55 protein-coding genes (2 of these 55 cut by a window edge) are annotated in these 57,671 nt (G+C 68.6%); 18 read left to right on the forward strand and 37 right to left on the reverse strand.

All coding sequences use genetic code 11. From position 1 onward, the window contains the following. Positions 1–903: the 3' portion of an acyl-CoA thioesterase gene (locus tag ACQPYS_RS15370; protein WP_433493054.1), read on the forward strand. The gene continues 72 nt to the left of window position 1, outside the view; only the last 903 of its 975 coding nucleotides appear in the window; its start codon lies off the left edge, out of view; the stop codon is at positions 901–903. A gap of 98 nt (positions 904–1,001) precedes the next feature. On the opposite strand, the gene ACQPYS_RS15375 is transcribed toward ACQPYS_RS15370, so the two are convergent. Further along, positions 1,002–2,978 (reverse strand): heavy metal translocating P-type ATPase, encoded by a 1,977-nt coding sequence (locus tag ACQPYS_RS15375; protein ID WP_433489931.1) that lies wholly within the window; start codon positions 2,976–2,978, stop codon positions 1,002–1,004. 93 nt (positions 2,979–3,071) lie between these two features. On the opposite strand from ACQPYS_RS15375, the gene ACQPYS_RS15380 reads away from it, so the two are divergent. Continuing rightward, on the forward strand, positions 3,072–3,434 hold the full coding sequence (locus ACQPYS_RS15380) for an ArsR/SmtB family transcription factor (RefSeq protein ID WP_063034637.1): 363 nt from the start codon (positions 3,072–3,074) through the stop codon (positions 3,432–3,434). Positions 3,435–3,481: 47 nt separating this feature from the next. Here ACQPYS_RS15380 and ACQPYS_RS15385 read toward each other — a convergent pair whose 3' ends face one another. Then, positions 3,482–3,883, reverse strand: a complete 402-nt coding sequence (locus ACQPYS_RS15385; RefSeq protein WP_433489932.1) for an ArsR/SmtB family transcription factor — start codon at positions 3,881–3,883, stop codon at positions 3,482–3,484. Here ACQPYS_RS15385 and ACQPYS_RS15390 point away from each other — a divergent pair. Then, a complete protein-coding gene (locus ACQPYS_RS15390; RefSeq protein ID WP_433489933.1) occupies positions 3,877–5,214 on the forward strand; it encodes an MFS transporter in 1,338 nt (445 codons plus the stop codon). The two genes, ACQPYS_RS15385 and ACQPYS_RS15390, sit on opposite strands and share 7 nt — an antisense overlap. Here ACQPYS_RS15390 and ACQPYS_RS15395 read toward each other — a convergent pair. From ACQPYS_RS15395 to ACQPYS_RS15480, 18 genes are all read right to left on the reverse strand, one after another. Continuing rightward, complete coding sequence (locus tag ACQPYS_RS15395) at positions 5,184–5,960, reverse strand: DUF6390 family protein (protein ID WP_433489934.1); 777 nt, start codon at positions 5,958–5,960, stop codon at positions 5,184–5,186. The two genes, ACQPYS_RS15390 and ACQPYS_RS15395, sit on opposite strands and share 31 nt — an antisense overlap. Beyond that, entirely contained in the window at positions 5,957–7,018 is a 1,062-nt protein-coding gene (locus ACQPYS_RS15400; protein WP_431938464.1) for a HoxN/HupN/NixA family nickel/cobalt transporter, read from the reverse strand. Before ACQPYS_RS15400 ends, ACQPYS_RS15395 begins: the two co-directional genes overlap by 4 nt. Before the next feature lie 93 nt (positions 7,019–7,111). Further along, positions 7,112–8,191, reverse strand: a complete 1,080-nt coding sequence (gene hypE, locus ACQPYS_RS15405; RefSeq protein WP_433489935.1) for a hydrogenase expression/formation protein HypE — start codon at positions 8,189–8,191, stop codon at positions 7,112–7,114. Further along, positions 8,184–9,296 carry a hydrogenase formation protein HypD gene (gene hypD, locus ACQPYS_RS15410; RefSeq protein ID WP_063034640.1) on the reverse strand — a complete coding sequence of 371 codons (1,113 nt, stop codon included), beginning with the start codon at positions 9,294–9,296 and terminating at the stop codon, positions 8,184–8,186. Before hypD ends, hypE begins: the two co-directional genes overlap by 8 nt. After that, positions 9,293–9,616 carry a HypC/HybG/HupF family hydrogenase formation chaperone gene (locus ACQPYS_RS15415; protein WP_063034641.1) on the reverse strand — a complete coding sequence of 108 codons (324 nt, stop codon included), beginning with the start codon at positions 9,614–9,616 and terminating at the stop codon, positions 9,293–9,295. Before ACQPYS_RS15415 ends, hypD begins: the two co-directional genes overlap by 4 nt. Before the next feature lie 19 nt (positions 9,617–9,635). Further along, complete coding sequence (gene hypF, locus ACQPYS_RS15420; protein ID WP_433489936.1) at positions 9,636–11,906, reverse strand: carbamoyltransferase HypF; 2,271 nt, start codon at positions 11,904–11,906, stop codon at positions 9,636–9,638. Next, positions 11,903–12,145, reverse strand: a complete 243-nt coding sequence (locus ACQPYS_RS15425; protein WP_433493055.1) for a HypC/HybG/HupF family hydrogenase formation chaperone — start codon at positions 12,143–12,145, stop codon at positions 11,903–11,905. The genes hypF and ACQPYS_RS15425 overlap by 4 nt, the downstream gene beginning before the upstream one ends. 2 nt (positions 12,146–12,147) lie before the next feature. Then, positions 12,148–12,666: a hydrogenase maturation protease gene (locus ACQPYS_RS15430; protein ID WP_431938061.1), complete on the reverse strand. Its 519-nt coding sequence runs from the start codon at positions 12,664–12,666 to the stop codon at positions 12,148–12,150. Continuing rightward, positions 12,626–12,943 carry a hypothetical protein gene (locus ACQPYS_RS15435; protein ID WP_433489937.1) on the reverse strand — a complete coding sequence of 106 codons (318 nt, stop codon included), beginning with the start codon at positions 12,941–12,943 and terminating at the stop codon, positions 12,626–12,628. The genes ACQPYS_RS15430 and ACQPYS_RS15435 overlap by 41 nt, the downstream gene beginning before the upstream one ends. A gap of 22 nt (positions 12,944–12,965) precedes the next feature. Further along, positions 12,966–13,085 carry a DUF6893 family small protein gene (locus ACQPYS_RS15440; RefSeq protein WP_373861379.1) on the reverse strand — a complete coding sequence of 40 codons (120 nt, stop codon included), beginning with the start codon at positions 13,083–13,085 and terminating at the stop codon, positions 12,966–12,968. 13 nt (positions 13,086–13,098) lie between these two features. Then, positions 13,099–14,424 carry a hypothetical protein gene (locus ACQPYS_RS15445; protein ID WP_433489938.1) on the reverse strand — a complete coding sequence of 442 codons (1,326 nt, stop codon included), beginning with the start codon at positions 14,422–14,424 and terminating at the stop codon, positions 13,099–13,101. Further along, positions 14,421–15,068: a DUF6084 family protein gene (locus ACQPYS_RS15450; protein ID WP_433489939.1), complete on the reverse strand. Its 648-nt coding sequence runs from the start codon at positions 15,066–15,068 to the stop codon at positions 14,421–14,423. The genes ACQPYS_RS15445 and ACQPYS_RS15450 overlap by 4 nt, the downstream gene beginning before the upstream one ends. Continuing rightward, a complete protein-coding gene (locus ACQPYS_RS15455) occupies positions 15,065–15,694 on the reverse strand; it encodes a DUF5947 family protein (RefSeq protein WP_433489940.1) in 630 nt (209 codons plus the stop codon). The genes ACQPYS_RS15450 and ACQPYS_RS15455 overlap by 4 nt, the downstream gene beginning before the upstream one ends. Further along, the gene (locus ACQPYS_RS15460; protein WP_433493056.1) at positions 15,691–16,527 is read right to left on the reverse strand and encodes a NifU family protein; all 837 of its coding nucleotides are present in this window, start codon (positions 16,525–16,527) and stop codon (positions 15,691–15,693) included. Before ACQPYS_RS15460 ends, ACQPYS_RS15455 begins: the two co-directional genes overlap by 4 nt. A gap of 108 nt (positions 16,528–16,635) precedes the next feature. Further along, positions 16,636–18,432 carry a nickel-dependent hydrogenase large subunit gene (locus ACQPYS_RS15465; protein ID WP_433489941.1) on the reverse strand — a complete coding sequence of 599 codons (1,797 nt, stop codon included), beginning with the start codon at positions 18,430–18,432 and terminating at the stop codon, positions 16,636–16,638. A gap of 13 nt (positions 18,433–18,445) precedes the next feature. Next, positions 18,446–19,501 (reverse strand): hydrogenase expression protein HypE, encoded by a 1,056-nt coding sequence (locus tag ACQPYS_RS15470; protein ID WP_063034651.1) that lies wholly within the window; start codon positions 19,499–19,501, stop codon positions 18,446–18,448. Positions 19,502–19,582: 81 nt separating this feature from the next. After that, complete coding sequence (gene hypB, locus ACQPYS_RS15475) at positions 19,583–20,458, reverse strand: hydrogenase nickel incorporation protein HypB (protein ID WP_433489942.1); 876 nt, start codon at positions 20,456–20,458, stop codon at positions 19,583–19,585. Next, positions 20,422–20,790 (reverse strand): hydrogenase maturation nickel metallochaperone HypA, encoded by a 369-nt coding sequence (locus ACQPYS_RS15480; RefSeq protein ID WP_063034944.1) that lies wholly within the window; start codon positions 20,788–20,790, stop codon positions 20,422–20,424. The genes hypB and ACQPYS_RS15480 overlap by 37 nt, the downstream gene beginning before the upstream one ends. A 169-nt stretch (positions 20,791–20,959) precedes the next feature. On the opposite strand from ACQPYS_RS15480, the gene ACQPYS_RS15485 reads away from it, so the two are divergent. From ACQPYS_RS15485 to ACQPYS_RS15495, 3 genes are all read left to right on the forward strand, one after another. Next, complete coding sequence (locus tag ACQPYS_RS15485; RefSeq protein WP_433489943.1) at positions 20,960–21,130, forward strand: YciI family protein; 171 nt, start codon at positions 20,960–20,962, stop codon at positions 21,128–21,130. Continuing rightward, the gene (locus tag ACQPYS_RS15490; protein ID WP_433489944.1) at positions 21,127–22,746 is read left to right on the forward strand and encodes an RNA polymerase sigma factor; all 1,620 of its coding nucleotides are present in this window, start codon (positions 21,127–21,129) and stop codon (positions 22,744–22,746) included. The genes ACQPYS_RS15485 and ACQPYS_RS15490 overlap by 4 nt, the downstream gene beginning before the upstream one ends. A gap of 355 nt (positions 22,747–23,101) precedes the next feature. Next, on the forward strand, positions 23,102–28,567 hold the full coding sequence (locus ACQPYS_RS15495) for a carboxyl transferase domain-containing protein (protein ID WP_433489945.1): 5,466 nt from the start codon (positions 23,102–23,104) through the stop codon (positions 28,565–28,567). Between the two features lie 301 nt (positions 28,568–28,868). On the opposite strand, the gene ACQPYS_RS15500 is transcribed toward ACQPYS_RS15495, so the two are convergent. Beyond that, the gene (locus ACQPYS_RS15500) at positions 28,869–29,609 is read right to left on the reverse strand and encodes an SCO6745 family protein (protein WP_433489946.1); all 741 of its coding nucleotides are present in this window, start codon (positions 29,607–29,609) and stop codon (positions 28,869–28,871) included. A 160-nt stretch (positions 29,610–29,769) separates the two neighbouring features. Between ACQPYS_RS15500 and ACQPYS_RS15505 the strand changes: the two genes are divergently transcribed. Continuing rightward, a complete protein-coding gene (locus ACQPYS_RS15505) occupies positions 29,770–31,317 on the forward strand; it encodes an FAD-dependent oxidoreductase (protein ID WP_433489947.1) in 1,548 nt (515 codons plus the stop codon). 21 nt (positions 31,318–31,338) lie between these two features. Here the strand turns inward: ACQPYS_RS15505 and ACQPYS_RS15510 are convergent, their stop codons facing one another. Together ACQPYS_RS15510 and ACQPYS_RS15515 are read right to left on the reverse strand one after the other, a co-directional pair. Then, the gene (locus ACQPYS_RS15510) at positions 31,339–31,980 is read right to left on the reverse strand and encodes a hypothetical protein (protein ID WP_063034655.1); all 642 of its coding nucleotides are present in this window, start codon (positions 31,978–31,980) and stop codon (positions 31,339–31,341) included. A gap of 137 nt (positions 31,981–32,117) precedes the next feature. Further along, a complete protein-coding gene (locus tag ACQPYS_RS15515) occupies positions 32,118–32,282 on the reverse strand; it encodes a hypothetical protein (RefSeq protein ID WP_169811855.1) in 165 nt (54 codons plus the stop codon). Positions 32,283–32,307: 25 nt separating this feature from the next. Between ACQPYS_RS15515 and ACQPYS_RS15520 the strand changes: the two genes are divergently transcribed. Then, a complete protein-coding gene (locus tag ACQPYS_RS15520) occupies positions 32,308–32,817 on the forward strand; it encodes a CGNR zinc finger domain-containing protein (protein ID WP_433489948.1) in 510 nt (169 codons plus the stop codon). Positions 32,818–32,855: 38 nt separating this feature from the next. Here the strand turns inward: ACQPYS_RS15520 and ACQPYS_RS15525 are convergent, their stop codons facing one another. The 7 genes from ACQPYS_RS15525 to ACQPYS_RS15555 form a co-directional block, all read right to left on the reverse strand. Then, positions 32,856–33,944, reverse strand: coding sequence for a methyltransferase (locus ACQPYS_RS15525; RefSeq protein WP_063034658.1), 1,089 nt, complete (start codon positions 33,942–33,944; stop codon positions 32,856–32,858). Between the two features lie 93 nt (positions 33,945–34,037). Continuing rightward, entirely contained in the window at positions 34,038–34,130 is a 93-nt protein-coding gene (locus ACQPYS_RS15530) for a hypothetical protein (RefSeq protein WP_433489949.1), read from the reverse strand. Then, positions 34,127–34,381, reverse strand: coding sequence for a hypothetical protein (locus ACQPYS_RS15535; RefSeq protein ID WP_433489950.1), 255 nt, complete (start codon positions 34,379–34,381; stop codon positions 34,127–34,129). The genes ACQPYS_RS15530 and ACQPYS_RS15535 overlap by 4 nt, the downstream gene beginning before the upstream one ends. Beyond that, on the reverse strand, positions 34,381–35,712 hold the full coding sequence (locus ACQPYS_RS15540; RefSeq protein WP_431938043.1) for an MFS transporter: 1,332 nt from the start codon (positions 35,710–35,712) through the stop codon (positions 34,381–34,383). Before ACQPYS_RS15540 ends, ACQPYS_RS15535 begins: the two co-directional genes overlap by 1 nt. A gap of 11 nt (positions 35,713–35,723) precedes the next feature. Beyond that, positions 35,724–36,872 carry a galactonate dehydratase gene (dgoD, locus tag ACQPYS_RS15545; RefSeq protein ID WP_431938042.1) on the reverse strand — a complete coding sequence of 383 codons (1,149 nt, stop codon included), beginning with the start codon at positions 36,870–36,872 and terminating at the stop codon, positions 35,724–35,726. A 49-nt stretch (positions 36,873–36,921) separates the two neighbouring features. Continuing rightward, a complete protein-coding gene (locus ACQPYS_RS15550) occupies positions 36,922–37,545 on the reverse strand; it encodes a 2-dehydro-3-deoxy-6-phosphogalactonate aldolase (RefSeq protein WP_433489951.1) in 624 nt (207 codons plus the stop codon). 20 nt (positions 37,546–37,565) lie between these two features. Next, positions 37,566–38,588, reverse strand: a complete 1,023-nt coding sequence (locus tag ACQPYS_RS15555; protein ID WP_433489952.1) for a 2-dehydro-3-deoxygalactonokinase — start codon at positions 38,586–38,588, stop codon at positions 37,566–37,568. 67 nt (positions 38,589–38,655) lie between these two features. Between ACQPYS_RS15555 and ACQPYS_RS15560 the strand changes: the two genes are divergently transcribed. The 3 genes from ACQPYS_RS15560 (at position 38,656) to ACQPYS_RS15570 (ending at position 44,589) form a co-directional block, all read left to right on the forward strand. Next, positions 38,656–39,426 carry an IclR family transcriptional regulator gene (locus tag ACQPYS_RS15560; RefSeq protein WP_433489953.1) on the forward strand — a complete coding sequence of 257 codons (771 nt, stop codon included), beginning with the start codon at positions 38,656–38,658 and terminating at the stop codon, positions 39,424–39,426. A 1,504-nt stretch (positions 39,427–40,930) separates the two neighbouring features. Next, positions 40,931–41,161 carry a hypothetical protein gene (locus ACQPYS_RS15565; protein ID WP_433489954.1) on the forward strand — a complete coding sequence of 77 codons (231 nt, stop codon included), beginning with the start codon at positions 40,931–40,933 and terminating at the stop codon, positions 41,159–41,161. A gap of 215 nt (positions 41,162–41,376) precedes the next feature. Continuing rightward, positions 41,377–44,589, forward strand: coding sequence for a protein kinase domain-containing protein (locus ACQPYS_RS15570; RefSeq protein WP_433489955.1), 3,213 nt, complete (start codon positions 41,377–41,379; stop codon positions 44,587–44,589). Between the two features lie 381 nt (positions 44,590–44,970). Here ACQPYS_RS15570 and katG read toward each other — a convergent pair whose 3' ends face one another. The 3 genes from katG to ACQPYS_RS15585 all read right to left on the reverse strand — a co-directional run bounded on the left by katG (position 44,971) and on the right by ACQPYS_RS15585 (position 48,072). Next, complete coding sequence (katG, locus tag ACQPYS_RS15575; RefSeq protein WP_433489956.1) at positions 44,971–47,202, reverse strand: catalase/peroxidase HPI; 2,232 nt, start codon at positions 47,200–47,202, stop codon at positions 44,971–44,973. A 35-nt stretch (positions 47,203–47,237) separates the two neighbouring features. Further along, entirely contained in the window at positions 47,238–47,642 is a 405-nt protein-coding gene (locus ACQPYS_RS15580) for a Fur family transcriptional regulator (protein ID WP_036512825.1), read from the reverse strand. 145 nt (positions 47,643–47,787) lie between these two features. Next, positions 47,788–48,072, reverse strand: coding sequence for a cold-shock protein (locus tag ACQPYS_RS15585; RefSeq protein ID WP_281179696.1), 285 nt, complete (start codon positions 48,070–48,072; stop codon positions 47,788–47,790). Positions 48,073–48,477: 405 nt separating this feature from the next. Here ACQPYS_RS15585 and ACQPYS_RS15590 point away from each other — a divergent pair, with 405 nt between their 5' ends. Further along, complete coding sequence (locus tag ACQPYS_RS15590; protein WP_063034951.1) at positions 48,478–48,813, forward strand: MerR family transcriptional regulator; 336 nt, start codon at positions 48,478–48,480, stop codon at positions 48,811–48,813. A gap of 191 nt (positions 48,814–49,004) precedes the next feature. Here the strand turns inward: ACQPYS_RS15590 and ACQPYS_RS15595 are convergent, their stop codons facing one another. Both ACQPYS_RS15595 and ACQPYS_RS15600 read right to left on the reverse strand, forming a co-directional pair. Further along, on the reverse strand, positions 49,005–50,456 hold the full coding sequence (locus ACQPYS_RS15595; protein ID WP_433489957.1) for an MFS transporter: 1,452 nt from the start codon (positions 50,454–50,456) through the stop codon (positions 49,005–49,007). A 147-nt stretch (positions 50,457–50,603) separates the two neighbouring features. Beyond that, positions 50,604–51,419 carry a DUF1206 domain-containing protein gene (locus ACQPYS_RS15600; protein ID WP_433489958.1) on the reverse strand — a complete coding sequence of 272 codons (816 nt, stop codon included), beginning with the start codon at positions 51,417–51,419 and terminating at the stop codon, positions 50,604–50,606. A gap of 392 nt (positions 51,420–51,811) precedes the next feature. Here ACQPYS_RS15600 and ACQPYS_RS15605 point away from each other — a divergent pair, with 392 nt between their 5' ends. Both ACQPYS_RS15605 and ACQPYS_RS15610 read left to right on the forward strand, forming a co-directional pair. Continuing rightward, positions 51,812–52,321, forward strand: a complete 510-nt coding sequence (locus ACQPYS_RS15605; RefSeq protein ID WP_433489959.1) for a DUF1684 domain-containing protein — start codon at positions 51,812–51,814, stop codon at positions 52,319–52,321. A gap of 250 nt (positions 52,322–52,571) precedes the next feature. After that, on the forward strand, positions 52,572–53,762 hold the full coding sequence (locus ACQPYS_RS15610; protein WP_433489960.1) for an IS110 family transposase: 1,191 nt from the start codon (positions 52,572–52,574) through the stop codon (positions 53,760–53,762). A 24-nt stretch (positions 53,763–53,786) separates the two neighbouring features. Here ACQPYS_RS15610 and ACQPYS_RS15615 read toward each other — a convergent pair whose 3' ends face one another. Beyond that, a complete protein-coding gene (locus ACQPYS_RS15615; RefSeq protein ID WP_433489961.1) occupies positions 53,787–54,110 on the reverse strand; it encodes a hypothetical protein in 324 nt (107 codons plus the stop codon). A 100-nt stretch (positions 54,111–54,210) separates the two neighbouring features. On the opposite strand from ACQPYS_RS15615, the gene ACQPYS_RS15620 reads away from it, so the two are divergent. From ACQPYS_RS15620 to ACQPYS_RS15635, 4 genes are all read left to right on the forward strand, one after another. Beyond that, positions 54,211–55,191 carry an LLM class flavin-dependent oxidoreductase gene (locus ACQPYS_RS15620; RefSeq protein WP_433493057.1) on the forward strand — a complete coding sequence of 327 codons (981 nt, stop codon included), beginning with the start codon at positions 54,211–54,213 and terminating at the stop codon, positions 55,189–55,191. A 41-nt stretch (positions 55,192–55,232) separates the two neighbouring features. Beyond that, entirely contained in the window at positions 55,233–55,955 is a 723-nt protein-coding gene (locus ACQPYS_RS15625; RefSeq protein WP_433489962.1) for a FadR/GntR family transcriptional regulator, read from the forward strand. Continuing rightward, positions 55,952–56,692, forward strand: coding sequence for a sterol desaturase family protein (locus tag ACQPYS_RS15630; protein ID WP_433489963.1), 741 nt, complete (start codon positions 55,952–55,954; stop codon positions 56,690–56,692). Before ACQPYS_RS15625 ends, ACQPYS_RS15630 begins: the two co-directional genes overlap by 4 nt. Before the next feature lie 392 nt (positions 56,693–57,084). Next, complete coding sequence (locus ACQPYS_RS15635; protein WP_063034667.1) at positions 57,085–57,420, forward strand: hypothetical protein; 336 nt, start codon at positions 57,085–57,087, stop codon at positions 57,418–57,420. Positions 57,421–57,473: 53 nt separating this feature from the next. On the opposite strand, the gene ACQPYS_RS15640 is transcribed toward ACQPYS_RS15635, so the two are convergent. After that, a protein-coding gene (locus ACQPYS_RS15640) for a fasciclin domain-containing protein (protein ID WP_433489964.1) crosses the window boundary here: on the reverse strand, positions 57,474–57,671 show its final stretch. 315 nt of this gene lie beyond the right edge of the window; only the last 198 of its 513 coding nucleotides appear in the window; its start codon lies off the right edge, out of view — the gene reads right to left on this strand; its stop codon occupies positions 57,474–57,476.

Below are 57,671 nucleotides of genomic sequence, written 5' to 3' on the forward strand. Positions count from 1 at the left end.
TGGATCGACAAGGTCGCCTATGCCGCGGCGGCCCAGTGGAGCGGCCGCTACTGCGTCACCGCCTATGTGGGTAATATCCACCTCGACCGGCCGATCGCGGTCGGAGAACTCGTCGAGTTGCACGCCAACCTCGTCCACACCGGCCGGACGAGCATGCATATTCTGGTCAGCGTCTACTCGACCGACCCCACTCGGCAGAAACCGGTCCAGACGGCGCAGTGCCTCACGATCTTCGTCGCCGTCGACGAGGCGCGGCGCACGGTCGCGGTGCCCCAGTGGGAACCGGCCACGATCCTCGAACTGCGGCGCCATCGGCAGGCCCGGGCCCGGATATCGGTCCGGAAGCGGATCGAGGAGGCCATGGCCGCGCAGCGCTACACCGCCGCCGGCACCGCGCCGAGCGCGACCCTGCGGTTCCTGGCGGCGCCGTCGGATATCAACTGGGGCGGTAAGGTGCACGGCGGCCGCACGATGGGGTGGATCGACGAAGCCGCGTATGTCTGCGGCGCCGATTGGGCCGGTCAGCATGTGATCACCTCCTATTTCGGCGGGATCCGCTTCTACCGGCCCATCGTCATCGGCCATATCGTGGAGGTCACCGCCCGACTGATCCATACCGGCCCGCGCAGTATGCACATCAGCGTGCACGTGACCGCGACCGATCCGCATTCCGACGAACCGGCCCTCGCCGCGCACGGCCTGGCCGTGGTCGTGGCGGTGGATGCCGTCGGCAAAGCGCGGCCCATCCAGCAGTGGACACCGGTTTCCGACGAGGACCGGTCCCTGGCGGCCCATGCCCGTCATCTCGTGGACCTGCGCGCCGAGGCCGAACCGTTCGCCACAGCCGCCGATCTACCGGCCGACGCCGAACCCAGCCATTTCCGCGCGCCGCTTCCGGGCTGAGTCAGGCCGGGGCCCGCCGTCGGGAACCGGGCCCGAGGATGTGCCCGGAACGGCGCAGCGCCCAGGGGGCGGCGATCCGCCGGGTCCGGGGCCACCCGTCAGGCGACCGGGCCGGCTCCCAAGGCTCGCCGCCACGCGGCGCCGCGCAGCAGGCGCAGGCCGTTGAGACCCACGATGATCGTGGAGCCCTCGTGTCCCGCCACGCCGAGCGGTAGTGGCAGGGTGCCCACCAGATCCCACACCACCAGCACCGCGATGAAGGATGCGGCGATCACCAGATTGGCGATCACGATACGGCGGGCTCGCCGGGCCAGTGCCAGCACCGCGGGGATGGCGGTGAGATCGTCGCGGACCACCACGGCATCGGCGGTCCGCAGGGTCAGATCCGAACCCGCGCCGCCCATGGCGATACCGGCGTGCGCGGCCGCGAGAGCGGGCGCGTCGTTGACCCCGTCACCCACCACGGTCACCGCGGCGCCGGTGGCCCGCAACTGCCGGACGGCGGTGACCTTGTCCGCGGGCAGCAACTCGGCCCGGATATCGGTGATGCCGACCCGGGTGGCCAGCCGCTCGGCGGCCACCCGGTTGTCACCGGTCAGCAGCACCGGGTTCGCCCCGGTCAGCTGCCGCGACGCCGTGACCGCGGCGGCGGCCTCCGGGCGCATTTCGTCGGCCAGGGCGAGGACGCCGATCGGCCGGTGATCGTAGGTCACCACGACCACGGTGCAACCACGCGACTGCAGGGCCGCGGCCGTGGCCGCGGCGGTATCCGCGCCGGGCGCGGCCACCACCAGCGCCGCCGGTGAGCCGACCCCGACGTGGTGATCGCCGACGCGCGCGCTGACTCCCCGGCCCGGTTCGGCGGCGAAATCGCCGACCGCGGGTACCTCGAGCCCGCGCGCACGAGCGGCCCGGACGATGGACGCGGCGAGCGGGTGTTCGCTGAGCCGTTCCACTGCCGCCGCGAGCCGCAGCACCGCGTCGGCGTCGAACGAATCGGTCGTGGACCGTATCTCGACCAGCTCCGGAACGCCGCGGGTCAATGTTCCGGTCTTGTCGAACGCGAGCAGGTCGGTGGTCCCTAGTCGTTCCATCACGACGGCGGATTTGACGAGAACTCCGTGCCGCCCGGCGGTCGCGACGGCGGCCAGCAGCGGGGGCATGGTCGCCAGCACCACCGCGCACGGGGAGGCCACGATCATGAAGGTCATGGCGCGCAGCAGCGCCGGCTGCAGCGACTCACCGAACAGCAGCGGCACCACGAAGATGGCCAGGGTGGCGGCCACCATGGCCACCGAGTAGCGCTGCTCGATCTTCTCGATGAACAGCTGGGTGCGGGCCTTGGTGTGGCTCGCCTGCTCGACCAGGGTGGCGATCCGGGCGACGACCGAATCCTGTGCGCGGCGGTCGACCCGGATCCACAGGGCGCCGGTGCCGTTGAGGGTGCCGGCGAAGACCTCGTCGCCGACGGATCTGTCCACCGGAAGCGGCTCTCCGGTGATGGTGGCCTGATCGACTTCGCTGCTGCCGGCCACCACGGTGGCGTCGGCGGCGATCCGTTCACCGGGGCGGACCACGACCGTATCGCCGATCTCGAGTGCGGCGACCGGGACCGTCTCCTCCTCGTCGTTCGCGGTGACCCGGGTCGCGGTATCCGGCGCCAGGTCCAGCAGACCGCGCACCGAATCCTCGGTCCGCGCGCTCGCGAAGGCCTCCAATGCGCCCGAGGTGGCGAAGATGACGATCAGCAGCGCACCGTCCCCGACCTGGCCGATCGCCGCGGCACCCAGCGCGGCGGCCACCATCAGCAGATCCACGTCCAGCGTCCGCTTCCACAGCGCGCGCAGTCCGGCCGTGGCGGGTCCCCACCCGCCCGCGGCGTAGCAGGCCAGGTACAGCGCCCACCACGACCAGGCCGGGCCGTCGGCCAGCTGCGTCGCGACTCCGGCCGCGAAGAGCACCACCGCTGTTGCCGCCCAACGGGTCTCGGGCAGTTCGAACATTTTCGTCCGGCGCACGGCCACGGCGGCGGGCACGCGCGTCGAATCGATGGGCGTACGCGTCGGAACGGCCACAGGTCACCTCCACGGCGGGAACGAACGATTCACCGACCATAACAGAACACATGAAGACGTCTTCATTCATGCTGGTTGATATGCTGTCTGCTTATGGGACACGGGGTCGAAGGCCGGGACCGCCCGATCGCGCGATTGAACGGGGACGCGGCGGCCCGCGTCGCGACCACTCTGCAGGCATTGGCCACGCCGAGCCGGTTGCTCATCCTCAGCGAACTACGCCAGGGCCCCCTACCGGTGACCGAGCTGGCGACGGCGGTCGGAATGGAGCAGTCGGCGGTATCGCACCAACTGCGACTCCTGCGCAACCTCGGCCTGGTCACCGGCGCGCGCAGCGGGCGCAGCATCGTCTACAGCCTGTACGACAGTCATGTCGCCCAGCTGCTCGACGAGGCGATCTACCACAGCGAACACCTCCGCCTGGGCCTCGCCGACCGCCCCGAAGCGGCAGGCTGAGCCCGGCCGGAACGGGGCGGCCCGGCACCGGCGGTGAGCGTGGGACCTCAGTCGTGGTCCGGTATTCCGCGCACCCGGTGTTCGGCGGCGTTCAGCGTTTCGACCAGGAGACGGCGCACGTGACCACCCCGGGTGCGATAGAGCATGCGTCGGCCGCCCCGCCGCCGCACCACCAATCCGGCCAATTCGAGCTTGGCCAGATGCTGCGAGACCGCCGGCCGGGCCAGTGAAACCCGGGCGGCCAGCGAACCGACATCCAGTTCGTCGTCGCCACTCAGTAGCCACAGCAGCCGCAGCCGGGTGGGGTCGGACAGCATCCGCAGCGCCGTGGTTGCCGCGTCCACGAGATCCGGGGACGGGAGCTCGGACCAATGACTACTAGAATCGTGTGCGTACACGAGCACGTATTCTGCCTGCTCGGCACGGATCGAGGAGTCGAGGGTTGTCACTGTTCGCCCATCGCGCCTACCGGCGCCTGTTCGCGGCGCAGGTGTCGGCCCTGTGTGGTACCGGTCTGGCCACCGTGGCGCTGGGGCTACTCGCCTATCAGCTCGCCGGAAAGGACGCGGGCCTGGTCCTCGGCACCGCCCTGACGATCAAGATGGCCGTGTATGTCACCGTCGCGCCCGTCGCGGCGGCCTACGCCGATCGACTGCCGCGCCGAGGCCTGTTGGTGACGCTGGACCTGGTGCGCGTCGCGGCGGCGCTGAGTCTGCCCTTCGTGCACGAGGTGTGGCAGGTCTATCTGTCGATCGCGGTGCTGCAGACCGCGTCGGCCGTGTTCACCCCGGCCTTCCAGGCCACACTGCCCGATATCCTGCCCGACGAACACGACTACACCCGGGCATTGTCCGCATCACAACTCGCCGCGACGATGGAGAGCCTGCTCAGCCCGTTGCTGGCGGCGCTGTTGCTCACCGTGCTGGATTTCCACCGGTTATTCGCCGGCACCGCCCTGGGCTTCCTCATCTCCGCGATACTGGTCGCGGGTACGGCGATCCCGGATCCCGTCCGCCGCGCGGCGACCGGGATATGGCACCGGACCGCCGCCGGTATGCGGATCTTCGCCGCCACCCCGCGGCTGCGCGGACTGCTCGGGGTGAACCTCGTGGTGGCGGCGGTGGGGTCGGTGGTGATGGTCAATACCGTCAACTACGTCCGCGATGTTCTGGGTGGTTCGCCCGCCGAGGTCGCGGTACTGCTGGCGGCCAACGGGTTCGGCACGATGCTCGCGGCCCTGGTACTGCCCCGGATGCTGGGCCGGGTCGGAGAACGCTCGATCGTGCTCGCCGGGGCGGGGACCCTCGTTCTCGGCATCGTAATGGCGATCACGATGGCGCTGTCCGGGTCCGAGAGCCGGTCCGCCGCCCTCGCGGTGTGGGCACTCATCGGCGCCGGAACCGGACTGGCGATCACTCCCGCCGGGCGGGTACTACGACGCTCGGCGCATCCGTTGGACCGCCCGGCCCTCTTCGCGGCGCAGTTCTCGCTCTCGCATCTGTGCTGGCTGATCACCTATCCGCTGGCGGGCCGGCTCGCCACCTCGACGGGGTTCGCCACCGCCTGGATCGTGCTGGCGCTCGTCGCCGGAGCCGGTCTGGTCGCGGCGCTGCGGTGCTGGCCCCGGCACGATCCCGCCGCGCTCGGCCACGTCCACGACGGCCGGATCGATCCCGGGCATATCCACGACGCGGTACCGGTGGGCGCGAACAGCTACCGGCACATCCACACCTTCGTCATCGACGACGATCACCGGCGGTGGCCCACACCGGTCGGCTGATATGCCAATCGCCGGTTGGTGACCCGCAGCTGCCGAGCGGTCGTCACGGCCAGCGTGCGCACCTGTACCGGAGTCAGCGGGCCGCACAGCCGGTCCCAGTGCAGGGCGACCAGCTGCCCCGGCGAGGCGTCGGGCACGGCGGAGTACCCGTCCTCCCATACGGGTACCATCAGCGCCGTGGGCGCGCCCAACCGCAACCGGCCCGCCTCGAAGCGCAACCGGCGACGCCGCACCGTCAGTTCCTCCCCGTGTCTGGCCGTCACGGTGGCCCAGCTGATCCGGCAGCAGTCCAATACCCGGATCGGTTGTTCCCCGCCGCGACCGAGCAGCCGGGTCCAGGGGTAGATACCGAACACGTGGAAGCAGTGATTGGCTGCCGCCTCACCGGCCAGCGACTCCGCGGCGAGGTACTGCCAATAGTGCCCCGCGGCCGGGCCGATCACGGCGAGCAACTCGGTGACGAAGGCGTCCGGATCCAGTCCCGCGCCGACGCCGCCGCCGATCCAGTACGACTCGACTAGCCGGTGGTCCAGCGGATCGGCGATACCCGTCATCCGCGACATCACCCGCAGGTAGGGCCAGGCCCCGGTGAAATGACGCGCGGCGGCCCGCACCCGCTCCGGGGTGCCGCCGCGCAGGGCCGAGGTCTCGGCCGGGCCGCAGTAGCCGAGCAGGTTGGGCGCGTAGGCGTAGCGGGCGAACATCTCGGTTCCCCGGGCGGTGCGGGTATCGGCGGGCGTGTTCACGGGTCCACCGGTACTTCGCGCCGCCACCGCCGCTCGACGTCACCGAATCGCCAGACGGCCGCGGCGGCGGCCCAGGTCAGGACGAAGAGACCGACGATGATGAACCCCATCGCGCCGAGATCGAGCGCACCGATCCAGGCGAGTGGGCCGGTGGTGAGGTCGAGCTTCTCGGTCAGGATGGAAATGATCTCCTGCGCCCCGATCAACAGGGCCACCGCGACCGACAGACCGGTGACCACGAAGTTGTAGTAGATCTTGCGGACCGGGCCCGCGAATGCCCAGCCGTAGGCGAAGTTCATGAACGTGCCATCCATGGCGTCGAACAGCGACATACCCGCCGAGAACAACACGGGCAGTACGAGAATCGCGTACCAGGGCAGATCGGTGGCCGCCGCGCCACCGGCGATCACGAGCAGACCCACCTCGGTGACGGTGTCGAATCCGAGTCCGAACAGCAATCCGACCGGATACATCTGCCAGGGCCGGCGAACCGCGCGCATCAGCGGACCGAATACGCGGTTCAGCGCGCCGCGGTCATCGAGCCGGCGTTCGAGTTCGGCTTCGTCATACACCCCGCTCCGCATACCGCGGAACACCCGCCAGATTCCGATCAGCGATATCAGGTTCAGCAACCCGATCAGGATGAGGAAGGTACCCGAGACACCGGTGCCGAAGACGCCGGTCCACCGCTGCAACCGCGAATTGTCGTCCTGCAGATCGACCGCGAGCGCCTTCACCCCCGCCGCCAACAGGGCGACCAGCACGAACACGATGGTGGAATGCCCGAGGGAGAACCAGAAACCGACCGACAGCGGTTTCTGGTTCTCGGCCACCAGTTTGCGAGTCGTATTGTCGATCGCGGCGATATGGTCGGCGTCGAACGCGTGCCGCATCCCCAGTGTGTAGGCGGTGATCCCGAGCCCGGCACCGAAGACGGCGCCGTCCACGAGATAGCCGCCCGGAACCACCAGGAACAGCAGTGTCGCGAAGCCGATGAGGTGTAGCGCGACGACCGCGAGGGTCATCCCGGCCACGCTGCGGCGCTGCGCGGGATCCAGATCCGACCAGCCCGCTCGCAGGGCCGCCACCGATTTCCGCACCGTCGGTGTACCTCGTTCCTTCCGGGCGGCGGCCCCAGCGGACGCGCCGCATCAACAGATCCGCGGCAACTGCTCACCGGCGGGCAGATCGACCACCCGCGTACCGCCGAGCGCGGTGCGCGCCACCACCATGCCCGGATGCTCCTCGACACAGCGGCCGATCACCGCCGCGTGGGCCCCGAGCGGATGGGCGCGCATCGCCGCCAGCACCCGCTCCGCGTCGGCGGGCGGTACGAAGGCGACCAGTTTGCCCTCGTTGGCGACATACATCGGGTCCAGGCCGAGCAGCCCGCACGCGTCCCGGACCGCTGCCGGTACCGGCAGCGCGGTCTCGTCCAGCGCGATACCCGTGCCGGCGGCACGGGCGATCTCGTTCAGCGTGGCGGCCACCCCACCGCGGGTCGGGTCGCGCAGTACGTGCAGGTCGGCACCCGTTTCCAGCATGGCTGCCACCAGGCCGCCCAGCGGCGCGGTATCGCTGAGCACCGCCGTCCCGAACTCCAGGCCCTCGCGGCAACTCATCACCGCGATACCATGCACCCCGATCTCACCGCTGACCACGACGATATCGCCGGGGGCCGCGCGCTCGGGCCGGATATCGACGCCGTCGGCGAGCACACCGATACCGGCGGTGTTGATGAAGATGCCGTCACCGTGCCCGGTGTCCACGACCTTGGTATCGCCGGTCACCAGCGAGACACCGGCCGCCGATGCCGCGGTGCCGAGCGCCTCGGCCACCTGGGCGATCTCGGACAGCGCGGTGCCCTCTTCGAGAATGAACGCGGTGGACAGGACCAGGGGCCGCGCACCGGCCATGGCCAGATCGTTGACGGTGCCGTTCACCGCGAGCTCGCCGATCGAACCGCCCGGGAACACCAGCGGTTTCACGACGAAGGAATCGGTGGAGAAGGCCAGGCGGGTGCCGTCGACCGTGACGACCGCGGAATCTCCCAGACCGGTGTCGGCGGCGGCCCCGAAGGCCGGAAGGAACAGGTGCTCGATCAGCTCCCCCGACATGGCCCCGCCCCCGCCGTGGCCCATCACGATATTCGGTGCGTCGCGCAGCGGCATCGGGCAGACCCACGCGTCGGCATCGATCGTCACCGTCGGGGTCATCGGATCCTCACGCATGGGCCACCTCCGCGGGCTGGTCCAGTCGGCGGTACAGGTAGTAGGCGGCGCACGCGCCCTCGGAGGAGACCATGGTGGCGCCCAGCGGGTTGCGCGGTGTGCACTGGGTGCCGAACGCGGCGCATTCGTTGGGTTTGATCAGACCCTGCAGGACCTCGCCGGATCGACAGATCGCCGATTCGGCCGCATGCAGTTCGCCCACCGCGAACCGGTATTCGGCGTCGTAATCGCGGTAGCGCGCCGACAGCCGCCACCCGCTGTCCGGAATCACGCCGATCCCCCGCCAGGCCCGGTCGGTGACCTCGAAGACATCGTCGAGCATGGCCTTGGCCGCCGGATTCCCCGCCGCCGAGACCGCGCGCGGATAAGCGTTCTCCACTTCGTGCCGGCCCGCCTCGAGTTGCGCCACCGTGCGGCGGATGCCCTCGAGGATATCCAGCGGTTCGAACCCGGTGACCACCATGGGAGCCCGGTACCGCTGGGCCAGCGGCGGATACTCCTCGGTACCCATCACCGTGCACACGTGCCCGGCCAGCAGGAACGCCTGGACCCGGCACTGCGGCGATTCCATGATGGCGGCGATCGCCGGCGGCACCAGCACATGCGATACCAGCAGCGAGAAGTTCTCGATACCGAGGCGCCGGGCCTGGTAGACGGTCATCGCGTTGGCCGGGGCGGTGGTCTCGAAACCGATTCCGAAAAAGACCACCTGCCGGTCCGGGTTCGCTTTGGCCAGCTCCAGGGCGTCCAGCGGCGAGTAGACCACCCGGACGTCCCCGCCTTCGCTCTTGACGTGGAAGAGATCCTTCTCGCTGCCCGGGACCCGCAACATATCGCCGAAGGAGCAGAAGATCACCCCGGGCCGGGCGGCGATCTCGAGGGCCTTGTCGATGACCTCCAGCGGGGTGACGCATACCGGGCAGCCCGGGCCGTGGATCATCTCGATCCGGTCCGGCAGCAATTGGTCGATTCCGTGCCGGATGATCGAATGTGTCTGCCCACCACATACTTCCATGATCGCCCATCGGCGGTCGGTGGTGGCGCGGATCCGGTCGAGAAGTTTCTTCGCCAAGTGCGGATCACTGAATTCGTCGAGATACTTCACGGCTCCTCCTCGGGGTCGCGCTGCCGCGGCGCTTCCGGGTTTTCCACTCCCGCCTGCGCGGCCGCGACGGCGAAACCGTCGGCGAACTCCTCGTTCAGCACACCGAGGTGTTCGAATTCGGCCAGGGTCCGCAGCGCCGATTCCTCGTCCAGCCGGTTGATGGCGAACCCCACATGCACGACGACGTAGTCGCCGATCGCGACATCAGGGATGTATTGCAGGCATACGTCCTTGTGCACGCCGCCGAAATCGACGACCGACATGAGCGTGCCGTCGCGCTCCTCGAGGCTGAGTACCTTTCCGGGAACTGCCAGGCACATGATCGTCCTCCTTCTCCACTCAGCCCGCGGCCACCGCGAGCACCTGACCGAACGCGAGACCGCCGTCGTTGGGCGGCAGCCGGTGGTGGGTGAGCACGGTGAAACCGTGCGCCCGCAGCAGCCGCCGGGTGGCCGACAGCAGCAGCGCGTTCTGGAACACCCCGCCCGACAGGGCGACGGTCGTGGCCGGTCCCGTATGGGCCAGAGCAATCTCGAGCACCAGCCGCGCGAGCGCGGCGTGGAAACGGGCGCCGATCACCGCCGCCGGTACCGCGTGCGCGGTATCGGCGACCACCGCCGCGAGCACCGGGGCGGGATCGATCGGTATCGGGTCGCGGCCGGTATCGAACGCGAACCGGTAGTCGACGCCGTCCGTATTGCCGCGCCGGGACACACCTTCGAGTTCGATAGCGGCCTGCGCCTCGTAATCCACGGTGTGGCGGATCCCGGCCAGCGAGGCCACCGCGTCGAACAGCCGGCCCATACTGGAGGTCGGCACACAGCCCAGCCCGGTTTCGAACTGGTGGGCGAGCACCGGGCGTTCGGCCGCCGGGCAGGCGCGCACCGAGGCGATCGCGGGCCGCCATTCCATACCCGCTGCCCACAGATGCGCCAGCGCCATCCGGTACGGCCGGTGCACGCTCGTATCGCCACCTGCCAGCGGCACATATTTCAGATGCGCCAGCCGACGGTAGCCCTTGTACCCGGCGGCCAGGAACTCCCCGCCCCAGACCGCACCGTCGGGGCCGAACCCGGTGCCGTCGAACGCGACTCCCAGCACGGTGTCGGACGGCCCGAGGCCGTGCTCCCCCATCACGGCCGCGATATGCGCGTGATGGTGTTGCACGGTGCGCACCGGGCGGTCGCCGGCCGCGCGGCGCGCCCACTCCGTGGAGCGGTAGCCCGGGTGGGTATCGGCGGCAAGCTGGGTGGGGCGCACACCGGTCAGTTCACGGAGGTGCTGTTCGGTGGCGTCGAAGGCCCGCAGCGTCGCCAGATCGTCCATATCGCCGACGTGCTGGCTCAACCAGGCGTATCGGCCGTCGGCCACCGCGCAGACGTTCTTCAGATCGGCCCCCACCGCGAACGTCGGTGCCACCGGCACGGGCAATGCCAGTGGCAGCGGCGCGTATCCACGCGACCGGCGCACCGGTGTTTCGGCGCCGTCGACGACGCGCACCACCGAATCGTCGCAGGGCACCAGGATCCGGCGGTCGTGCCACAGCCATCCGTCGGCCAGCCCGGCGAGGCGTTCCCGGGCGTCCGCGTCGTCATGGCAGATCGGTTCGCTGCTGCGGTTGCCGGATGTCATCACCAGCACATCGGGACCGGGAGGGTCGCCGGGGAGCCCGAAGAGCAGGATGTGCAGCGGGGTATAGGCCAGCAGCACGCCGAGATCCGGGTTGCCCGGCGCGACGGATCCGGCGACCTGCCGGGCACCGCGCGGGAGCAGCACGATGGGGCGCTGTGGGCCGGTCAGCAGCGCCGCGGCGACGCCGTCGATCCCGGCTATCCCCCCGGCGACCGCGAGATCCGGCGCCATCACGGCGAAAGGCTTGCCGCCGCGGCGTTTCCGGCGGCGCAGCTCGGCCACCGCCGTCTCGTCGGTGGCGTCGCAGGCCAGGTGATAACCGCCGACGCCCTTCACGGCGAGGATGCCGCCCGCGCGCAGCAGCGCACGCGCGGCGGCGAGCGGTTCACCGCCGCCCGTCCCGTCGTAGTACAGGCGGGGACCGCACTCCGGGCAGGCGATGGGCTGGGCGTGAAACCGGCGATCGGCGGGATCGCGGTATTCCCGGGCGCAACGCTCGCACATCGGGAAATCGGCCATGGATGTCCGCGCCCGGTCGTAGGGCAGGGAGGCGATGATGGTGAATCGCGGACCGCAGTTGGTGCAGTTGACGAAGGGGTGCCGGAAGCGCCGGTCGGCGGGATCGCGCAGTTCCGCGGCGCAGTCCGCGCAGATCGCGATATCGGGTGAAGCGAGCGTACGCCCGCCGCCCGCGGTGGTGTCGGTGATCCGGAATCCGGTACCGCCACGCAGCGGCAGCTCCCGGCATTCGATCGAGTCCACCACGGCCAGCGGCGGCGGGGCGGTTCGCAGGCGCCGCTCGAACTCCGCGAGGTCCGCAAGGGTCCCCTCGGTTTCGATGAACACCCCGCTGCTGTCGTTGGATACCCGGCCGCTCAGTGAGAGCTCCGCCGCGGTGGTGTAGACGAACGGCCGGAACCCGACGCCCTGCACCACACCGCGCACCACGAACCGGCGCCGCGCCCGGTCGGCCGTCACGGCTGCTGACCCCGGCCGAGTAGGCGTAACCCCGCCATCGCCTCGGCCGCGCCGGCCGCGTCGGTCTTCTCGACCGCGAAGCCCATATGGATGACCACCCAGTCGCCGGGCCGCGCGGGATCGTCCTCGAGCAGGCCGATGTTCACCCGCCGCTGTTCACCGGAGACGTCCACCACAGCGATCTGGCGGTGGTAGCCGTCGGGTACCGTGACGACCCGGCCGGGAATACCGAGACACATGGTCACACCTCCTGATATGGGCGGAGCAGTTCGGCGACGACACGGTCCACGGCCGCCACGGCCGCGTCCACCGCGTTACCGACCGGGGTGGACAGTCCGAGCCGCTCGTCCACCGATTCGACCTGGCATCCGACGACCACGGTCGGGGGCACGGTGCCGCCCAGCGCCCGGACACCGGCGAACACCGCCGCCGGATCCATCGCGTGGGCGTCCAGCGCCGCGGTCTCGGCGCATCCGGGTTCGGCCCGCAGCACCTCGATCCGGCCCGGCGTGCCGCGATCCGGCAGGGCGTCGACCAGCACCAGCGCATCCCAGGGGTCGAGCAGGTCGTAGGCCAGGTGCATACCGCGGATGCCGTAGTCCATCACCCGCGCACCGGCTGCCGGGCGCTCCGGCATACGCCGCACCACCTCGGGTCCGAAACCGTCGTCGCCCAGGAAGATATTGCCGATCCCGGCGATCAGTACGGTATCCGTCGGCTCAGCCCTTTCCGTCGGTCGGCGTCGTCGCCCCGCCGACATCCTGGTCGTCGACCGTCCCGGTCGCCGTCTCCTCCGGTTCGTTCGCCGTCGGTTTGCGCTCCTGGTAGGGCGGAACGGCCGGTTCGCTACCGGCGGGCGGCTCCGAGGTGAACTCGGCCTCCCGCTCGGCGTCCTCGCCGTGCGCGGAGGTCACCTCCTCGTGACCGATATCGCCCGGTTCGCGTTCGGCGGGTCCACCGGCCACGGTGTCCGCACCGGTATCGCGCGAGCCCGGCTCACCGCGTTCCTGCTGTGGTTCTTCTCTCGGGTCCTGCATCGTGACTCCTTCCGATCCGCCGCTACATATGCCGGATCTTCAGATATCTCCGGAGGTCCGGTACCGAGCGCACACCGAGGTAGACAGCCGCTGCCGCCAGCACCGCCACCACCGCTGTCGAGACAACTCCCACCGTCTGCATCACGTACTTCCTTTCACTTCTCGGGCTCGTCGAGCGGCTCCAGTTCGTCGGGCGCGAAATAGAGGTACCGGCCGAACCATTCGTGCAGTTCGGCCGCGGGGTCGTCGTCCAGTACGACCCCGACGTGTGACTCCCCGTCCACGTCCTGGTGCACCGAGACGACCCGGGCAGGCGCACCGTCGACGAACAGATCCTGGGCGTCGGCCCGCCGGGACGGGTGCAGCCGGACCCGGCTACCCCGGCGCACCAGCACACCCGCCACCGGCACCGCGTCGCTCTCGGGACGGACGGCGCGGTCGGCGACCGGGTCCCACCAATCGATCCCCTCCGGGACCTCGGGTACCGGGTGGGGCCGATCGGGGCCGGGTTCGCGCAACACACCGTGCAGCTGCCGCATCGCTTCCGGCGAGACGGCCTCGCAGCGGTCGATGATCTCGGCTGCGCGCGGGTCGGTCGCCCGGGCCTGTGCCTTCTCCTCGTCGGTCATCGTCATCACCCGCAGGGTGAGGATCTCGTCGATCTCGGTGGAATCGAACAGCTCTCCCGGGCTCTGCGCGGCGATCTCGGGGTGGTCGTAGAGGATGATCGGCGAGATCAGCAGCAGGCTGTGATCACCGGGCGGGCCGGCGAGCACCGGGAAGCACCGGCGCGACGCGCAGTGTCCGACCGCCGGTGCGGCCGCCGCCGGTGGATCCAGGGACGAAACGAACTGTCCGCCGCCGACCTGCCCGAGGACGTGCGCACCGATCAGCGAACGGGCGAGTGCGTCCTGTGTACCGGTCGCGGGGCGACCCACATTGCTGATCTCCACCGTGAGCCGCAGGAACCCGCCGGCGTGCTCGACGACGAGCGAGAATTCGCCGGCGAGCGGTTGCCGGGTGCGCACCAGAGTCCCGATTGCCCGGCCCGCGGTGTCGGCGATCTCCTCGATATCGACGCCCGCGGGGACGGTCAGCGGACGGACGAGGGATTCCGCGGCCACTGGGCCGATGACGATCTTCTGGGTGACGGCCTCGTCCCAGGACAGCCACGAGCGCGCGCCGACGGACAGTTGGGCGCGCGGCCGGCCGTCACCATCGACCACCTGCCGCCGCTGGAGCTGGAGGAAGCGGACGGTCCAGGTCAGTACCGGGTCCGCAGCCGGGTCCAGCAGGAACCCGGCCGACAGCGACGGCTCCTCGCCGAATCCCGCCGCGGCCGCTCCCGGCGGTCCCAGCACCCCGAACTGCCAGCGCGCCATATTCTTGCGCGTGGTCGCCCGGTAGGGATAGAGCAGATAGCCCTCGTAGAGCACCGCGTCGGCGATGGCGCGGGCCCGGGTCAGCGGATCGGCGGTCACGGCAGTTCCTCCGCGCGCGCCAGCAGCCGGGTCACCGCGTCGTCGAAGCCGAGCAGACCGTGGCCGGATTTGTAGGCGGCCAACGCGTCGAGGGTGTCCCGGTGCAGGCGGACCCAGCCGGTATTGGGGAAATGCGCGGCCATGAGCTCCCGCCACACCGACAGCGGCATATCGAAGGTGTCCTCACGGTCCCACGGGATCTGCTGGATCGCGAAGCCACCGCTGCCCTTGATGAACACCGTGCCGCTGAACAGGAACAGCAGCGGCACCGAGCCGTCGCGCAGGGCGTGCAGGTATTTCGAGCCGGTCACTTCGAAGTCGTAGGTACACGGCATCGGCATATCCACCTCGGCGCCGCCGGAGAAGCCGGGAACCATGGTGGCGCAGTGCATCCAGAGGAAGGATCGCTGGGTATCCCGCCAGCGTTCACGCGCGCCGAACAGGTCGGTCAGCCCGGCGCCCTCTTCGTCGGAGTACCGGCGGCGCGACGGCTGGATCCGCACCTGCGCGCGTAGGGCGATCGCGTGGACGGGTTCGTCCGCGAGCGAGGCGATGCCGACCCGGGCGGACAGGATCGGCGCGACGGAGTAGGGCTGCGGCGCGATCTCCAGCACCGCGAACGTGGTCGAGTGCACGGGGCTCATCGCGCGTCCCGGGCCCGGGCCGAGGCGGCCGCGAAGAATTCGTCCAGATAGTCACGCACATCCCGACCACCGTCGAAACCGCGCCAGAGCAGGCGCATCCGGCCGACGAATTCGTAGCACGCGTCGATCGGCAGGAGCAGACAGCTCGCCCGATCGCTGTCGTTATCGGGAACGCGGATGAGCAGGGCTTCCACATCGGCGGCGAGCACATCCAGTTCCGGGTGCCGCCGCAGGATCGTATTCCATCGGTCCAGCGGCAGTTCCGATTCGGTCGCGCCCGCCGGGCCGGGATAGAAGGCCACGGTCCGGTCCTCCGCGGAGTTGTGGAAGAAGAAGGCCAGCCCCACCGGTATATCCAGCGCGTCCCATTCCGCCGGGCCGATGGTGAACCCGGGGAAGGCGAGGTAGCGGTCGGGCACCGCCCGGTACCGCAGGGCCGCCTGCTGGTCCACGAACAGCAGATAGCAGCCGCGGCAGACGCACATCAGCTGCCGGCCCTCGAGATCCACCACATGCTGGTGCTCGGCGGCGATGGGCGCGGCGCACATCTCGCAGCGTTCGCCCGCCCGCGGCGTGGGCGGGCGTTCGGCGGTGATCCGCCGGAGCACTCGCGACGGTGTGTTCACCCCGGCACCCCCACCGGCACGGCCACCGACAGTTCACCGGACCGGACGAGGACCGGAAGCGGTTCGAGGTGACCGTCGCCGTCGAGACGCGCGCCCGCCCGGACGACATCGAAATGCGCGCGACAGGTCGGACAGCGCAGGACCGCGTCACCGGCCGGGTATCCGGCCCGCCGGTGCAGTGCGGCCCCCGCGAGCGAATGCCCACAGCCCGGGCAGTGGTCCCGGTAGGCGAACAGTTGCTCACCCACCCGGCAGGCCAGCACCGTGTGGTCGGCGACCGCGAAGCCGCCCACTTCGCCGGGAACGAGTTCGGCCAGTTCGGGGACCGGCACCCAGCTGCCCGCCGCCCGCTCGTCGGCGCGCACCCGGGAGAACAGCGAATCGGTGGAGATCAACCCCTTCGATTGTTCCGGTTCCGCGGCCACGACTTCGATGGCCTCGATTTCCGGGGCAGCGGTACGTACCGCGTCCTCCACCGCCAGTTCCAGGGTCACCGACGAGGACGGGCAGCTGCGGCAACTGCCGGTCAGTTCCAGGCGCACCACCCCGTCGACAATGCCGACCAGGGTGACATCGCCGCCGTGCGAGCCGAGATACGGCCGCACACTGTCGAGCGCGGTCCGCACCCTGGCCGCCACGTCGTGCGGGTGCAGCCCGTGCACGAGTAGCAGGCTCGCGACCAGGTCGTCGCGGGCCAGGCGTTCGACCGACCCCGGGTCCAGTAGCTCCACCACACGGGCGAGTCCCGCGCCATACAACCCGGCCACCTCGCGTACCAGTTCCTCGGCCCGTTCCCGGGCGACGGCGCCCCCCGCCGAACTGGCCTCGAGCATCGTCTCTATCCGGTCGCCCGACGCACGCCAGCGCTGCCCGTCAGGTGCTGTGTCATCCTGTCCGTGTGGGGGTGCGTCCACCTCACTCTCCCGTCGCCGGTACCGGATTCACTCCGGTGTGGCCGTCTGCGTCGGCGAATGCAGCGTCCGCAGGCTCTGCCCCTTACCGAGGTACATGTGCACGCCGCACGGCAGGCAGGGATCGAAACTGCGGACGGTGCGCATGATGTCGATGCCCTTGAAGTGCTCGCGGTCGTTCTCCTCGAAGATCGGCTGGCCCTGCACCGCGTCCTCGTACGGACCCGGCGTGCCGTAGCTGTCGCGCGGACTGGCGTTCCACGGGGTGGGCGGATACGGGTGGTAGTTCGCGATCTTCCCGTCCCGGATCACCATGTGGTGCGAGAGCACACCGCGCACCGCCTCGGTGAAACCACAACCGATGCCCTCCTCGGGCACCTCGAACTCCTCCCAGGTCTTGGTGTGCCCGGCCCGGATCTCCGCCAGCGCCTTCTCGGCGAAATGCAAGGCACTGGCCGCGGAATACGCCTGGAAGTAGGTCCGGGCGCGGTCGCGTTCGATGGTGTTGCTGCCGTGCACGGGAATCTTCCATTCCAGCGTGACCGGGCCCGCGAGCGCGGTCTTGGGCAGGTTGATCTGCACGCTGTGGCCGGTGGACTGCACATACCCGATATCGACCAGCCCGGCCAGCGCCGTCGACCACAGCCGCGCCAGCGGCCCGCCGCCGGTGTCCAGGGCCAGGTGGTCGCTGCCGTCGAACCAGCGCGGCGACATGACCCAGCTGTACTTGTCCTCCAGGTCGCGTTTTTGCGGCCGGGGATTGGTGTGCTGGTTCCAGGGGTGCCGCCGGTCCACCGGGTTGCCCAGCGGATCGGTGGCCACGAACGTCTCCTGGTCGGTCCAGTCCTCGTAATAGGAACTGCCCAGCAGGATCCGCAGGCCCAGATTGATATCGAGCAGGGAGGTCGTGACCAGCTTGCCGTCGACGACCACACCGGGGGTGACGAACATCTTGCGACCCCAGTCCTCCATGTCCGCATAGGAGAAGTTGCAGAACTCGGGATCCTGGAACGAACCCCAGCAGCCCAGCAGCGTGCGCCGCAGGCCCACCTGGTCGTAGCCGGGTATCGCGTCGTAGAAGAAGTCGAACAGATCGTCGTGCATCGGCACGACCTTTTTCATGAACTCGACGTAGCGCATCAGCCTGGTCATGTAGTCGGTCATCAGCTGGACCGTCGCCACGGTTCCCGGGCCGCCCGGGTACAGCGTCGACGGATGCACGTGCCGGCCCTCCATCAGGCAGAACATCTCGCGGGTATACCGGCTCACCTGCAGGGCTTCCCGGTAGAACTCACCGGTGAACGGGTTCAGCGCGCGCATGATGTCGGCGATCGTGCGGTAGCCGTGTGCCTGCGCGTGCGGGGCATCGGTCCGCTCGGCCACCGCGAGCACGCCGGGATTGGTCTCGGCGACCATCTTCTCGCAGAAGTCCACCCCGACCAGGTTCTCCTGGAAGATGTTGTGGTCGAACATGTACTCGGCCGCCTCGCCGAGGTTGACGATCCACTCGCCCAGGTGGGGCGGTTGCACGCCGTAGGCCATGTTCTGGCAGTAGCAGGAACAGGTCGCGTGGTTGTCGCCGCAGATGCCGCAGATTCGGCTGGTGATGAAATGGGCGTCGCGGGGGTCCTTACCGCGCATGAACACCGAGTAGCCGCGGAAGATCGATGAGGTGCTGTGGCACTCCACGACCTCGCTGTTGTCGAAATCGATCTTGGTGTAGATACCGAGACTGCCGACTATGCGGGTGATCGGATCCCACGCCATCTCGACGAGGCTGTCCGGTTCGATCGTGCGATGCGACGGCTCGGGGATGATCTGTGTCATCGCCAGGACCCTCCTACCAGGTTCGGGTCGCGCCGGTCTCGAGCTTTTCGCCCCTGTGCCGCCAGCGTGGCTCTTTGTCGACGGTACGACCGGTGATGTTGCGGAGGCTGCGGACTACCGATCCATAGAGGCCCGAGGCGGCGGAGGAGAACTTCCCGCCGGGCGGTTCGTCCATGAACGGCATGAATTTGTCGGGGAAGCCCGGCATGGTGCATCCGATGCAGATACCGCCCACGTTCGGGCAGCCGCCCACACCGTTGATCCACCCGCGTTTCGGCACATTGCACTTGACCACCGGACCCCAGCACCCCAGTTTCACGATGCATTTCGGGGAGCCGTATTCGGTGGCGAAATCGCCCTCCTCGTAGTAGCCCGCGCGGTCGCAACCCTCATGCACGGTCGCGCCGAACAGCCACGTGGGGCGTAGCGCCTCGTCGAGCGGGATCATCGGGGCCTGACCGGTGGCCGTGTAGAGGAGGTAGGTGAGCGTCTCCGACAGATTGTCCGGGTGGATGGGGCAGCCGGGGACACAGACGATCGGGATTCCGGCCTTGCTCTTCCAGTCCCAGCCGAGATAATCGGGCACGCCCATGGCACCGGTCGGGTTACCGGCCATGGCGTGGATACCGCCGTAGGTCGCGCAGGTGCCGGCCGCCACGATGGCTGTGGCCTTCGGGGCGAGACGGTCCAGCCATTCACTGGTCGTCAGGGGCTGGCCGGTGGCGGGATCGTTGCCGAACCCGCACCAGTACCCCTCCTCGTGCAATTGTTCGTTCGGTATCGACCCCTCCACGACGAGCACGAACGGTTCGATCTCGCCACGGTCTGCCCGGAAGAACCATTCGAGGAAATCGTCGGCACCACCATTGGGACCGCACTCGAAGTCGATGAGCGGCCAGTGCACCGCGACTTTCGGGAGACCGGGGAGGGCGCCGAGGGCGATTTCCTCGACACTGGGCTGGGTGGCGGCGGTCAACGCCACCGAGTCGCCGTCACAACTGAGACCGGCATTGATCCAGAGCACATGGATCAAGGTCTCTTCGGCTCGGACCGCTTCCTGAGTTGGCATACGCTGCCACCTTCCGGAGTCGAAGCGGGGACTGGCCGTTCCGGCTCATAGACCACGGATTGTGACTCTGATCACAACAGTCTAGACGGGGTGACCTGCACCCTCAAGGCTCGTCGCGGCCGCCCGGCGCTGCTCCGCCAGCCACTCGTACCAGCGGTCGAGCCCTGCGCCGGTGGTCGCCGAGACCGGGAGGAATTCCAGGCCTGGATTGACCGCACGCGCGTAGTCGGTGCAGGCGACGAGATCGAAGTCGACATACGGCAACAGGTCGATCTTGTTCACGAGCACCAGACCGGCCGCCGCGAACATATGCGGATACTTGAGCGGTTTGTCCGTTCCCTCGGTCACCGAGATCAGCACGACCTTCCGCGACTCACCGAGGTCGAACAGAGCCGGGCACACGAGGTTGCCGACGTTCTCGATGAACAGCAGCGTGCCGGGCCCCGGATCCAGCGCGTGCAGTGCCCGGCGTGTCATCTCGGCATCCAGATGACAGCCGGCCCCCGTGTTGATCTGCACCGCTCGGGCTCCGGTCGCGGCGATCCGCTCGGCATCGCGTACCGTCTCCTGATCCCCCTCGATCACCGCGATCGGGGTATCGGGCAGCGCGCGGATCGTCCGCTCCAGCAGCATGGTCTTTCCCGCGCCCGGGGAACTGGTCATATTGAGGGCCACGATGCCGCGTCCGCGCAGCCACTCGCGGTTGTGCTCGGCGAGATGGTCGTTGCGCGCGAGCACTTTTTCCTCGAGCGATACCGTCTCGGTTGCCGGCGGGTGGGTATGCGGAGGCCCACCGTCGTGTGCGTGCTCATGGCCGTCGTCGGCGTGCTCGTGGCCGGGACCGCGCGCATGCGGCGGCCCGTCCCGGCCGTGTTCGCGTCCCGGATCGGCCGGCGCGTCGCGTCCGATCGTGATCACGCCTACCGTGTCGTTTCCACATCCGCAGGTTGCGCACATTCCCGACTCACTTCCATCGAGCGGATTCGCAGTTCCCGGCCCGCTCCCAGCATCACGTCCGCGCTTCCGCACGGGCACAGCAGGAGCAGTTCGGTGACGATGAAGTCCGCACCGCAGTCACGGCAGTGCGCCGCACCCGGTACGCACCGGATATCCAAGCTCGCGCCATCCGCGACGGTGCCTTCGGCAGCGATATCGAAAGCGAATCGGAGCGCATCGGGGACCACGGCGGTCAGCACACCCACATCGACGGTCACGCGATACACCGCACGCCCCGCCGCGTGGTCGCACACGGCGTCGACAACACTCTGCGCAATCGCGAGTTCGTGCATCATCATCTCGACTCGTCGAGGGGATAACTGGATGCTAAGCCGGATCGATGTAGACATCAACGATCCGGCTCCGACGTTCTCGGTGAGGATGGTCGTAGGGTCCATCCACGCTCGCAGAAGGAGTCGGTTATGAGACTCCGCACGCCTCTACCGGTGGAATGCCGACGGCGTGGCGGTGGCCGGGGACGGGCCCTACTCGGAGGCCAAGGAACACCTGGCCGGGTTCTTCCTGATCGATGTGGAGACCCCCGCGCGGGCAGAGGAGATCGCCACCGTTTTCGCCGGACCGGGCGAAACCGTGGAGTTGCGGCCCACCATGTGGCCCGGCGACGACCGGTGAGTTCACAGCCGGCGATGGCGACGGTATGGCGGCGAGAGGCCCCACACCTACTCGTCGCCCTGCTCCGCCGACACGGTGATCTCGCCGAGTGTGAAGACGCGGCGCAGGAGGCGGCAGCAGCCGCCGCGGCGGCGGACTGGGGGCGCAACGGTATACCGGACAATCCGCGCGCTTGGCTGATCCGGGTGGCTTCCCGGCGGCTCATCGACTACGCGCGGGCCGATCGGTCCCGGATCGGCAGGGAGGAGGCGGTCGCGGCGGCGTGTCCCGCCGACGCCCATCTCGCGCCGTCCGCCGACGAGAGCGAACCGACGCGGGGGGATGACACACTGCAATTGTTCCTGCTCTGCTGCCATCCGAATCTGACCCGCCCCTCACAGGTGGCGCTGCCCCTGCGTGCCGTCGCGGGTCTGTCGGTCGACCGGATCGCCGCGGCCTTTCTCGTCCCGGAACGGACGATGACGCAGCGCCTCACCAGAGCGAGGGCGACCCTGCGCACCGCGGGCGCCCGCTTCGAACTGCCCGCACCCGCAGACCTCCCGGAGCGACTGGCCGCGGTGCTCGACGCCTGCCATCTGATGTTCACCGTCGGCCATACCGCGAGTACCGGAACATTCGTCCACGATCCGGGAGTGGCGCAGGAGGCCTTGCGCCTGACACGGGAACTGCACCGTGCGGTTCCCGACCACGATGAGGTGACCGGCGCGCTGGCACTAATGCTGCTCACCCACGCCCGGGCCGCCGCCCGTACCGATCCCCATGGCGAGCTGGTGACGATGGTCGAACAGGACCGCGGCCGCTGGGACCGTCATGCCATCGCGGAGGGCGTTGCCCTGCTCGAACACGTGCTTCCCCGTGGCCATGTCGGGCGATACCAGCTGGAAGCAGCAATAGCGGCGGTACACGCGGAAGCACCGACCTGGACGAGCACCGACTGGCGGCAGATCTGCATGCTCTACGCCCTGCTCGATCGGGTGGCGCCGAGCCCCGCGGTAACCCTCAACCGGGCGGTCGCCGTGGCCATGGTCGGCGGCGCCGACCTGGGACTGCGGCTCACCCGGCCGCTGCTCGACGACCCGGCGATGCGCCGGCACCACCGCCTCTACGCGGTGCGTGCCCACCTGCTCGAGATGGCCGGTGACGTGCCCGCCGCAGCGGAGAACTACCGGCCGCGCGGCGGCGCTCACCACGAGCCTGCCCGAACAGCGATACCTCAACGCCGGACTCGCGCGACTTTTATGAGGCGCAGGGGCAGATCGGCCCGACTCCGGCCGGTTACCGCGCGCTCCCCGCGCCGGAGGCGAGGAGCTCGACGACCAGTTCGCCATCCGTCGCCGCCCGCACCTGCTCCACGCCGACCTCTGGTGCGAGTTCGCGTATCTCGGCGCTGGTACCCCGGCGCCGTGGCGAACCGGAAGCCCCCATCGGCATCTCCGTCTTCGAGGTCGACGACGAGCCGGCACTCGCGATCGCGGTCCGCGAAGCGGCCCGGCACCTCGGCACCCTGCTGCACTGAACCCGGCGCCGGGCCGGAATCCCGCCGCCCCGCGTTCGGGTTCACGAACGGTCCACGCCGGGGGCCGGGATTCGCTCACCCATGCACTCCGGCCCCCTAGGCGCCGGCCGGTGGCCGGATCGGGACACCGCCGCCCGGGCCACCGGCCGAAGGGCCGCAGATACCGCGTCACCTGGGCGAAGTCGCCATCGAGATCGCGCGCGGCCACCGCCTGCCCAATCCAACGATCGGCGACTGTAGCGCCGTGTCGGTGGAATGCGACATGCCTTTCGGGTAAGTGTTCTCCGGATCACTCGGTCGTACGCGACCCTGCCGATCGACCCGCCCGCCGAAAATACGGGCGAGTAGCACCCGCACGCTGTGCACATAGTGGTCCCGCGGGTGCACACTACGCAGAACCGAGCCGAAAACGGCACAGCCGTGACCGTGCCCAACAGACGAAGGAGCCAGGGATAGTGTTCAGTCGTATCGCCATCGTGAACCGGGGAGAGGCGGCGATGCGCCTTGTCCACGCCGTCCGGGATCTGGCGGCCGAAACCGGGCAGCCGATCCAGACCATCGCGCTGCACACCGATGTCGACCGGAACGCGACCTTCGTCCGGGAAGCCGATATCGCCTACGACCTCGGTCCCGCCTCGGCCCGCCCCTACCTCGACCTCAAGGCCCTCGAGCGCGCGCTGGTGGCGACCGGCGCCGACGCCGCCTGGGTCGGCTGGGGGTTCGTCGCGGAAGATCCGGCGTTCGCCGAACTGTGTGAGCAGATCGGCGTCACCTTCATCGGCCCGAGCCCCGACGCCATGCGCAAACTCGGCGACAAGATCGGCGCGAAGCTGATCGCCGAAGAGGTCGGCGTGCCGGTGGCACCGTGGAGCCGCGGCGCGGTCGAGACGGTGGAAGCCGCCGCGGCGGCCGCGGCCCAGATCGGCTACCCGCTGATGCTGAAGGCGACCGCGGGTGGCGGCGGCCGCGGTATCCGGGTGATCAACAACGAGTCGGAGCTCATCGACGCCTACGAGCGCACCAGTCAGGAGGCGGCCCGCGCCTTCGGCAGCGGCATCGTATTCCTGGAGCGGCTGGTCACCGGCGCCCGGCACGTCGAGGTCCAGGTGATCGCGGACGGCCAGGGCACCGCCTGGGCGCTCGGGGTGCGCGACTGCTCGGTGCAGCGGCGCAACCAGAAGGTCATCGAGGAATCGGCCTCGCCGGTGCTGCGGCCCGAGCAGGCGGCCGAACTCAAGGCGTCCGCCGAGCGGCTGGCGGTCGCGGTCGGTTACCGCGGCGCGGCGACCGTCGAATTCCTCTACCACCCGGGCGACGAGCTGTTCGCCTTCCTCGAGGTCAACACCCGTTTGCAGGTCGAGCACCCGATCACCGAGATCACCACCGGTTTCGACCTGGTCCGCGCCCAGCTGCACGTGGCCTCCGGTGGCCGGCTCGAGGGCGAACCGCCCGCCGAACGCGGGCATGCCATCGAGGCCCGGCTCAATGCCGAGGATCCCGACCGCGACTTCGCCCCGTCCCCCGGCCGGATCGCGCATCTGGACCTGCCGGCCGGCCCGGGTATCCGCGTGGATACCGGTGTCAGCGAAGGCGACACCATCCCCGCCGATTTCGATTCCATGATCGCCAAGATCATCGCCTACGGCCGTGATCGCGACGAGGCACTGGGCCGATTGCGCCGGGCTGTCATCGAGACCCGCGTGATCATCGAGGGCGGCGCGACCAACAAGAGTTTCGTGCTCGACCTGCTGGATCAGCCGGAGGTCATCGACGGCAGCGCGGACACCGGCTGGATCGACCGGGTACGCGGTGAGGGCCGGCTCGTCTCCCACCGGCACTCCGCCATCGCCTTGGCCGCCGCCGCCATCGACGCCTACGAGGAGGAGGAGCGGGTCGAACAGCACCGGCTCCTGTCCACCGCCTCCGGCGGCCGCCCCCAGGTGCAGCACGACAGCGGACGTCCGCTCGACCTGAAACTGCGCGGGGCGAGCTACCGGGTCCGGGTCGCCCGCATCGGCGCGCACCGGTTCCGGGTCGGCATCGAGGCGGGCACCGATATCCGCACCGCCGACGTCGATCTCGAACGTTTCGATCAGCACACCGGCCAGCTCGTGGTCAACGGCGTCCGCTACCGCCTGATCACCGGCACCCACGGGCCGGTGCACCTCGTCGACGTCGACGGTGTGACCCACCGGGTCAGCCGAGACGAGGGCGGTGTCGTCCGCTCTCCCGCGCCCGCGCTGGTCGTGGCCACCCCGCTGGAGGTCGGCGCCGAGGTCGAGGCCGGGGCACCGGTACTGGTACTGGAGAGCATGAAGATGGAAACGGTGCTGCGGGCGCCGTTCCGGGCTCGGCTCAAGGAATGCAATGTCTCGGTCGGCACCCAGGTGGAAACGGGCGCGCCGCTACTGCGGCTGGAGCCGCTCGCCGACGCGGCCGACGAGACCGAGGCCGACGCCGCGACCACCACGGTCGAACTGGATCTGCCCGCCGAAGGCGACCCGCAGCCGTACCAGCGGATCAGCCGCGGCCAGCAGGATCTGCGCAGCCTGCTGCTGGGCTTCGATGTCGACCCGCACGACGACCGCCGGGTGCTCGACGCGTACCTCACGGCCCGCCGGGCGGCCGTGGCGGACAATCGCCGGCCGCTGGCCGAGGAGCTCGAACTGGTGCAGGTCTTCGCGGACCTGGCCGAACTGAGCCACAATCGGTCCTCGGAGGACGATCCCACCCCGGGCCATGTCCACAGTGCCCGCGAGTACTTCCACACCTACCTGCAGAGCCTGGACGTCGAGCGGGCCGGACTCCCGGAGTCCTACCGCGCGAAGCTCGCCAAGGCACTCGGGCACTACGGTGTCACCGAGCTGGACCGCACGCCCGACCTCGAAGCCGCGGTGTTCCGGATCTTCCTGGCCCAGCAGCGGCCCACCGATACGGTCGAAGTCGTCTCGGCGCTGCTGCGCGAATGGCTGAACGAGCCGATGCCGGACCGGGTGTTGCGTGAGCCTGTCGGCCTGGCGCTGGAGCGACTCGTCGCCGCGACCCAGGTGCGGTTCCCGGTAATCGCGGACCTCACCCGCGGCCTGGTCTTCGCCTGGTACGGGCAGCCGGTGCTGCGCCGCAACCGGGCCCGCGTCTACACCGACGCGCGCAAGCATCTCAGCTACCTCGACGCGCATCCGGACGCGGCCGACCGGTCCACGCGGATCGCCGAGATGGTGAGCGCCACCGAACCGCTGGTCCGGCTGCTGGGCCAGCGGCTCTCGCGCGGCTCCGCGGACAACACGGTCATGCTCGAGGTGCTCACCCGCCGCTACTACGGCAACAAGGATCTCACCGACGTCCGCACCCGCGACGCGGGCGAATACACCTTCGTGGTCGCCGAACGCAAGGGTGTAAGCCTGGTATCGGCCGCGGTCAGCTTCGACTCCCTCCCCCGGGTGGTGGCCGGACTGGCCGAACTGTCGACCGGTTCCGCCTCCATCGAGGCCGATATCTACCTGTCCTGGGAGAACCAGCCCGAGGACTTCGATGCCATGGCGGCAGCGCTGCAGGAGGTGCTCAACACGCAGCCGGTGTCCAACCAGGTGCACCGGATCACCGCCACCGTCGCGGGTAGTGACAACGCGGTCATGCACTACCACTTCACGTTCCGCCCGTCGGCGACCGGACTCGACGAGGAACGTCTCATCCGGGGCCTGCATCCCTACATCGCGCAGCGGATGCAGATGAAGCGGCTGCACAAGTTCGACCTGACCCAGCTGCCGTCCTCGGACAACGAGGAGGTGTACCTGTTCCGGTGCGTCGCCAAGGAGAATCCGGCCGATGAGCGTCTCGTCGCGTTCGCCCAGGTCCGGGACCTGACCGCGCTACGTGACCACGACGGCCGGCTGGTCACCCTGCCGACGGCGGAGAGCACCATCGCCACCTGCCTGGACTCCATCCGCCGCGCGCAGGCGGGGCGGCCGTCGTCCAAACGCCTGCAGACCAACCGCATCGTGATGTACGTCTGGCCGCCGATCGATATCACCCGCGGCGAACTGGAGGCGATCGTCGAGCGGGTGCGCCCCACGACCACGGGCGCGGGCCTGGAGGAGATCCTGCTCATCGCTCGTCAGCGCGACGCCCGGACCGGTGACCTGGTGAAGCTGGCCCTGCGGATCTCCTTCGACGCCACCGGCGGCACCGAACTCACCGTCGGCGAGCGGTCCGACGATCCGGTCGAGCCGCTGGACGCCTACCGGCAGAAGGTGCTGCGGGCCAGCAGCCGCAACACGGTCTACCCCTACGAGCTCACCGGCCTGCTCGGTGACTTCACCGAGTACGACCTCGACGCCGACCACGCGCTGGTGCCGGTCGACCGGCCCAAGGGCCGCAATACCGCGGCGATGGTGGCGGGTGTGGTGACCACCGTGACCGAGCGGCACCCCGAGGGCGTCACCCGGGTGGTGCTGCTCGGCGATCCCACCAAATCGCTGGGCGCGCTGTCGGAGCCGGAATGCCGCCGGGTGATCGCCGCGCTGGATCTGGCCGAGAAGTTGCAGGTCCCGCTGGAGTGGTACGCGCTGTCCTCCGGAGCCCGGATCTCGATGACCTCGGGCACCGAGAACATGGACTGGGTGGCGGCGGCGCTCAAGCGCATCGTCGAGTTCACCCAGGACGGCGGCGAGATCAATATCGTGGTCGCGGGAATCAATGTCGGCGCCCAGCCGTACTGGAACGCCGAGGCCACCATGCTCATGCACACCAAGGGCATTCTGGTGATGACCCCGGATTCGGCCATGGTCCTCACCGGTAAGCAGGCCCTGGACTTCTCCGGCGGTGTGTCGGCCGAGGACAACTTCGGTATCGGCGGCTACGACCGGGTCATGGGCCCCAATGGGCAGGCCCAGTACTGGGCGCCGAACCTGCACGCCGCCCGGGCCGTGCTGATGTCGCACTACGACCACACCTATGTCGTCCCCGGTGAGAAGGGGCCGCGGCGGGTGCCGACCACCGACCCGGTGGATCGGGACATCTCCGGTTACCCGCATGTCATGGCGGACAGCAGTTTCACCACGGTCGGTGAGATCTTCTCGGCCACGGCCAACCCGGACCGCAAGAAGCCGTTCGATATCCGCACGGTCATGCGGGCGGTGGCCGACCAGGACCACGAGGTCCTGGAACGGTGGGCGGGTATGGCCGATGCCGAGACCTCGGTGGTCCAGGACGCACATCTGGGCGGTATCCCGGTGTGCCTGCTGGGTATCGAGTCGCGGGGCGTCCCGCGGCGCGGTTTCCCGGCCACCGACGGCCCCGACACCTACACCGCGGGTACCCTGTTCCCACGGTCGTCGAAGAAGGCCGCGCGGGCGATCAACGCGGCCAGCGGCAACCGGCCGCTGGTGGTGCTGGCGAACCTGTCCGGTTTCGACGGTTCCCCGGAATCGATGCGCAAACTGCAGCTCGAGTACGGCGCCGAGATCGGCCGCGCGATCGTCAACTTCCAGGGCCCCATCGTGTTCACCGTGATCTCGCGATACCACGGTGGCGCGTTCGTCGTGTTCTCCAAGACGCTGAACCCGAATATGACCGTGCTCGCACTGGAGGGTTCGTTCGCCTCGGTCCTCGGTGGCGCCCCCGCCGCCGCGGTCGTCTTCGCCGGCGAGGTGGACAAGCGCACCGCGGCGGATCCGCGGGTCCGGGATCTGGAGGCCCGCGCCGCGAACGCCTCCGGAACCGACCGCGCCACCCTCACCGCGGAACTCGACGAGCTCCGGTCCACGGTCCGCACCGAGAAACTCGGTGAGGTCGCCGCGGAGTTCGACCGCGTGCACGATATCCACCGCGCGGTAGAGGTCGGTTCGGTCGACGCCGTCATCCGGGCCGCCGAACTGCGTCCGCGCATCATCGAGGCCATCGAGGCACATCTGGCCGGCTGATTCCGGCCGGTCGTCCTGGACGGCATCCCATCGACCACCGGGTGTCCCGCCTTCGCAGCGGGGCACCCGGTGGTGCTTTCGCCGGGAGCGGTTCGCACCGCATCGTCATCGTCGGCACCGCTGGTTCGTTCACCGATCCCGATGGCTTCGTCTGGGAGTCCGCGGCCGGGTGAGACCGAACGGACCGGCTACGGCCGCGGACTTCACCGGCCGCCGCGCGCGGAAGGCTTCCCGACGCCGCGGCATCCGGTGTCGCGGCCCTCGGCGCAGTGGCCTGCGGCTCGGTGCCGCGACCGGCCCCTCAGCGGGCGAAGGTCGCGGTGTGGGCAGCGGCGAGCAGCCGGACAAGATCGGTTCCCGCGTTGTCGTCGAGAACCGCGAACGCCGGGGCGATGAGGTCGTCGGTGATCGATTCCGCTCGCCGCCAGGCGGCCCGGGTCTCATCGGAGATCTCCTCGAACGGCTCGGGCCACCCGTACCAGCGCGCCTGCCCGGGGCCGTCGTTGAGCGGCGACCCGGAAATCAGCACGGCCTGCAGCGGAGTGATCCCGACGGCCCGCACCGCGAGAAGGTGCAGTCCGCCGCGCAGTTCGCGCAGCAGGTGGGCGAGCTGCATAACGCGGCCCGGCGCGTCGCCGGGCAGGGGTATGGCGCGCCACCCGGCGAACAATGCGAGCCCGGCCGGATCGGCCGCCGCGACAACGGCTTCCAGTAGTTCTGCCAGCCGCGGCGCCTCGTCGAAGGTAGCGAGTTTCCGGCGGCCGAAATCCTGGCAGGCGAGTGCGTACCGGTGGGCGGCCTTCGCGGCGGGCATCGGAACCGACTCCCATGCGGCGCGAATCGAGTGGGCCGGGAAGAATCCGAACGCCGCGGTCACCACGTCGGCGTCCACCTCACCGAGCACGCCCCCGCGGCCGCGCGTATAGGGACCGAAGAATTCGTCCACACCGGTTTCGGCGGCGTACTCCCGGGCCTCCCGGGAGAACATGAAACCGCCGCCGAGTTCCTGGATATGTGTATTCACCGTGGCGCCGACCGACATCTTCGTTCCTTCCACTGCCCGGATATCCGCCTCACCGTATCCGCCTTTTACGCCGTACGGAAGCCGTGGACACCGCACTGTCCCGGCCAGGCCGCCGACCGGCGGAAACTCGGCGCGCTGCGGCGGGTGTGACCGTCCGGGTCCGGGGTATCCGCGCGCCGTGAACTCACCCATCGGAACAGCCGAGTCGTACTGGATGGATTCCACCGAGCCGACGTCGTATCCGCCGACGACCGGCGATATCGAGGCGGATGTGGCGGTGGTCGGCGCGGGCGTCGCGGGGATCTGCGCCGCCTGGGAGATCGCGGTCACCGGGCGCTCGGTCGTGGTGCTCGAGGCCGACCGAATAGTCAGCGGAACCACCGGTTACACCACGGCGAAGGTGAGCGCCCAGCACACGCTGGTCTACGACATGCTGCGATCGTCGTTCGACGAGGAGACCGCCCGCCTGTACGCCCGTTCGCAGCAGGACGCGGTCGAGCATCTCGACCGCACGGCCACGGAACTGGGTATCGACTGCGAATTGGAACGGGCGCCCGCCTACACCTATGTCACCGAGGAGAAACGGATCGACCAGATCCGCGCCGAGGTCGATGCCGCGCGACATGCGGGACTGCCGGCCACCCTGGTCACCGAGACCGGTCTGCCTTTCCCGGTGGCGGCGGCGGTCCGCGTGGCGGACCAGATCCAGTTCCATCCGCGCCGCTATCTGCTCGGCCTGGCCCAGGCCCTGATCGCGCGGGGCGGTCGGATATTCGAACGCACACGGGTCGTCGGGCTGGACGAGGGCAGCCCCTGCCGGTTGACGACCGAGTCCGGCGCCGTGGTCCGCGCACGTGATGTCGTGGCCGCCACCCACTACCCGGTGTTCGATCGGGCGCTGCTGTTCACCCGGCTGCAGCCACGGCGCGAGCTGGCCGTCGCGGGCGTGATCGCCGCCGAACACGACCCGCACGGTATGTACATCACGCCGGAGAACAACACCCGCTCGGTGCGGACCGCCCCGTACGGCACAAACCGGCGGCTGCTCATCATCACCGGAGAACACCTACGGCCGGGCACGACCTCGACCACGGATCGGTTCGATCTGCTGGCGCAGTGGGCGCGCGACCATTTCCCGGTGGATTCCCTCGCCTACCACTGGGGCGCCCAGGACAACACCACCTCAGACGGGGTGCCCTATATCGGCCGCTTCCATCCCGGTGCCCGGCATGTGTACGTATCCACCGGTTTCGGCGGCTGGGGAATGACCCACGGGATCATGGGCGGGCGGCTACTGGCCGCCGAACTCGCCGGCGAACCGATGCCCTGGGCGAAGATCTACGATCCGCGGCGCCTGCACCCGAAGGTCGAGGCCGACAGCCTGCTGAAGTCCGGGCTGGAGGTGGGCCGCCATCTCGTCGGCGACCGGCTGCGCCCACAGACCTTCGTCGACTCCGCCGCGGACCTCGCTTCGGGGGCCGGAGCGGTGATGCGCAGGGCCGGCCGTCGGAGCGCCGTCTACCGCGACCACGACGGGCGGCTGCACTCCGTCTCGGCGGTGTGCACCCATCTGGGTTGTCTAGTGGCGTTCAACGATGCCGAAACCAGTTGGGACTGCCCGTGCCACGGGTCGCGCTTCGATATCGACGGCAAGGTCCTGGAAGGTCCGGCGACCGCGCCGCTGGCGCCGCACGACCCGGGCGAGGACCGACCGGTTCGGGGGTGATCGCGGCACGGGTGCCGGAAGTCAGCCCGCCGAACGGACGGCGTCCGCCGCGTCGTCATCGATACCGATCCGTACCAGCGCCGCGGCGAATTCGGCGGCCCGATCGCGCGGGGCCAGGCGAGCGAGTTCTTCTCGATCGGTGGGCAGCCCGACCTTCGCGGCGCCGCGCACGGCGCGTTCGTCGAAATACGGGCGCGCCCAGGTCCACACATCCTGCACCTCGCGCAGGAAGATATCGCCGCCCGTGGGGCCGATCCCCTTGAACTGCCGGATCAGCTCCGCTGCCCGGCCGGTGTCGTGATCGGCTTCGTCCGCGAGCTTGCGCAGGTCACCGTCGTATTTCTCGACGGCAGTCGTGGCGGCGGCACCCAACTGGGAGGCGGTGCTCTCGTCATAGCGGCGATAGTGTCCGCGCCCGAGCGCGTCGACCAGATCCTGCCAGTCCGCGTCCGCCACCTTTCGGGCGGTTCGGTAGCCGCTGTTCATCAGCTCCGCCGTCGCGGAGATCGCGATATCGGCCGAGATGCGGGCACTGAGCAGATCGGTCAGCATGAGCAGCTGGAAAAGCGGGGCCGGTTTGTCGTCCAGCTTGATCCCGGCTTCGGCGGCGTAGGTGGTCCCCGCTCGGTCGAGCAGGGCGCGCGCAACGTCACGGTGGCTCATCACTCCTCCTCGTCGTCCCACCGCGCGACTACCCGCGCCCGGCACTCCCACACCTGCGTCGGTGCCCGCATCGAGGGGCGTGGCACGACACCGTCACACGGTTCTCGCGGAATCGACCGATCGGACGACGCGAACCGTCAACCCTGCACACCCGCCAGATCGCTGCCGCCGGGCGAGGCGGTGACGGCATCCGCTTCGCTCACCAGCCACTGCCCGCATACGCAGCGCCAGTAGCGGACCGCGCCGTGCTCGGAGATCAGGGCGGGTTCGGGCCAGGCGCACGCGGAGCAGGTGATGGTCATGGCCCGAGTCTGCTGTAATGGTTCTGTGCATTTCAACCCTTACGGAGGAGCAGCGGCCGACCTCGCTGCCCGGCTGGTGAACGCGCCGCCGGATCAGAATCTGGCCGCACTACTGGCCGAGGCCGGCTATAAACCGATCGGTACCATGAGTCCTCGTCAGGCGGCCGAATTGAGCCGTTGGATCCACCGGCTCGACGAGGTGTTCCGCGCGCCCGGGGTCGACCCGATCAACGCGCTGCTGGCCGAGACCACGAGCCGCCCTTATATCTCGACGCACGATGGACGTGCCCCGCATCTGCACTACGCCGCCGAGGACGCGCCGATCGAGGAACGCGTGAAGGCCTACACCGCCGCGGGGCTGGCCGAACTGTACTGCGCGGCACCCGGCCGGATCGGGCAGTGCCGGCGGGAGGACTGCCCGCGGGTGTTCGTCGACGTCTCTCGCAACGGACGGCGCCGCTTCTGCTCCGAACGGTGCGCCAACCGGGTCAATGTGGCCAGGCACCGGGCCAGGTCCGCCCGCCGGGTGGGATGACCCCGCCGGGCCGGCACATACCGTGCGCGGCCCGGATGTCACGGCACTGGGACGGCCTCGAGCACGTTCTCCGGCGACAGCGTGGGTGTGCACGAGATCAACGCGAACCCGGCTCCGGCAAGCAGCGCACGATATTCGGATTCGGTGCGTTCCCGCCCGCCGGTGTGTACCAGCATCTCGAGATCGATGTAGTTGCCCGGATGCGGGTGATTCCGCTGCGGAAGCAGGAGTTCGATCACCAGCAGCCGGGCCGTCGGCGCCATCGCCGCGCGCACCGTCCGCAGGATCTGCCCCGCCTGTTCGGCGGGCCAATCGTGCAGGATGTGCTTGAGCACATAGGCATCGCCACCCTCGGGGACGGCGTCGAAGAACGAGCCGCCGACCGTGGTACACCGGTCGGCGATCCCGGCCCGGGCCAGCAGTTCCGCCGTTTCGGTCGCCACCTCGGGCAGATCGAACAGCACGCCTGTGCAACCCGGCGCGCGGCGCAATATTTCCGAGAGCATGGCGCCGCGACCACCGCCGATATCGACGACCGTGCGATATCGGGTGAAGTCGTGCGCTGCCAGCACCGCGCGCTGCCCGAGGCTATCCATATCGGACATCGCGCGATCGAACATATCGCCGAGCGCACGATCGGCGCGGACGAGATCGAAGAAGCCGCGGGCGGGGACGGACGGGCGGCCGGAGCGCACCACGTCCACCAGACGATTCCAGTGGCCGCGGTGCGTCGGGCTACCGAAGAACAGCACCGCGTCCCGCAGCGAGACGGGCACATCGGTGCGCAACGCCTGGGCCATGGGGGTAAGCATGTAACGACCGTCGCGGCGCCGGGCGAAAATACCGTGCGCGGTCAGCAGGCGCAGCAACCGCCGCAAGGAATCGGGGTCCGCGCCGACCGTCCGGGCGAGGTCGGTGCCCGAGCGCGGGCCGGAGACGAGCGCACCCGCTATGTCCAGCGCGGCGGCCGCGTGGATCGCCTGGGACAGCCAGCCTGCGGTAACCATCTCCAGGAGGGCGAAATGCGGGGGAATCATCCGCCGGTGCATCCCGGCCAATCCGTCGCGGACCCGCTCCACCGCGCGAACCACCGACCGCGGCGGTGTCTTCGTTCGATCGGAGAGCATGGCGACTCCCTCTCGTGGTGGGTGTACCCGCTGAGACTACGACCTCACGCGGGCACCTCCGGACAGCGCGGCGGTCGTGTCGGAGCGTCGCGGTCAGCCGGCCTCCGCGGACCGCGGCAGGTGCGCCAGAATCATCCCGACCCCCGCGATCAGGAAATTCTGCGGCGCGGCCGACGAAGCGTTCACATCCTCGTTGGCCCACATCCGGAACCATTCACCCCGATGGTCAGGAAACCGCCCGCGAACAGCAGGACGGCCAGCGTCCGGCCCAGGCTCGACAGTTTCGCGGCGGTGGCGGTCGCCCCCGGCCGCCCGCGCAGGGCACACGCCCACCCGGCGGCCGCCGCGAGCAGGACCCATACCCCGTACTGCCACAACGCGGCCAGTTCTCCCGGCCGGGAGGCTGCGCACCCCTCATCGGCGCGTAGCCCGGCCACTACACCGATTCCGGCACCGCACCCGATTCCCGCACCCGCTCGACCCGCCCGACCAGCAGGATGTAGGAGGCGATACCCAGCAGCGTCACCACGGTCATATAGACAAACGCGGGCGCGAAACTGGCATCGGTGACCAGGAATCCGATCACGATCGGGGTGGCGATACCGGAGAGGTTGCCGATGAAATTGAACATTCCTCCGGTCATTCCGATGAGCCGTTCCGGCGCCAGCGCCGAGACCAGCGACCAGGTGATGGAGGCCAACCCGTTGCCGAAGAAGGCGACCGACAGGAACACGATCACCAGCGCGGTGGAATCGGTGAAGTTCGCACCGATCAGGGTGGTGCTCAGCAGCAGACCCGCGATGATCGGTCCCTTGCGCGCGATACCGAGCGAAACTCCCCGCCGCAGCAGAAAATCGGAGAAAACCCCGGAGAACAGCACCCCGATCACCGCGGCGACGAACGGTAGCGAGGCCAGGAACCCGGACTTGATGTAGTCCATATCGCGGTATTTCACCAGATAGGTCGGGAACCAGGTGAGGAAGAACCACAGAGTGGAGGTGAGGCAGAATTGCCCGAGGTAGACGCCCCACAGTTTCCGCCGCCCCAGCACTGTGGCGATATCGGTCCAGGTGACCCGGGTGCGTTCCGGCCGCGCCGAGGTCAGGTCGACCAGGCCGCCGCCCTCGCGGATATGCGCGATCTCGGCCTCGTTGGCCCGGGAATCCCGCGGTTCGCGATAGACGAGATACCAGACCAGCGCCCACACCACACCGACCCCGCCGGTGAAGATGAAAACCCAGTGCCAGCTCAGCACCGACTGCAGCCACGACAGCACCGGGGTCAGCAGTGCGAGGCCGATGAACTGACCCGAGGTGTAGAACCCGATGACGGAGGCGCGTTCACGCTCCGGGAACCAGGCGGTGGCCACGCGGTTGTTGATGGGATAGGCCGGTGCCTCGAATACTCCCACCAGCAGCCGGAGTGCGATGAGCGCGACGAACCCGCCGATGATGCCCATGAACACGGTTGCCAGTGACCACAGCAGCAGGCAGGCGGGATACAGCACGCGGGGCGGCACCCGGTCGACGAACCAGCCACCCGGGATCTGCAGCGCCGCATAGGTCCAGCCGAACGCCGACAGCAACAGGCCCTGTTGCGCCGAGGAGAGATCCATTTCGTCGGCGATGGCGGGCACCGCGATCGACAGGTTCGCCCGGTCCATGTAGTTGATGACCACTGTCACGAACAGCATGACGGCGATCAGGATTCGCGCTTTACTGGCCTTGGCGCCGAGACCGCCGGATACCACGGACCGTTTATCGAGCATTGTCTTCATGGTCACCACTCCGCGAACGAACCGTCACTGTGACGCCAGATCGGGTTACGCCACCGGTGCCCGACAGCCGCCCGCTCCGCCACATATTCCTCATTGATCTCGATCCCGAGGCCGGGCCCGGACGGAATCCGGACCTGGCCTTCGGCGTAGGTGAACACCGCCGGATCGACCAGATAGTCGAGCAATTCGTTGGTGGTGTTGTAGTGAATACCCAGGCTCTGTTCCTGGATTGTCGCGTTGTAGCACCCCGCATCGATCTGCAGACAGGATGCGAGCGCGATCGGGCCGAGCGGGCAGTGCAGCGCCAGCGCCACATCGTAGGCCTCGGCCATCTGCGCGATCTTGCGGGCTTCGGTGATACCGCCACAGTGGGACGGGTCGGGCTGGATGATATCCACCGCCCCCGAGGCGATGACCGATTTGAAATCCCATCGAGAGAACAACCGCTCCCCCAGCGCGATCGGAATCGGCGACTGCCGCAGCACATCCACCACGCTGTCGACGTGTTCGGACAGCACCGGCTCCTCCACGAACATCAACCGGTACGGTTCCAGTTCGCGCAGCAGCGCTTTCATCATCGGCTTGTGCACCCGGCCATGGAAATCGACACCGATCCCGATATTCGGCCCGACCACGTCCCGGACAGCTGCCACATTCGCGACGCAGCGGTCGATCTTGTCCCAGCTATCGAGATACTGCACTTCCTCGGTGCCGTTCATCTTCACCGCGGCGAAACCGCGGTCGACCGCGTCCCGGGCCGCCTCCGCGGTCTCGCCCGGCCGGTCGCCGCCGATCCAGGAATAGACCTTGATACGGTCGCGGACCCGCCCGCCGAGCAGTTCGTGCACGGGAACACCCAGCGCTTTGCCCTTGATATCCCACAGGGCCTGATCGATACCGGCCAGTGCGCTCATATGGATACCGCCGCCGCGATAGAATCCGCCCCGGTACAGCACCGTCCACAGATCCTCGATCCGGCCCGCGTCCCGGCCGATCAGATAGTCCGACAGTTCCTCGACCGTCGCGGCGACCGAGGCCGCACGCCCCTCCAGTACGGGCTCGCCCCAGCCGACGGTGCCGTCATCGGTTTCGATACGCACGAACAGCCAGCGCGGCGGCACCGTGAACGTCTCGATGGACGCGATCTTCATTGATTTCCTCCTGTACAGCGGACAGCGCCGTCCGGTGACGAGCGGGTACTTACGGGGTCGACGCCCAGATCTTCGACAACCGGCGAGCCCGGGCACCTACGTCGCGGGCGGAGTCGCCGGGCCGGTACACCGCAGTGCCGATACCGGCCCCGCCGGCTCCGGCGGCGCGCCAGTCCGCGAGGTTGGTTTCATCCACCCCGCCGACCGGGATCAGCTCCACATCGGCCGGGAGGACGGCGCTCACCGCCCGCATACCGGAGATTCCCAGCATCTCGGACGGGAACAGTTTGAGATTGCGTGCCCCGGCACGCACGGCACCGAACGCCTCGGTGGGCGTCGCGACTCCCGGGTACGAGCGCATCCCGAGGGCGCGGGTGGCCGCGATCACCTCGACATCGGTATCGGGCGACACGATGATGTCGGCGCCGGCGGAGCGGGCCCGCTCTACTTCCTCCGGACGCAGGACGGTTCCGGCACCGATCGGGCAGACCGCGCCGAAACTCGTCGCCAGCAATTCGATGGACCGATACGGGTCCGGTGAGTTCAGCGGCACTTCGATGGCATGGAAGCCCCCCTCCACCAGGGCTGCGCCCACCTCGACGATTTCGCCCGGGGTGATGCCCCGCAGAATGGCGATCAACCCGGATCGGGTGGTCTCCGATGCGCCCACCATGAATAACTCCTCGATAGTGTTCATTTCCTGCCGGCCGTTCCGCGCGCGTCCGCATCCGCCGGCACCAGCCCGGACCCGACCGCGATGGACCACAGCCCCGCCGCGGCAGCATCCTCGTCGACCACCCGCGTACGCACCTCCCGGGCCCGCAGCGCGGTGGCGTACCTCCGGCACAGATCGCCGGTACCACACAGGATGATCTCGTCCCCGCCGCCGTACCGCGGTAGCAGATGCCGGACTTCGTCGGCGATGACCACGCCGGAGAGATAGTCCGCCAGCGCGGCCGGTTCGAGCAGGTCGTCGAGAACCAGCGCCCGCGCGCCGAACAGCGTGGCGGCGAGCCCGCGCTCTCGGGACGAGAACCCGGCCGTCAGGCCGCGTGCGAAAGCCGCGTCGTCGCGGCGTGGTGCGGCCCCGGTATGGCTCAGCAGGCCGTGCCGGGTGACCAGTCCGTACAACTCGCCGGTCATGGCCGTGGTGAAGGACAGTACCTTGCGGTCGGCGATCCGGATCCATTTGGTGTGGGTTCCCGGCAGCACCAGGACATGTTCGGTATCCGGCCGTTCGATCGCTTCGAGCACCCCGATGACCTGCGTTTCCTCGCCGCGTAGGACATCACCGGCGCTGTCGCGGTGGGGATCGGAAGGGACGCGCAGACCGGGCACCAGGTGCAGTTCGCCCGCGGCCACCGGTACCCGGACCAGCGCCGGACCACCGATGTCGAGCCGCGCCGGCACATCGAGATACCCGGCCTCGTACCAGCCCTGCGCGCTGCCCACCATGCCGCAGGCCAGCGCTGGAAGGCCCGGGTCGGCCCGGAGCCACTCCCCGCATACTTCCAGGAAGGCCGCTTCGTACACGCAGGCCCGCGCGGCCGGATCCGCGGTATCGATCCCCGCGGCCATATCGAGCAGACCACCGGCGAGGCGCCGGGTGTCCAGGATCAGGCCGTGGTCACCGAGCAACCAGCACCTCATCGACGTCGTCCCCCAGTCGAGTCCGATGAGGCGCGGCGTCGAGAGCCCTGGTCGGTCCGGTGTCATGACGGTCACTATGACCAGTACGTCCCGCTATTTCCAACCTGTTCCCTATTTATGGGACTCTGAGTCGGTGACCGCTTCTCCTGACACCATCCCACCCGGCACTCAGACCCTCGCCCGTGGCCTCGCGGTGATCCGCGCGGTCGGCGCCGGGGCGAATGGGTTACGGGAGATCGTCGAACACACCGGGCTGGGTCGCAGCAGCACCCACCGGCTCGCCCAACTACTGGTCACCCAGGGCTTCCTGCGCCACGACAACCGGGGCTACACCCTGGGCCCGGCCCTGATCGAACTCGGTTTCAAGGCACTGCACGGCAACCCGCTACCACTGGTGGCACGACCGGTGCTCGAGGAGCTGTCGGCCACGGTGCTCGATACGGTCCACCTCGCCGTCGAGGACGGCGGATCGGTGCTCTATCTGGACAAACTCCCCGGGTCGCGGGGTGCGGAGATGCGCTCGCGGATCGGGTATCGCATGCCGCTGACCCGGGCGGGAGTCGGCAAGGCGCTACTGCTCGACGCGGCCGATCGCTGGGCCGAGCAGTACGCCGCCGATGAAGCGCGGCTTCCGGCCGGGGCGAAGCCAGGCGACGCCGAGGAGTTCCGCACCCGCATGCGGGCCTACGCCCGCGCCGGAGCGGCCATGGACCTCGAGGACAACGAACCCGGTATCCGCTGCGTCGCGGCGCCGATACGCGACGCGTCCCGCGCGATCGTGGGTGCGGTCAGCGTCTCGGCGACCACCCCGTACATGCCCGATGAGCGAATGCGGGGCCTGGTGCCAGTGGTGCGCCGGGCCGCCGGCCGGATCTCGGCATCGCTGGGCTACCTGGCGGCCTGACCCGCCGGACGCACCCCGCCGAGACCTCCGGCCAGGATCGCTGCCCGACCTGCCCCGGCACCATCGACCCCGGAGGACGAGACATCATCGCGACCGGATTACTCAGGACGTGTCGGGCATCTGACGCCTTCGACGGGCCGGAGTGCCGGCCGCAACGCTACGGGCGCACAGCGGGGGTGCGCGTCGTCCGAACAGACGATCGCAGGGCCGATCCACAGGAGGGCAGCCATGGCCGGCGGGCCGCGATGCGCCGACGGAAACGCAAGAGCGCCAGAACAACACATAATTACCTGTGCGAAATGTATCACTCGGCGGCGTAATCGAAATATATGAAAAAATCACACAATAACCAGAGCAATGCGATCTTGTTATCCCATTCGACACCGACTTACTGCCATCCATGTAATTCCGAGCGCACCGGATCGATTGTGTCGGATAGATCACAATTCAGTTTGATTTAACCCCCGATACCTATAACGTTCGGATAACACCGGTACCAAGGTGTGCGGCGGCGCGCACGGCATCGCCGAAGCAACGGTTACGACAGGAGCATTATCATGGGTTCAATGGATTTCAGCGCCCTCGGCGATTTCTTCGGCGCCTTCGGTGACATCTTCGGGGGCATCGGAACCCTGTCGAGCTTCTCCGCCGAGTAAGTATGCGCTGCGCATGAGCAGGGGCACCTGTGACAACGGCCCGCCGGACCACGTCCGGCGGGCCGTTGCCGTACTCCGGCACACAATTCGTATGAGTTTCACACATACCACCACCGCGATATCCGCCGTCGCTATCGAAATAGTGCGGGAACCCTTTATCGAAGATTGTCGATACGAACCCTCGGAAGTTATTTCGACTACCGGACAACGGGCTCGATCGTGCGCGGGTCGACGCCGGAGAACCCGTGTAGAGCGCCGCCCTGTCGGGCGATACAGAGATCGCCGAAACAATCAGCGCCCGGCACCCCGACTACGGCCCGTCCCGGCCTTCCGGACGCCGGCCGCGTCGTCGATGGAATCGCCGGCACACAATTCCGAAGCCCCGCCTTCGAAGTCCGCATGCGTGCGTGTTTCCGTCGAGACGCGGCCGCCATCGAGACGCGGCCGCCAGGCCGGTCCGTCGCCACAGCACCGCCCGGTGAGGTACCGGGCATGACTCCCGCCACTCCCGCTGAACGGCCCCTGCGGGCCGCCAGGCACCGCCCTGACCGGGCATTTTCCGAAAACAGGTATACCCGGGGCCGTTCGACCGGCGCGTATCCGCGCTCGATACCAGACCCTGGAAGCCGAACGAATCGGCAACCATCACATCGAAGGTAGCAATGTACGAGTGGAAATCCGACAACGTCCCGAGCTGCGGCGATATGTACGCGGAATGCACCGAGGCCGCATTGATGATCCGTCGGTGCGGAAGCTGCAGCAGGCTGTTCGCCCCGCCGGTCATCCGGTGCTCGGCGTGCCGGTGCGACGATTACGAACGAGTTCCCTCGACCGGAAGCGGTTCCATCGTGTGCTGGCGGAAGGTCCCCAGTGCGCCGAACACCCGCACCGAGGCGGCGGAGTCCGCCATAGCGATCGTAGAACTCGACGAGGGGCCGTGGGTCTACACCGCGATCCACGGTGAACTGCCGCGGGCCGGGCGCCGGCCGGTCCGCGTGCGCTTCCAGGCGCCGCCCCGCGGGGATCGCTTCCCGGTGTTCGTGATCAGCAGCGGACAGCCCACCCTCGCCCCGGAGTGACCGCCCCCGCCGTAACCCGCGTCACCAGGATGGTCGCCACGCACCGCGTCCTGCCATCACCTCCCGGGCGACACCTCGCCGCCGGAGTGCCCCGGCGATACAGTTGAGGTGGCGAGAGGGACGCATATGTTACCTGATGCCCACAGCCACACTCGGTGGATCGTATCCACCCCATGAACGGCGGCGACACCGTACGCACACGCCGCGAGTCGGCGATGACCGTAGCGACGGAGCTGGATGCTGCCGGATTCGAGGACGCCGCGGAAGTCGGTCGCGGCGGATTCGGTGTGGTCTACCGGTGTAAGCAGGAGCCGCTCGACCGGACCGTCGCGGTGAAGCTGATGACCACGGAGGCCGACGAGGACAATCGGGCCCGATTCGCTCGGGAGCAGCGCGCGATGGGCCGGTTGACCGGGCACCCCAATATCGTGACCGTGCTGGAGGAGGGCGTCACTGCCCGCGGACGGCCCTATCTGGTGACCCCGTTCTATCCACTGGGCTCCCTCGACACCTGGATTCGCGATCACGGGCCGCTGGCCGCCGAGGACGTCCTGCAGATCGGCGTGAAGATCGCCGGTGCGCTGGCGAGCGCCCACCGGCTCGGCGTCGTCCATCGGGATGTGAAACCGGGCAATATCCTGCTCACCGATTACGGCGAGCCCGCACTGACCGATTTCGGTATCGCGCATATCGCGGGTGGTTTCCATACCGCCGCCGGCACCGTGACCGGGTCCCCGGCATTCACCGCGCCCGAGGTCCTCGAGGGCGAACCGCCCACCCCCGGCGCCGATGTGTACGGGCTGGGCGCCACCATGTTCTGCGCACTCACCGGGCACGCCGCGTTCGAGCGGCGCAGCGGCGAGAAGATGGTGACCCAGTTCCTGCGGATCACCACCCAGCCGCTACCGGACCTGAGGGAGCGCGGTGTGGCCACCGATATCAGCGACCTGGTGGAATCTGCGATGAACCGGGACAGCCGGAAACGTCCGTCTGCGGCGGCCCTGGGCGAGGCTATCCGGCGGGTGCAGGAGCGGCACGGATACCCGGTGGACGAGATGGCGGTGCAGGAGCGGCCCGCCCGCCGAGAACATGTGGACAAGCCCCGGGTGCGGGCACAACATCAACGGATCGGCTCCGACCGCGGCGGGAACATCCCGCTGGAGCTGACCAGCCTTGTGAACCGGCGCAGCGAACTGGCGGAAGTGAAGAATCTGCTGGCGAACTCCCGGCTGGTGACCTTGTCCGGAACCGGCGGCGTCGGGAAAACGAGGCTGGCGCTGCGGGTCGCGTCCCAGGTGCGGCGAGACTTCCCCGGTGGGGTGTGGCTGATCGACCTCACCGATATCTCCGACCGCACGATCCTGGTCGATGTGGTGTCCGCCGCGGTTGGGGTACGCGACGAACCGGGCCGGCCGCTGATCGACGTGCTGGTCGAACACCTGTGCCCGCGCGAAACACTGCTGGTACTGGACAACTGTGAGCAGTTGGTGCAAGCGGTCGCGGAACTGGACGAGGTCCTGCTGAAGGGATGTTCGGGACTGCGGATCCTCGCTACCAGCCGCGAACCGTTGAACATTGCCGGCGAGTCGGTGCTGCGGGTGGCGCCACTGACGGTTCCCGACCCGAGTCGCGAGCCCACCCTGCTGGGGTTGCCCCGATTCGACGCGATCACCCTGTTCGCCGAACGGGCCGCCGCGGCGGTGCCGGGGTTCGAACTCGACGAGAGCAACAAGGGTGCCGTGGCACAGATCTGCGCCCGACTGGACGGATTACCACTGGCCATCGAATTGGCGGCCGCTCGGTTACGTACCATGTCACCGCAGCAGATCCTGGAGCGGATCGATATCCGCAACCCGGTGCTCACCCGGGCCAGCCGCACCGCACCGACCCGACAGCAGACCCTGCGACTGTCCGTGGACTCGAGTTACGACCTGTGCGCTCCGGCCGAGCAGCGATTGTGGAGCCAACTCTCGGTGTTCGCCGGAAGCTGCGAGCTGGACGCCGCGGAGGGCGTCTGCGATATCGGCCCCGGGCCGGAGCGGGTGCTGGATGTGCTGTCGTCGCTGGTGGACAAATCCGTTCTTATTCGCGAGGAGACCGACGGCGCCGTTCGTTTCCGGATGCTGCAGACCCTGCGCGTCTACGGTCGCGAAAAGCTGAGGGAATCAGGCCGGGCCGCAGAACTGCGGCGGCGCCACCGGGAGTGGTACGACCGGTGGTGCGCGCAGGCCGCCAGCGGCTGGATCAGCGCGGAACAACCCCGCTGGATCGCCCGGCTCATGCGCGAGCAACCCAATCTGCGGGAAGCACTCGAATACTGCCTGTCAGAGGACTCCGCGGCCGCCGCGGATGCGGGTCTGCGAATCGCTGCCGAGCTTTTCGAGTTCTGGAACTTCCGCGGTCTCTACGGGGAAGGACGATCGTGGCTGCAGCGGGTACTCGCCCGCCCCGGGTGGCGCTCGGTGCCCGACCGGATCGGAGCATTGTGCGCGGCAGGAAAGTTGGCCACGCTGCAGGGTGAGTTCCCGGTGGCGGAGGAGGCGCTGGCGGAAGCGAAGGATCTCGCCGGACAGGAGCCCGAGCCGATATTCCGCGCTCAGATCGCTTATTTCGAAGGCCTTTTCGTTATGTCCCGTGGCGAGCCCCACGCCGCGCCCGCCTATTTCGAACGCACCGTGGAACTGACCGGTGCGGACCCGGCCGGTCAGCTCCGGATGAGTGCGCTCGCCCTGCTCGGCTGGGCGCACGAACTGAGCGGGGAGACCGCCCGGGCAAGCGAGTACTACCGGCAATTGCTCGAGATCACCGTGCCGCGCGGTGAGCTGATCCACCGCGCGGCGGCCCTGCGCGGCATCGGGATCGCGGCCTGGCGGGACGGCGACCACGAGCGTGCACAGCGCCTGATACGGGACGCGTTACGGGCCAACAGCGGACTGCACAGCACAGTGATCAATATGTTCTGTCTCGAGGCGCTGGCCTGGGTTCTCGATATCCCCGCCGAGGCCGAACGTGCCGCGGTACTGATGGGCGCCGCACAAGGGTTGCGGCCGGCGGGCGCCCGGGTGACGACGGTCTTCCAGAATATGGCCGCCTTCCATGAGGAATGCGAGCACAACGCCCGGACAGCCCTCGGTGACCGGCGCTTCGACGCGGCCCACCAGCAGGGGCAGACCATGGGCATGGACGCCGCGGTGGCCTACGCGCTCGGCGAACCGGCCACCGGCGCCGCCCACCCGGCAAACCTCACCCGACGCGAACGTCAGGTCGCCGAACTGGTCGCCCAGGGGCTCAGCAACAGGCAGATCGCGACCAAGCTGGTGATCTCGCAGCGCACTGCCCAGGGCCATGTCGAGAACGTTTTGACAAAGCTGGCGTTCACCTCACGCGCTCAGATAGCGGCCTGGGTCGTGGAGAACGCGAAGCATTGAAACCGGTGCGCCGCAAGTATCGCACCACGCATGGCCGATCCGACGGTCTCACCCGTCTTTCGAGCCACATCGGCCGGACCTTCCTCCGATTACGGCCGACGAACCGGGGCATGTCTCGTCCCCGCACCGCACCTTCCGGGCACGGGGACGAGACGACATGGAAGAACAGGTGACCGATGGCGAAGCCGCCCCGGTCGTGGCCGATGATGACCGCGTTCTCGTCGCCGCCCAGCACCTCGTACAGGGCGCGGGTGGCCTCGATCAGATCCGCGACGCGCGTGCGGCCCGGGGGCGCAACCTGGGCGCCAGAAATCGCGGCCGCGCCACCCGAAACGAGTCCGGGCCGCACCTTAGGGGACGGCCCGGAACCCGCGGCAGGAATCAGCGCAGATCGTAGCGATCGTTCTCGGCGACCTTCACCCACGCGGCGACGAAATCGTCGACGAACTTTCGGCCGGAATCACGTTGCGCGTAGACCTCGGCCACGGCGCGCAGCACCGAATGCGACCCGAAGATCAGGTCGTTGGCGGTGGCCGTCCACTTGGTCTCACCGGTGCGGCGATCGCTGCCCTCGTAGACGTTCTCCGCCGACTCCGATGCCTTCCACTCCGTGTCCTGGTTCAGGAGGTTGACGAAGAAGTCGTTGGTCAGCACACCGGGCCGGTCGGTGAACACACCGTGCTTGGTGCCACCGTGGTTCGCGCCGAGCGCGCGCAGGCCACCGACCAGCACCGTCAGCTCCGGGGCCGTGAGATCGAGCAGGTAGGCCCGATCCACCAGCAGACGTTCCAGTGGCGCCTTCTCGCCGGTGCGCACATAGTTGCGGAACCCGTCGGCCCGCGGTTCGAGTACCGCGAACGACTCCACATCGGTGTTCTCCTGGGTGGCGTCGGTGCGGCCGGGCCGGAACGGCACGGTCACCTCGTAGCCCGCGTCCCGGGCCGCCTTCTCGACCGCCGCCGCACCGGCGAGGACGATGAGGTCGGCCAGCGATACCTTCTTTCCGCCGGAGGCCGACTCGTTGAAGTCCTGCTGGATGCGTTCGAGGACGGGCAGTACCTTCCGGAGTTCGGACGGTTCGTTGACTTCCCAGTTCTTCTGCGGTTCCAGCCGGAGCCGGGCGCCGTTCGCACCGCCGCGCTTATCGGTACTGCGGAAGCTCGCCGCCGAAGCCCACGCGGTTTTGACCAGTTGCGGCACCGACAGGCCGGAATCGAGGACCTTGCCCTTGAGGTCGGCGATATCCTCGTCGTCGATCAGCTCGTGGTCGACTTCCGGGACCGGGTCCTGCCACAGCTGCGGTTCGGGAACCCACGGACCGAGATAGCGGCTGATCGGACCCATATCGCGATGGAGCAGCTTGTACCACGCCTTGGCGAACGCCTCGGAGAGCTCCTCGGGGTGTTCCAGCCAGCGGCTGGTGATCTCCCGATAGACGGGGTCCTCCCGCAGCGCCAAATCCGTGGTCAGCATTGTGGGTGTGCGCGCCGGGCCGTCGAAGGGATCCGGAATGGTGCCTTCGCCCGCACCGTCCTTCGGCTTCCATTGATAGGCCCCGGCGGGACTCTTGGTGAGCTCCCATTCGTAGCCGTACAGGTTCTGCAGGAAGCCGTTCCCCCACCGGGTCGGGGTCGAGGTCCAGACGACCTCGAGACCGCTGGTGATGGCGTCCTTGCCCTTACCGGTACCGTAGCTGCTCTTCCAGCCCAGGCCCTGCTGTTCGATCGGGGCGGCTTCGGGTTCGGCGCCGACCAGGTCGGCATCGCCCGCGCCGTGAGTCTTGCCGAAACTGTGCCCACCGGCGATGAGGGCGGCGGTCTCCTCGTCGTTCATGGCCATCCGGCCGAAGGTCTCCCGGATATCGCGGGCGGCGGCTACCGGATCGGGCCGGCCGTTGGGGCCTTCGGGATTGACGTAGATCAAACCCATCTGGACGTTGGCCAGCGGGTTCGCCAGTTCCCGGTCACCGCTGTAGCGCTCGTCGCCGAGCCAGGTGTCCTCCGGACCCCAGAAAACCTCTTCCGGCTCCCAGATATCGGGGCGCCCGAAGCCGAATCCGAAGGTCTGGAAGCCCATCGAATCGAGCGCGACATTGCCGGCGAACACGATCAGGTCGGCCCAGGAGATGCTGTTCCCGTACTTCTGCTTCACCGGCCACAGCAGGCGGCGGGCCTTGTCCAGGCTGGCATTGTCGGGCCAGCTGTTGAGCGGTGCGAATCGCTGTGCGCCCTGACCGCCGCCGCCGCGGCCGTCGGCGATCCGGTAGGTACCCGCCGCATGCCAGCTCATCCGGATGAACAGGCCACCATAGTTTCCATAGTCGGCCGGCCACCAGTCCTGCGAATCGGTGAGTACCGCCGCGACATCGGCTTTGAGCGCTTCGACATCGAGCTTCGCGAACTCCGCGGCGTAGTCGAAATCCTCGCCGAGTGGATTGGCTTTGGACGTATGAGCGTGCAGCATCGAGACATCGATCTGCTCCGGCCACCAGTCCGTATTGGTCCGGGGGCGGCGGTCGGTATGGGCTGTAGGCGACGGGATCGCCGGGTTCTCGCTCTCGCTGGCGCTGCGAGTTTCGGTGTCAGGAGCGGGTGGACGACTATCGGAGGTCACGACTTTCCTTCCTGAATGAGTGGCAGGAGCTGCGATCAGGTGCGGTGCGATGCCGCACAGTCAGGACACAGGCCCCAGTAGATGACCTCGGCTTCGTCGATCGAGTAGCCGTGGTCGTCGGAGGCTGTCAAACACGGGGCCGCGCCGACTGCGCAATCGACATCGGCGATCGAACCGCAGGTCCGGCATACGACGTGATGGTGATTGTCACCGACGCGGGACTCGTACCGGGCCACCGAACCGGAGGGCTGGATACAACGGAGAAGCCCGGCCGCGGTGAGCGTATGCAACGAGTCGTACACCGCCTGGTGCGAGACCGCCGACAGGCGCGACCGCACGGCGCGGATGATCGAATCGGTGTCGGCATGCGGATGGTCGTACACCGCGCTCAGCACCGCCACGCGCGGGGCTGTCACGCGCAGCGAAACTCCCCGCAGCATCTGCTGGAAATCCATGGCCGCATGCACAGCCGAAAGTCTGGTCTCTTTTCTTGAATGAGTCAAGCATTCACCGTGCGTTCGACCAGCCGAGCCGGTCACAACGATTCATTCGTCATATCGGAGTCCTGTTCGTCACGCCGACCGCTCAGTCGCAGAGCCGCACCGCTACGGCCTCCGCCCCGCCCGCGCGGGCGACCGTGGAGAACTCCACGCGCTGATCGGCGAAAAGAACCCGGTACCCGTCGGCGTCGATACTCCGGTACTCCACGAAGACCGGGGCGATATCGTCGTCGGGATCGATATAGCCGAATCCCTTCTGAGCGTCGTACCAGATCACCCGGCCGGACCGGGCCGAGGTGGGCGCGGCCGCCGTCCGGGCCAGCGAAGGATCGGGGTCGTTCCCCAGTCGCGGAGAGGCCGGCGCCGTCACCGGACACCCGCATTCGAAGTGCCCATGACCCGGTTCCACCATTCACTCAGCGGGCTGGGCTCCGGCCAGATCACCCGGGCCTCCGAGCGGGATTGCGTACGTTCTCGTGTCGATGCTGTCGATATCTCGTTGGTAACCATGGCCAGGTACATCTCCAAACTGGTGAATCGGGGGACAGAGGATGCTCGTCGTCGGCACGGCACAGCCGCGGGCGGGACGGAGTGAGGCGGCGACCGGCGCGGTCCGCCCGGCTTCTCGTCGGGTAGCCGCCGACACGCCCACCTCTATCGGTGGAAATCAGAAAATCTTTGTCTCAAAACACAGATTTCTTATAGCACCGGCAATTATCTAGTGCAAGTTGATAAGGTAGGAAACCTCGTGTACGACGATGAGGAAGAGGAGTACATGGATCACGAGCGCGACCCAGGGCAACACCTGCCCGATCCCGATCAGGCGGTATACGGGATCTCGGTCGCAGCGGGTCTCGCGGGCATCGGCGTACAAACGCTGCGGCTCTACGAACGCCACGGCCTGCTCACCCCCGCGCGCAGTGACGGCGGTACCCGCCGCTACAGCGGCAACGACCTCGCTCGCCTGCGCCGGATCACCGAACTCGCCGCCACCGGAGTGAACCTCACGGGTATCGGCCGGATCCTCGACCTCGAGGATGCCAATGCCGATCTGCACGCCGACAACGACCGCTTGCGCCTGGACAACGACAATCTGCGCGGCACGCCGTAATCACACAGATCGCCCCGGAGACCGTCCGCGGCGTCGCGCGGCGCACGCTCCGGGTCCACGGGACGGTACCGGTGGAAACGCCGGCTGCCCGGACGAGGGGTGTCGAATGCATATGCGCCGTCTACCCCGGATCTTCCCGATCATGCACCTCGACGCGAAACGTACCGGCTGTTCGGTCCGCGATATGTCGTTCACCGTGCCGCTCGCGTCGGTGCGACCGCGGGGCCGCCGACCCCGCACTGCGGCAGGCAGTCCACCCGGGATAATTCGGGTGCCCGCCGGGGCGGCCGCAACAGCACCCCGGCCAGCAGGGCGCCGGTGAGCAGCAGACCCGCGCAGATCCGCATGGCGACACCGAAACCGGAGTCGAATGCCGCGGGGTCGTCCAGCGCGCCGGAGATCCCGGCCAGCCCCGGCAAGGCCGCCACCGCGAGCAGTTGCGCCGTCCGCGCGACCGCGTTGTTCACCCCGGAGGCGATACCGGCCCCGTTCGCCGATACCGCACCGAGGACCGCGCCGGTGAGCGGGGCGACCAGCACCGACAGCCCGAGACCGGAGACCAGCACCCCGGGTAGGACATCCAGCGGATAGGAGGCGCCGGGACCTACCCGCTGCAGCAGGATCAGCCCGCCCGCGGCGAGTACCGGCCCGAATGTCATCGGCAGACGGGGCCCGTGCCGCTGGGCCCACCGCCCGGACGGCGCCGAGAGCGCCAGCATCAGCAGCGTCACCGGTAGCGTGGCCACCCCCGCGAGCAGCGGCGAATACCCCGCGACGACCTGCAACTCCAGCACCAGTAGGAAGAACACTCCGCCGAGCGCGGCGTACACCGCGAGGGTGACCAGATTTGCCACGGTGAAGACCCGCGAAGCGAACAGTGCCGGCGGTACCAGCGGGTGGTCACTGCGCATCTCGATGAGGACGAAGACCGCCAGCAGTACTCCGCCCGCCCCCACCAGGATCGGTAGCCTGTCGATCAACCCCAGTGTCAGCGCGCCGAGCGCCGCGGCCACCACCAGCGCGCCGGGGAGATCGAGCCGGGCGGTCGCGTTCGGATCGCGACTCTCCGGCACATGCCGTAGCGAGACCAGGACGACGACCGCCACCAGCGGCACATTGAGGAAGAAGATCGACCGCCAGCCCGCCACCTCGATCAGCCAGCCGCCGAGGAACGGCCCCAATGCCCCCGCCACCCCGCTGAACCCGGACCACAGCCCGATTGCCGCGCCCTGGTCGCGGTTGTCGATGGAGGAGGAGATGAGGGCGAGGCTGCCCGGCGTGAGCATGGCCCCGGCCACGCCCTGTAACACCCGGGCGGCCACCAGCATCTCGATATTCACGGCCGCGCCGCACAGCAGCGACGCGACGGCGAAACCCACTGCGCCGGCGACGAAGACCTTGCGGCGGCCGAAGCGGTCCCCGAAGGAGCCGCCGAGCAGAATGAACGAGGCCAGGGTGAGCGTGTAGCCGTTGAGCGTCCACTGCAATCCGGCGACATCGGTATCGAGGGCGGCACCGATCCGGGGCAGCGCGATATTGACGACGGTGGCATCCAGGGAAGCCACCGCGGAGCCGAGCACGGTGGCCAGCACGATCCAGCGGCCGGCGGCCGAGCCGAGACGGGGCAGCTCGGTGGGGTTCACGTCACCGAAGATACGGATCCGCTGTGGTTCGGCACCGCGCGACACCCGCCGGGACTCGAGACGCGATCGCCGCGACCAGGCGCCCCACCCTGCCGGGCGGCAGGGTGGGGCGCGACGGGTACGAGACGGGAGGGGCGGTCGCGCCGGTCACATCCGGGCGTAGCGGGCGCAGGCGAAATCGTACAGTCCGTAGGCGGCTATGCCGAGTCCGGCGGCTACCAGGAGGACCGGGCCGAACGGCTGCGCACCCAGTGTTTTCAGCGCGGCGTCCAGGCCGCTGGCCTTACCGGGATCGGATTGGAACACCGCCACGATCACGAGTACACCCGCCCCGGCGATGGCCGAGCCCTTACTGAGGTACCCGATGGTGCCCAGCCTGCGCAGCAACGCGCGGTCGGTGCGCAGTTCCTTCAGAAACTTCCGGGTGGCGCCCTTGTAGATGTGGTACGCGCCCACCGCGATGATCACGATGCCGACGAGGACGAGAAAGAACTTGCCGCCGGCGCTCTCCATCATGCGCGCGGACAGCCCGGCGTTCTTGCCGCCGCTCGAGCTCCCGTTCCCCCGGACGAAACCGAACGCGGTGATCGCGTAGCCGAAGTAGACGAGGGCCACGGCGAATGCCTTGCCACGGTGGAACAGATCGGACTTCCGGTCCTCGTCACCACCGGTGCGCGAACCGAGTACCGCCTCGGTGAGCCGCCACAGCGCCATGAACACGAAGGCGGCGATACCGACGATCAGCGCGGGGATGCCGCCGGGTTTGGCGGCCAGTTCGGCCATGGCACCGGACTGGTCGGTGCTGCCGCCGCCACCGAAGGCGAGGCGTACCGCGAGGTAGCCGATCAGCAGGTGCACGAGCCCCGCCATCGCGTAACCCGCACGGGCCAGGCGTTCGAACACGCGACTGTCGGTGACGCGGTGCGCCGCGGAAACCGATCTGGATGTGGAAACCTGGATCATCTGGCCTCTCTTGGTACCGGAGGCGCGCGACGGGGCAGTACCGGAACAGGGCCGCGCGGACCGGGCCCGGATCGGCGTCGACCCGAACCGTTTCTCGCGCGCCCTGTTCGCTGCCACGCCTCCTCGAGCGAACGGAACGTTCAGCAGATACCCGGCATCGGGGCGGCGAAACGGTACGACCCGGGTGATGGCGTGTTCGCGCCACCACTGGGCCGGCTCAGGCCGAAGTCACGGGCGGCCGCCATTCCCTGGCCGCCGCCGATACACATCGTCAGCAGCGCTCTGCCACCGTCGCGGCGCCGCAACTCGTGTAATGAACCACCCGGCATGACACGCACCGGTTCGGGATCATCGCGGAACGCGGGGGCGTCGAGGCCGTATGGGGCGAAGCCGTGATCGAGGTCGCCAGACGCGGCGGGCACGATATCGTGCGCCCGCGACACCCGGACACCCCGTTGCGCACCGGGTTCCGTAACACACCCGCCTACGCACCGGATCCGAAGTGGGTGGTCGCCGGACGCTACACCGCATTCGCCGAGCCGCGGGCCACAACGGTGGGAGCGGCCGTGGAAGGTCTCGAACACGTCTACGACGCCCCCGGCCGGATCCACTTCGAGTGGGATGGAAAGACACTGGGGCTCACCGCTTTTCCCGGTTCGACGCCGGGCGCGCTGACGGTGCTCTTCACCGATGCGACCTCCGGCGTCACCACCTACGCCGCCAACCGCGTGCTGCAGGTCTCGCCGCCGGATGCCGACGGGACGGTGACCCTGGACTTCAACCGGGCCGTCAACCTGCCCTGCGCCTACACCGATCTGGCGACCTGCCCATTGCCCCCGGCGGAGAACCGGCTCCCGGTCGCGATCGAGGCGGGCGAGCAGATCCCCTACGAGCGCGGCTGACCCGATGAATGCGCCCGTTACCTTTTTCGTGGGCCCGGAACCGGGCCCACGGTCGCCAGGCCCGGTATGACTTCTTGCCCCTGTCGTTCGAATGATCCGGGGGGTGGTGTCGCCGGGTCCTGGTGGCGTCGACGGACCGCTGATGGGGACAGGGCCGCTGGTAGGTCTCTTCGTAACGTGGGTGCCGGGCGTTGACGCTGGATCGGCGACCGTCCAGTGAGCGTTTCGAGGCAGTTGAGGACCGAGCAAGGTGACACAACCTTATGCCGTGTTCTGCGGCGTTGACGTGGGAAAAGGCGAACATCACGCGGTCGGGCTCGACCCGGCCGGGAAACGATTGTTCGACAAGGCACTACCCAACGATGAATCCCGGCTGCGGGCCGTGTTCAACAAACTCGCCACCCACGGGCGGCTGCTGATCGTGGTCGATCAACCCAACACGATCGGCGCCCTGCCGGTCACCGTCGCGCGCGCCTGCGGACACGATGTCGCCTACCTGCCCGGATTGTCGATGCGCCGCATCGCCGACCTCTACCCAGGTCAAGCCAAAACCGATGCCCGCGACGCTCACATCATCGCTGATGCCGCCCGCACGATGCCGCACACGCTGCGCCGCGTCGACGTCGGTGACGAAACACTCACCGAGCTCGGTGTTCTGGCCGGCTTCGACGACGACCTGGCCGGCGAAGCAACCCGCACCAGCAACCGCATCCGCGGCCTGCTCACCGGCATCCACCCCGCCCTCGAACGCGTCCTCGGCCCCCGCATCGCGCACCCGGCGGTGCTGGAGATCCTGTCGCGCTGCGGCGGTCCCGAAGGCATCCGGGCCGCTGGTCGGCGCAAACTTACCGCCATCGCCACTAAACATGCCCCACGAATGGGAGCACGCCTGGTCGAGGAGATCCTGGCCGCGCTGCCCGCGCAATCTGTCACCGTTCCCGGCACGAAAGCCGCGGAAACCGTGCTGCCGAAGCTGGCGGATTCGTTGAAAGCAGTTCTTCTACAGCGCAAGCAGATCGCCGAGAACATTGAGGAGATGTTCGCCGATCACCCTCTTGCCGAGGTCCTGACCTCGATGCCCGGCATCGGAGTCAGGACCGGCACCCGCATCCTGCTCGAAGTCGGCGACGGCACCGCGTTCGCCTCGGCCGGCCACCTCGCCTCTTACGCCGGCATCGCCCCGATCACCCACCGATCGGGAAGCTCCATCCGCGGTGAACACCCTGCCCGATCCGGCAACCACAAACTGAAACGGGCGTTGTTTCTGTCAGCGTTCGCCGCCCTGCACGACCCGGCCAGCCGCACCTACTACGACAGAAAGAGAGCCGAGGGCAAGAAACACAACGCAGCCCTCATCTGCCTCGCCCGACGCCGATGCGACGTCCTCTACGCCATGCTCCGAAACAAACAGCCCTACCGCATTCCAGCACCAGCGGCCTGATCGCCGGCAACTGCCAGACACCGATCAAGCGTCCAGCCCCTGGGCACGCCGGGCCCTGACCGACATGCCGCGCTGCCACCAATCGATCACCTCACCCCCGCCCGCCATGCCTTCGATGAGATGCGCGGTGGCTTCCACCTGCACACCGGACTGGCTACAGAACGTCCACAACCGCTGAGCCGCCCGATGGTATTGGTGGATCACCGCATCGACCTCGAACGCATCCAACTGGCTGGCACGGAACCGGTCCAATGCCCGGCCTACGTGCTCGACCAACTCACCGAGCCGCTCTTCGTGATATACCGCCACACGATCCCGAGCAGCCTGCCGTTCAGCCTTCGACGCCACTCAGACCACGCTACCGACCGCACGCCCCGCCCAAGCCTCACCCGGGCACAACCTCAACCCACGGCTTGACAAGAAACATAGGGACACCCCCCTCGCGAACCTGTCGTTCCCGACCCCGGGCAACTACCCCGATGAAGACCCTGCCGCGGGACTCGAAGATACCCTGCGCCTGTTCGAGTTCGGTGAACGCCTCGGTTTCGACGGCGCCTGGATCCGGCAGCGGCATCTCGAGCACGGTGTCGGGTCGGCGGCGGTTTTCCTGGCCGCGGCCGGTCAGCGCACCCGCCGGATCCAGCTGGGCACCGCGGTGATCCCGATCGGCTACGAGAGCCCGTTCCGGTTGGCCGAGGATCTGGCGATGGCCGATGTGCTGTCCGGCGGGCGGCTGCAACCCGGCTTCAGCGCGGGTACGCCGCCGCACGCGGAGCTGATCGGGGACCTCGTCTTCGACGGCGATTGGCGCGGCTACGACCTCTCCTACGGGCGGATCGAACGATTGATCGACAATCTGCGCGGCGACTACCTGGGCGAGCCGGATACGCTCATCCACTCCCCCGGCAATACTCAGCGTCCACGGCTGCAGCCGCACGATCCGGGGTTGGTCGATCGGCTCTGGTACGGCGGAGGGAGCACCCGGTCGATCCGCTGGGCCGGTGCGCGCGGGTTGAACCTGCTCACCGGCAATATCGTCTTCGGTGAGCACAGCGACGATTTCACCACCGCGCAGCAGGGCCTGATCGCGGGATACCGCCGCCACATCGACCCGGCGCGCCCGGCTCGCGTCGCGGTGGGCCGGGTGATCGTCCCGTTCGACAGCGCCGACCGCACCACCCGTGAACGCTACCGCCGCTACGCGGCCGGGCGATACGAGCGAACCCGGGCTCCACAGGGCGAACGGCGAATTCTGTTCGCGCCGGATCTGGTCGGCACCGCCGAGGAGATCCTCGATCGGCTGCGCACCGATCCGGTCGTCGCCGGGACCACGGAGTTGCGGCTGGAACTACCGTACGAATTCCATCGCGCCGACTACGAGCAGATACTGCACGACACCGTCGAGTACATCGCGCCAGAACTGGTCTGACCACTTGACCTCTTACCAATGAGGGGTCTACCGTCCGGGGTATGGCACTGAAGCGGATCGCCCGCCGGTCGGTTCCGGACGAGATCTACGAGCAGCTCGTCGACGGCGTCCTCACCGGCGAGCTCGCGCCCGGCTCGGCCCTGCCCGCCGAACGTCAGCTGGCCGAAGCGCTGGGTGTCTCCCGGCCCACCGTCCGTGAAGCGGTCCAGCGGCTCGCGCGGGCGGGGCTGGTGGAGATCCGTCAGGGCGGCAGCACCACGGTCCGCGATCCGCGCCGCTCCGGTGGCCTGGAACTGTTGCCGCGATTGATCCTGCGCGGCGGCCGGCTCGACCATTCCGTGGTACGCAGCATCCTGGAGACCCGGGCGACCCTGGGCCGCGAGGTAGCCGGCCTGGCCGCCGGCCGCCACGGTCCGGCCATGGGCCCGACGCTCACGGCCGCGGTGGACACACTCGCCGATCGAGACGATCCGCTGGCACGCCAGCTCGCGGCGCTCGCGTTCTGGGACCATCTGGTCGATGCCGCCGATTCGATCGTCTACCGCCTGCTGTTCAACCAGCTGCGCACCGTCTACGAACCCGCCATGGCCGCGCTCACCGGCGTCATGGACACCGAGGTGGGCCGGCCCGAGCGCTACCGCGCGCTCGCCGAGGCCGTGGTCGCCGGTGAGGCCGATTCGGCCCGCACCCGCGCCGACGCGCTGTTGTCGCTGGCCACCACGGAATTCGACAACCTCCTGCACCGATTGGAGCAGACGCCATGAACCTCCCCCACGCCGCCCGGCGCGGCCGTAACGCCGGGATCGACCGTCTCGCCGAAGGGCGACTTGCCGCCGACGAGGCGAAGGCCGCCCGCCGCGCACCGGAGTCGCTCGCGGACGTGTTCACCTCTTTCCGCCACGCACCCTCGCCCTGGGTGATCGCCGCGCTGCTGGTCGCCGCCGCCACGGCCCGCGTTCTGGTGGGCGACTGGCAAATCACCGACGCCCTGGTTCCGGTGCTCATGGTGGCCGCGTTCCCGTTCGTGGAATGGGTCATCCATGTCTGTGTGCTGCACTGGCGGCCGCGCACCCTGGGCAGGTGGCGGATCGATTCACTGCTGGCACGTAAGCACCGCGAGCACCACGCCGATCCCCGGATCCGGGAACTGGTCTTCATCCCGTGGCAGACCTTCCTGTGGCTGCTACCCGCCCTGGTGGTCGTCGCGTTACTGGCGTTCGGACGCCCCGGCCTGGGCCTGACCTTCCTCACCACCGTCGGTATCCTCGGACTGATCTACGAATGGACCCATCTCCTCGTGCACACCGACTACCGACCGCACAGCGCGATCCTGCGCGCGGTGCGCCGCAACCACCGTCTGCACCATTTCAAGAACGAGCACTACTGGTTCGCCGTCACGACCGCCGGAACCGCGGACCGGGTGCTGGGTACCTATCCCGATCCCGCCGATATCCCCAACTCCCCCACCGCGAAGGCCCTGCACAAGCCGCAGGCAGCCTGACGCTCGGCGCGGGATCCGGGAACGGTCGGCACCTCGACACGATCGCGTGCCGACCGGAGCCGCCCGTTCGACGAATTCGGCTCCGGTTCGCGAGCTCACCGTCGGCAGGGCGCTTGTTCGGCCGGTACGAGTCACCGAATCCGTGTGCGACGCCCGAACCGGACTCGAACACGGCACCGCCACAGCGGATCCGCACAGAACCTGCCCCGAAGACGCCGTAGCACCACCTTGCGACGCTGCGGTCATCCGGTACCGGATGCGCGGCTTGATCCGCCACAAGGTAGTAGTGAACCCACAGCTTCACGGCGTTCGGGCGGTTCGGGATTCGATACGGACCGTCGGGCCGGCCGGTTCTTCCGCAGGTTCCACCCCCACAGTTCCGAGGATGGCGTATGCATCGATTTCCCGGTCAGGACACGAGCACGGCACCGCACGATATCGCCTGCCGTATCGAAGATCTGCTCGACGAGCAGGCCCGCGTGGTGGATGAGCTGCTAACGGCCGAATCGGCGTATATCGAAGCGGTGGCCGCGGCCCGGGAAGCCGGTCGGCTGGGCCGGTCCGATCTGACCGAGGCCTATGACCGGCTACAGGGCTGGGGTATCTCCAATTTCTCGAATCGCTGGCGCAGGCTGGTCGGAGACGGCCCGGCGGACACGCCCGCGGCCCAGTCCACGTTGCTGCCCGGCGCGGAAATCACCACGATCCGGGTCTCGTCCGAGGGGTGAGCAGCAACGACACCCGCGCGTTCGGATCTCCCGGACCGTACGGGCGGGCCGCCTCAGGCGCGGTTGACCGTCGGCGGGATCAGCACCCGGTCGATGAGGTAGACCGTGGCATTGGCGGTTTCCACGCCGCCACCGATCACCGTCGCGTTGTTGACGGTGATCCGGTCGCCGGATCGGGCCACCGCCACATCGGAGCCTTCCGCGGTACCCAGGACGCCGTCGATCGCTTCGGGCGCGATCCGGCCGGGTAC

Source organism: Nocardia grenadensis (assembly GCF_050942415.1).
In the GTDB taxonomy this organism is placed as follows: Bacteria; Actinomycetota; Actinomycetes; order Mycobacteriales; family Mycobacteriaceae; genus Nocardia; species Nocardia grenadensis.

Bases quoted from the DNA above. Each gene is read 5' to 3' on its own strand.
- ACQPYS_RS15570 (WP_433489955.1), top strand. From the start codon at position 41,377: ATGACCGTAGCGACGGAGCTGGATGCTGCCGGATTCGAGGACGCCGCG.
- hypE (WP_433489935.1), bottom strand. From the start codon at position 8,191: ATGCGTGAGGATCCGATGACCCCGACGGTGACGATCGATGCCGACGCG.
- ACQPYS_RS15515 (WP_169811855.1), bottom strand. From the start codon at position 32,282: ATGACCATCACCTGCTCCGCGTGCGCCTGGCCCGAACCCGCCCTGATC.
- ACQPYS_RS15500 (WP_433489946.1), bottom strand. From the start codon at position 29,609: ATGTCGGTCGGCGCCACGGTGAATACACATATCCAGGAACTCGGCGGC.
- ACQPYS_RS15590 (WP_063034951.1), top strand. From the start codon at position 48,478: ATGGATCACGAGCGCGACCCAGGGCAACACCTGCCCGATCCCGATCAG.
- ACQPYS_RS15600 (WP_433489958.1), bottom strand. From the start codon at position 51,419: ATGATCCAGGTTTCCACATCCAGATCGGTTTCCGCGGCGCACCGCGTC.
- ACQPYS_RS15510 (WP_063034655.1), bottom strand. From the start codon at position 31,980: ATGAGCCACCGTGACGTTGCGCGCGCCCTGCTCGACCGAGCGGGGACC.
- ACQPYS_RS15440 (WP_373861379.1), bottom strand. From the start codon at position 13,085: ATGCAGACGGTGGGAGTTGTCTCGACAGCGGTGGTGGCGGTGCTGGCG.
- ACQPYS_RS15415 (WP_063034641.1), bottom strand. From the start codon at position 9,616: ATGTGCCTGGCAGTTCCCGGAAAGGTACTCAGCCTCGAGGAGCGCGAC.
- ACQPYS_RS15450 (WP_433489939.1), bottom strand. From the start codon at position 15,068: ATGAGCCCCGTGCACTCGACCACGTTCGCGGTGCTGGAGATCGCGCCG.
- ACQPYS_RS15630 (WP_433489963.1), top strand. From the start codon at position 55,952: ATGAACCTCCCCCACGCCGCCCGGCGCGGCCGTAACGCCGGGATCGAC.
- ACQPYS_RS15635 (WP_063034667.1), top strand. From the start codon at position 57,085: ATGCATCGATTTCCCGGTCAGGACACGAGCACGGCACCGCACGATATC.
- ACQPYS_RS15425 (WP_433493055.1), bottom strand. From the start codon at position 12,145: ATGTGTCTCGGTATTCCCGGCCGGGTCGTCACGGTACCCGACGGCTAC.
- dgoD (WP_431938042.1), bottom strand. From the start codon at position 36,872: ATGAAGATCGCGTCCATCGAGACGTTCACGGTGCCGCCGCGCTGGCTG.
- ACQPYS_RS15470 (WP_063034651.1), bottom strand. From the start codon at position 19,501: ATGCCAACTCAGGAAGCGGTCCGAGCCGAAGAGACCTTGATCCATGTG.
- ACQPYS_RS15580 (WP_036512825.1), bottom strand. From the start codon at position 47,642: ATGCTGCGGGGAGTTTCGCTGCGCGTGACAGCCCCGCGCGTGGCGGTG.
- ACQPYS_RS15380 (WP_063034637.1), top strand. From the start codon at position 3,072: ATGGGACACGGGGTCGAAGGCCGGGACCGCCCGATCGCGCGATTGAAC.
- ACQPYS_RS15435 (WP_433489937.1), bottom strand. From the start codon at position 12,943: ATGCAGGACCCGAGAGAAGAACCACAGCAGGAACGCGGTGAGCCGGGC.
- ACQPYS_RS15555 (WP_433489952.1), bottom strand. From the start codon at position 38,588: ATGACACCGGACCGACCAGGGCTCTCGACGCCGCGCCTCATCGGACTC.
- ACQPYS_RS15480 (WP_063034944.1), bottom strand. From the start codon at position 20,790: ATGCACGAACTCGCGATTGCGCAGAGTGTTGTCGACGCCGTGTGCGAC.
- ACQPYS_RS15465 (WP_433489941.1), bottom strand. From the start codon at position 18,432: ATGACACAGATCATCCCCGAGCCGTCGCATCGCACGATCGAACCGGAC.
- ACQPYS_RS15430 (WP_431938061.1), bottom strand. From the start codon at position 12,666: ATGTCGGCGGGGCGACGACGCCGACCGACGGAAAGGGCTGAGCCGACG.
- hypB (WP_433489942.1), bottom strand. From the start codon at position 20,458: ATGTGCGCAACCTGCGGATGTGGAAACGACACGGTAGGCGTGATCACG.
- ACQPYS_RS15625 (WP_433489962.1), top strand. From the start codon at position 55,233: ATGGCACTGAAGCGGATCGCCCGCCGGTCGGTTCCGGACGAGATCTAC.
- ACQPYS_RS15460 (WP_433493056.1), bottom strand. From the start codon at position 16,527: ATGCTCGAGGCCAGTTCGGCGGGGGGCGCCGTCGCCCGGGAACGGGCC.
- ACQPYS_RS15540 (WP_431938043.1), bottom strand. From the start codon at position 35,712: ATGCTCGATAAACGGTCCGTGGTATCCGGCGGTCTCGGCGCCAAGGCC.
- ACQPYS_RS15525 (WP_063034658.1), bottom strand. From the start codon at position 33,944: ATGCTCTCCGATCGAACGAAGACACCGCCGCGGTCGGTGGTTCGCGCG.
- ACQPYS_RS15550 (WP_433489951.1), bottom strand. From the start codon at position 37,545: ATGGTGGGCGCATCGGAGACCACCCGATCCGGGTTGATCGCCATTCTG.